The sequence below is a fragment of the Methylobacterium planeticum genome (assembly GCF_008806345.1).
Classification (GTDB): Bacteria; Pseudomonadota; Alphaproteobacteria; order Rhizobiales; family Beijerinckiaceae; genus Methylobacterium; species Methylobacterium planeticum.
Window position 1 is genome coordinate 1 of record NZ_VZZJ01000011.1, and the last position, 55,117, is coordinate 55,117.

55 protein-coding genes and 1 tRNA gene (1 of these 56 cut by a window edge) are annotated in these 55,117 nt (G+C 71.7%); 24 read left to right on the forward strand and 32 right to left on the reverse strand.

The annotated features are described in order from the left end of the window. Positions 1-88: 88 nt before the first annotated feature. Positions 89-586 carry a response regulator gene (locus F6X51_RS14010; protein WP_150964295.1) on the reverse strand — a complete coding sequence of 166 codons (498 nt, stop codon included), beginning with the start codon at positions 584-586 and terminating at the stop codon, positions 89-91. Positions 587-936: 350 nt separating this feature from the next. On the opposite strand from F6X51_RS14010, the gene F6X51_RS14015 reads away from it, so the two are divergent. The 4 genes from F6X51_RS14015 to F6X51_RS14030 all read left to right on the forward strand — a co-directional run bounded on the left by F6X51_RS14015 (position 937) and on the right by F6X51_RS14030 (position 6,017). Next, positions 937-2,526, forward strand: coding sequence for a porin (locus tag F6X51_RS14015; RefSeq protein ID WP_150964296.1), 1,590 nt, complete (start codon positions 937-939; stop codon positions 2,524-2,526). Between the two features lie 209 nt (positions 2,527-2,735). After that, the gene (locus tag F6X51_RS14020; protein WP_150964298.1) at positions 2,736-3,743 is read left to right on the forward strand and encodes a glycosyltransferase; all 1,008 of its coding nucleotides are present in this window, start codon (positions 2,736-2,738) and stop codon (positions 3,741-3,743) included. Between the two features lie 88 nt (positions 3,744-3,831). Further along, positions 3,832-4,476 (forward strand): class I SAM-dependent methyltransferase, encoded by a 645-nt coding sequence (locus tag F6X51_RS14025; protein WP_150964300.1) that lies wholly within the window; start codon positions 3,832-3,834, stop codon positions 4,474-4,476. Continuing rightward, a complete protein-coding gene (locus F6X51_RS14030) occupies positions 4,473-6,017 on the forward strand; it encodes a hypothetical protein (RefSeq protein WP_150964303.1) in 1,545 nt (514 codons plus the stop codon). The genes F6X51_RS14025 and F6X51_RS14030 overlap by 4 nt, the downstream gene beginning before the upstream one ends. Here the strand turns inward: F6X51_RS14030 and F6X51_RS29040 are convergent. Next, complete coding sequence (locus F6X51_RS29040) at positions 5,992-6,477, reverse strand: DCC1-like thiol-disulfide oxidoreductase family protein (protein ID WP_407658561.1); 486 nt, start codon at positions 6,475-6,477, stop codon at positions 5,992-5,994. The genes F6X51_RS14030 and F6X51_RS29040 overlap by 26 nt on opposite strands. A 382-nt stretch (positions 6,478-6,859) precedes the next feature. Between F6X51_RS29040 and F6X51_RS27930 the strand changes: the two genes are divergently transcribed. From F6X51_RS27930 to F6X51_RS29045, 4 genes are all read left to right on the forward strand, one after another. Continuing rightward, on the forward strand, positions 6,860-7,036 hold the full coding sequence (locus F6X51_RS27930; RefSeq protein WP_191970124.1) for a hypothetical protein: 177 nt from the start codon (positions 6,860-6,862) through the stop codon (positions 7,034-7,036). Between the two features lie 769 nt (positions 7,037-7,805). Further along, complete coding sequence (locus tag F6X51_RS14040) at positions 7,806-8,066, forward strand: DUF6894 family protein (protein WP_150964305.1); 261 nt, start codon at positions 7,806-7,808, stop codon at positions 8,064-8,066. 106 nt (positions 8,067-8,172) lie between these two features. Beyond that, a complete protein-coding gene (locus tag F6X51_RS14045) occupies positions 8,173-8,409 on the forward strand; it encodes a DUF6894 family protein (RefSeq protein ID WP_150964306.1) in 237 nt (78 codons plus the stop codon). A gap of 432 nt (positions 8,410-8,841) precedes the next feature. Further along, complete coding sequence (locus tag F6X51_RS29045) at positions 8,842-9,102, forward strand: DUF6894 family protein (protein WP_407658550.1); 261 nt, start codon at positions 8,842-8,844, stop codon at positions 9,100-9,102. A gap of 1,113 nt (positions 9,103-10,215) precedes the next feature. Here F6X51_RS29045 and F6X51_RS14055 read toward each other — a convergent pair. The 12 genes from F6X51_RS14055 to F6X51_RS14110 form a co-directional block, all read right to left on the reverse strand. After that, positions 10,216-10,434 (reverse strand): DUF6894 family protein, encoded by a 219-nt coding sequence (locus tag F6X51_RS14055; protein WP_246696801.1) that lies wholly within the window; start codon positions 10,432-10,434, stop codon positions 10,216-10,218. A 698-nt stretch (positions 10,435-11,132) separates the two neighbouring features. Further along, a tRNA-Arg gene (locus tag F6X51_RS14060) sits at positions 11,133-11,209 on the reverse strand. Positions 11,210-11,444: 235 nt separating this feature from the next. After that, complete coding sequence (locus F6X51_RS14065) at positions 11,445-13,223, reverse strand: complex I subunit 5 family protein (protein ID WP_246696802.1); 1,779 nt, start codon at positions 13,221-13,223, stop codon at positions 11,445-11,447. After that, the gene (locus F6X51_RS14070; RefSeq protein ID WP_150964308.1) at positions 13,220-13,642 is read right to left on the reverse strand and encodes a sodium:proton antiporter; all 423 of its coding nucleotides are present in this window, start codon (positions 13,640-13,642) and stop codon (positions 13,220-13,222) included. Before F6X51_RS14070 ends, F6X51_RS14065 begins: the two co-directional genes overlap by 4 nt. A 40-nt stretch (positions 13,643-13,682) precedes the next feature. Then, on the reverse strand, positions 13,683-14,459 hold the full coding sequence (locus F6X51_RS14075; protein ID WP_150964309.1) for an MnhB domain-containing protein: 777 nt from the start codon (positions 14,457-14,459) through the stop codon (positions 13,683-13,685). Further along, entirely contained in the window at positions 14,456-14,725 is a 270-nt protein-coding gene (locus F6X51_RS14080) for a Na(+)/H(+) antiporter subunit B (protein ID WP_150964310.1), read from the reverse strand. Before F6X51_RS14080 ends, F6X51_RS14075 begins: the two co-directional genes overlap by 4 nt. After that, on the reverse strand, positions 14,722-15,009 hold the full coding sequence (locus tag F6X51_RS14085) for a monovalent cation/H(+) antiporter subunit G (protein WP_150964311.1): 288 nt from the start codon (positions 15,007-15,009) through the stop codon (positions 14,722-14,724). Before F6X51_RS14085 ends, F6X51_RS14080 begins: the two co-directional genes overlap by 4 nt. Beyond that, positions 15,006-15,257, reverse strand: coding sequence for a monovalent cation/H+ antiporter complex subunit F (locus F6X51_RS14090; RefSeq protein WP_150964312.1), 252 nt, complete (start codon positions 15,255-15,257; stop codon positions 15,006-15,008). The genes F6X51_RS14085 and F6X51_RS14090 overlap by 4 nt, the downstream gene beginning before the upstream one ends. Next, positions 15,254-15,727, reverse strand: coding sequence for a hypothetical protein (locus F6X51_RS14095; RefSeq protein ID WP_150964313.1), 474 nt, complete (start codon positions 15,725-15,727; stop codon positions 15,254-15,256). The genes F6X51_RS14090 and F6X51_RS14095 overlap by 4 nt, the downstream gene beginning before the upstream one ends. A gap of 179 nt (positions 15,728-15,906) precedes the next feature. After that, complete coding sequence (locus tag F6X51_RS14100) at positions 15,907-17,391, reverse strand: MmgE/PrpD family protein (RefSeq protein ID WP_150964314.1); 1,485 nt, start codon at positions 17,389-17,391, stop codon at positions 15,907-15,909. A gap of 273 nt (positions 17,392-17,664) precedes the next feature. Beyond that, complete coding sequence (locus tag F6X51_RS14105; protein WP_150964315.1) at positions 17,665-18,723, reverse strand: HD-GYP domain-containing protein; 1,059 nt, start codon at positions 18,721-18,723, stop codon at positions 17,665-17,667. A 302-nt stretch (positions 18,724-19,025) separates the two neighbouring features. Next, the gene (locus tag F6X51_RS14110) at positions 19,026-19,904 is read right to left on the reverse strand and encodes an SDR family oxidoreductase (RefSeq protein ID WP_150964437.1); all 879 of its coding nucleotides are present in this window, start codon (positions 19,902-19,904) and stop codon (positions 19,026-19,028) included. Between the two features lie 194 nt (positions 19,905-20,098). Between F6X51_RS14110 and F6X51_RS14115 the strand changes: the two genes are divergently transcribed. Together F6X51_RS14115 and F6X51_RS14120 are read left to right on the forward strand one after the other, a co-directional pair. Further along, positions 20,099-21,526 carry an alpha/beta hydrolase gene (locus F6X51_RS14115; RefSeq protein WP_150964316.1) on the forward strand — a complete coding sequence of 476 codons (1,428 nt, stop codon included), beginning with the start codon at positions 20,099-20,101 and terminating at the stop codon, positions 21,524-21,526. After that, positions 21,523-23,085: a GMC family oxidoreductase gene (locus tag F6X51_RS14120; RefSeq protein ID WP_150964317.1), complete on the forward strand. Its 1,563-nt coding sequence runs from the start codon at positions 21,523-21,525 to the stop codon at positions 23,083-23,085. The genes F6X51_RS14115 and F6X51_RS14120 overlap by 4 nt, the downstream gene beginning before the upstream one ends. 73 nt (positions 23,086-23,158) lie before the next feature. On the opposite strand, the gene F6X51_RS14125 is transcribed toward F6X51_RS14120, so the two are convergent. Continuing rightward, positions 23,159-24,247 (reverse strand): alpha/beta hydrolase, encoded by a 1,089-nt coding sequence (locus tag F6X51_RS14125; protein ID WP_150964318.1) that lies wholly within the window; start codon positions 24,245-24,247, stop codon positions 23,159-23,161. 80 nt (positions 24,248-24,327) lie between these two features. Beyond that, positions 24,328-25,137 carry a class I SAM-dependent methyltransferase gene (locus tag F6X51_RS14130; RefSeq protein WP_150964319.1) on the reverse strand — a complete coding sequence of 270 codons (810 nt, stop codon included), beginning with the start codon at positions 25,135-25,137 and terminating at the stop codon, positions 24,328-24,330. A 198-nt stretch (positions 25,138-25,335) separates the two neighbouring features. Here F6X51_RS14130 and F6X51_RS14135 point away from each other — a divergent pair, with 198 nt between their 5' ends. Continuing rightward, complete coding sequence (locus F6X51_RS14135; RefSeq protein ID WP_150964320.1) at positions 25,336-25,545, forward strand: hypothetical protein; 210 nt, start codon at positions 25,336-25,338, stop codon at positions 25,543-25,545. Between the two features lie 31 nt (positions 25,546-25,576). Here the strand turns inward: F6X51_RS14135 and F6X51_RS14140 are convergent, their stop codons facing one another. The 4 genes from F6X51_RS14140 to F6X51_RS14155 all read right to left on the reverse strand — a co-directional run bounded on the left by F6X51_RS14140 (position 25,577) and on the right by F6X51_RS14155 (position 29,007). Then, positions 25,577-26,617: an alpha/beta fold hydrolase gene (locus F6X51_RS14140; RefSeq protein ID WP_150964321.1), complete on the reverse strand. Its 1,041-nt coding sequence runs from the start codon at positions 26,615-26,617 to the stop codon at positions 25,577-25,579. 231 nt (positions 26,618-26,848) lie between these two features. Then, positions 26,849-27,115: a cell division topological specificity factor MinE gene (gene minE, locus F6X51_RS14145; RefSeq protein ID WP_150964322.1), complete on the reverse strand. Its 267-nt coding sequence runs from the start codon at positions 27,113-27,115 to the stop codon at positions 26,849-26,851. After that, positions 27,112-27,942 carry a septum site-determining protein MinD gene (gene minD / locus F6X51_RS14150; RefSeq protein ID WP_150964323.1) on the reverse strand — a complete coding sequence of 277 codons (831 nt, stop codon included), beginning with the start codon at positions 27,940-27,942 and terminating at the stop codon, positions 27,112-27,114. The genes minE and minD overlap by 4 nt, the downstream gene beginning before the upstream one ends. A gap of 228 nt (positions 27,943-28,170) precedes the next feature. Further along, the gene (locus F6X51_RS14155) at positions 28,171-29,007 is read right to left on the reverse strand and encodes a trypsin-like serine protease (protein ID WP_246696803.1); all 837 of its coding nucleotides are present in this window, start codon (positions 29,005-29,007) and stop codon (positions 28,171-28,173) included. Between the two features lie 256 nt (positions 29,008-29,263). Between F6X51_RS14155 and F6X51_RS14160 the strand changes: the two genes are divergently transcribed. The 3 genes from F6X51_RS14160 (at position 29,264) to F6X51_RS14170 (ending at position 30,537) form a co-directional block, all read left to right on the forward strand. Next, entirely contained in the window at positions 29,264-29,707 is a 444-nt protein-coding gene (locus F6X51_RS14160) for an RNA polymerase sigma factor region1.1 domain-containing protein (protein WP_150964325.1), read from the forward strand. 174 nt (positions 29,708-29,881) lie between these two features. Next, the gene (locus F6X51_RS14165; protein WP_150964438.1) at positions 29,882-30,154 is read left to right on the forward strand and encodes an usg protein; all 273 of its coding nucleotides are present in this window, start codon (positions 29,882-29,884) and stop codon (positions 30,152-30,154) included. Between the two features lie 140 nt (positions 30,155-30,294). Continuing rightward, positions 30,295-30,537, forward strand: a complete 243-nt coding sequence (locus F6X51_RS14170; protein ID WP_150964326.1) for a hypothetical protein — start codon at positions 30,295-30,297, stop codon at positions 30,535-30,537. Between the two features lie 36 nt (positions 30,538-30,573). Here the strand turns inward: F6X51_RS14170 and F6X51_RS14175 are convergent, their stop codons facing one another. Next, positions 30,574-31,308, reverse strand: coding sequence for a DUF4336 domain-containing protein (locus tag F6X51_RS14175; protein WP_150964327.1), 735 nt, complete (start codon positions 31,306-31,308; stop codon positions 30,574-30,576). Positions 31,309-31,453: 145 nt separating this feature from the next. Then, positions 31,454-31,984: a hypothetical protein gene (locus F6X51_RS14180; protein WP_150964328.1), complete on the reverse strand. Its 531-nt coding sequence runs from the start codon at positions 31,982-31,984 to the stop codon at positions 31,454-31,456. Between the two features lie 347 nt (positions 31,985-32,331). On the opposite strand from F6X51_RS14180, the gene F6X51_RS14185 reads away from it, so the two are divergent. Together F6X51_RS14185 and F6X51_RS14190 are read left to right on the forward strand one after the other, a co-directional pair. Further along, entirely contained in the window at positions 32,332-33,261 is a 930-nt protein-coding gene (locus F6X51_RS14185) for a glutaminase (RefSeq protein ID WP_150964439.1), read from the forward strand. Between the two features lie 372 nt (positions 33,262-33,633). Further along, positions 33,634-34,689, forward strand: coding sequence for a glutamine synthetase beta-grasp domain-containing protein (locus F6X51_RS14190; protein ID WP_150964329.1), 1,056 nt, complete (start codon positions 33,634-33,636; stop codon positions 34,687-34,689). Positions 34,690-34,803: 114 nt separating this feature from the next. Here F6X51_RS14190 and F6X51_RS14195 read toward each other — a convergent pair whose 3' ends face one another. The 3 genes from F6X51_RS14195 to F6X51_RS14205 form a co-directional block, all read right to left on the reverse strand. Beyond that, on the reverse strand, positions 34,804-36,429 hold the full coding sequence (locus F6X51_RS14195) for an alpha-D-glucose phosphate-specific phosphoglucomutase (RefSeq protein WP_150964330.1): 1,626 nt from the start codon (positions 36,427-36,429) through the stop codon (positions 34,804-34,806). A 118-nt stretch (positions 36,430-36,547) separates the two neighbouring features. Then, the gene (locus F6X51_RS14200) at positions 36,548-37,489 is read right to left on the reverse strand and encodes a hypothetical protein (protein ID WP_246696804.1); all 942 of its coding nucleotides are present in this window, start codon (positions 37,487-37,489) and stop codon (positions 36,548-36,550) included. Between the two features lie 120 nt (positions 37,490-37,609). Continuing rightward, positions 37,610-38,134 (reverse strand): winged helix-turn-helix transcriptional regulator, encoded by a 525-nt coding sequence (locus F6X51_RS14205; protein WP_246696805.1) that lies wholly within the window; start codon positions 38,132-38,134, stop codon positions 37,610-37,612. A 76-nt stretch (positions 38,135-38,210) separates the two neighbouring features. Here F6X51_RS14205 and F6X51_RS14210 point away from each other — a divergent pair, with 76 nt between their 5' ends. Beyond that, positions 38,211-38,822 carry an FMN-dependent NADH-azoreductase gene (locus F6X51_RS14210; protein ID WP_150964331.1) on the forward strand — a complete coding sequence of 204 codons (612 nt, stop codon included), beginning with the start codon at positions 38,211-38,213 and terminating at the stop codon, positions 38,820-38,822. A 214-nt stretch (positions 38,823-39,036) separates the two neighbouring features. Here the strand turns inward: F6X51_RS14210 and F6X51_RS14215 are convergent, their stop codons facing one another. Then, the gene (locus tag F6X51_RS14215; RefSeq protein ID WP_150964332.1) at positions 39,037-39,963 is read right to left on the reverse strand and encodes a histone deacetylase family protein; all 927 of its coding nucleotides are present in this window, start codon (positions 39,961-39,963) and stop codon (positions 39,037-39,039) included. Between the two features lie 191 nt (positions 39,964-40,154). Between F6X51_RS14215 and F6X51_RS28905 the strand changes: the two genes are divergently transcribed. After that, on the forward strand, positions 40,155-40,289 hold the full coding sequence (locus F6X51_RS28905) for a hypothetical protein (RefSeq protein ID WP_281407645.1): 135 nt from the start codon (positions 40,155-40,157) through the stop codon (positions 40,287-40,289). 185 nt (positions 40,290-40,474) lie between these two features. Here F6X51_RS28905 and F6X51_RS14220 read toward each other — a convergent pair whose 3' ends face one another. Further along, on the reverse strand, positions 40,475-40,843 hold the full coding sequence (locus F6X51_RS14220) for a DUF1476 domain-containing protein (protein WP_150964333.1): 369 nt from the start codon (positions 40,841-40,843) through the stop codon (positions 40,475-40,477). A gap of 348 nt (positions 40,844-41,191) precedes the next feature. Between F6X51_RS14220 and F6X51_RS14225 the strand changes: the two genes are divergently transcribed. After that, on the forward strand, positions 41,192-41,656 hold the full coding sequence (locus F6X51_RS14225; protein WP_150964334.1) for a MarR family winged helix-turn-helix transcriptional regulator: 465 nt from the start codon (positions 41,192-41,194) through the stop codon (positions 41,654-41,656). Between the two features lie 38 nt (positions 41,657-41,694). Then, positions 41,695-43,029, forward strand: a complete 1,335-nt coding sequence (locus F6X51_RS14230; RefSeq protein WP_150964335.1) for an MFS transporter — start codon at positions 41,695-41,697, stop codon at positions 43,027-43,029. 265 nt (positions 43,030-43,294) lie between these two features. Here F6X51_RS14230 and F6X51_RS14235 read toward each other — a convergent pair whose 3' ends face one another. Continuing rightward, on the reverse strand, positions 43,295-43,774 hold the full coding sequence (locus F6X51_RS14235) for a cupin domain-containing protein (RefSeq protein WP_150964336.1): 480 nt from the start codon (positions 43,772-43,774) through the stop codon (positions 43,295-43,297). 525 nt (positions 43,775-44,299) lie between these two features. Here F6X51_RS14235 and F6X51_RS14240 point away from each other — a divergent pair. Then, positions 44,300-46,318: an elongation factor G gene (locus F6X51_RS14240; protein ID WP_150964337.1), complete on the forward strand. Its 2,019-nt coding sequence runs from the start codon at positions 44,300-44,302 to the stop codon at positions 46,316-46,318. A gap of 72 nt (positions 46,319-46,390) precedes the next feature. On the opposite strand, the gene F6X51_RS14245 is transcribed toward F6X51_RS14240, so the two are convergent. After that, on the reverse strand, positions 46,391-46,618 hold the full coding sequence (locus F6X51_RS14245) for a hypothetical protein (RefSeq protein WP_150964338.1): 228 nt from the start codon (positions 46,616-46,618) through the stop codon (positions 46,391-46,393). Between the two features lie 181 nt (positions 46,619-46,799). On the opposite strand from F6X51_RS14245, the gene F6X51_RS14250 reads away from it, so the two are divergent. Next, the gene (locus F6X51_RS14250; RefSeq protein ID WP_150964339.1) at positions 46,800-48,236 is read left to right on the forward strand and encodes a phospholipase D-like domain-containing protein; all 1,437 of its coding nucleotides are present in this window, start codon (positions 46,800-46,802) and stop codon (positions 48,234-48,236) included. On the opposite strand, the gene F6X51_RS14255 is transcribed toward F6X51_RS14250, so the two are convergent. Further along, positions 48,169-48,945, reverse strand: coding sequence for an endonuclease/exonuclease/phosphatase family protein (locus tag F6X51_RS14255; protein WP_150964340.1), 777 nt, complete (start codon positions 48,943-48,945; stop codon positions 48,169-48,171). The two genes, F6X51_RS14250 and F6X51_RS14255, sit on opposite strands and share 68 nt — an antisense overlap. Positions 48,946-49,164: 219 nt before the next feature. On the opposite strand from F6X51_RS14255, the gene F6X51_RS14260 reads away from it, so the two are divergent. Both F6X51_RS14260 and F6X51_RS14265 read left to right on the forward strand, forming a co-directional pair. Continuing rightward, positions 49,165-50,418, forward strand: coding sequence for a metallophosphoesterase family protein (locus F6X51_RS14260; protein ID WP_150964341.1), 1,254 nt, complete (start codon positions 49,165-49,167; stop codon positions 50,416-50,418). A gap of 3 nt (positions 50,419-50,421) precedes the next feature. Beyond that, a complete protein-coding gene (locus F6X51_RS14265) occupies positions 50,422-53,919 on the forward strand; it encodes an ATP-binding protein (RefSeq protein ID WP_150964342.1) in 3,498 nt (1,165 codons plus the stop codon). 17 nt (positions 53,920-53,936) lie between these two features. Here F6X51_RS14265 and F6X51_RS14270 read toward each other — a convergent pair whose 3' ends face one another. After that, entirely contained in the window at positions 53,937-54,206 is a 270-nt protein-coding gene (locus F6X51_RS14270; protein ID WP_191970125.1) for a hypothetical protein, read from the reverse strand. A gap of 64 nt (positions 54,207-54,270) precedes the next feature. Then, positions 54,271-55,117, reverse strand: the 3' portion of a protein-coding gene (locus tag F6X51_RS14275) for a carboxypeptidase M32 (RefSeq protein WP_150964344.1). 647 nt of this gene lie beyond the right edge of the window; the window shows 847 of its 1,494 coding nt (coding positions 648-1,494); its start codon lies beyond the right edge, outside the window; its stop codon occupies positions 54,271-54,273.

Below are 55,117 nucleotides of genomic sequence, written 5' to 3' on the forward strand. Positions count from 1 at the left end.
ATCCTGTGGGGCGTCTGGATCACGCTCTCGAAGGCCCTGATCCTGTTCCGCTGAGATCGCCGCCGCGGCCCCTGTTGGGGTCGCGGCCCTATGTCTTGTCGGGCTCCGGCGTCGGACCGGCGATGGTCGCGCCTCCGCTCGCCTGCCCGGAGGGCATCGGCACGCTGATCGTCTCCGGCAGGACCCGGGCGCCCTCGCCCGCTTCGGCGGACGGACCGATCAGGCCCTCGACCTCGCGGAGCAGATCGTCGAACTGGTAGGGCTTGCGGACGAGCCGCGCGCCCGCCGGCAATTCGCGCCCGCTGCGGCTCAGCGCGCCCGAGGTGACGAGGATCCCGAGCTTCGGCCAGCGGCTGCGAACGAGATGGACGAGCCCGATTCCGTCGATCTGCCCCGGCAGGGTTTGGCCGGTGATCAGAAGGCGCACGTCCCGGTGCCGCTCCAGCAGTGCCACGGCTTCCCGAGCATCGCGCGCCTCGAGGGCGCGGTAGCCCGCCTCCTCCAGCATATCCATCGTGACCATGCGGATCACCCGATCCAGATCGACCACGAGGATGGCGATGGGCCCTGGATCTGCCTCCGACACGACGCGCGCCGCCTCTCCAACGGGAGCGTGACCCGAAAGCGGCACCGTCCCGATGGCCGTTCATACGCACGATCCGATTGTGTGTGCAATTAGACAGTGACGCGCTGTCCGTCCGGCCCTGCGGGACGCCGGACCGGGGGCAGGCGTCCCGTCGTCCCCCGACCGCAATCCGACCATTCGAGATCAATAAGATTTCAATTTCCAAGACAAAGAACATTAATATTTCACGTCGTACGACAGCATAGTTGCGCATTTACGACATCAATTCTCCGGTTTTTTCTGGATAGGCAATATCGAGCCGGGCGTCATTGACAGCACACATCGCGACGGATCAACACTTCCCTCGTGCGATGGAGGCTTTCGTGACCATTAGAATCTCACATATACTTGCAACCACAGCTTTCATTCCGGTCTGCTCTGCCTATGCGGCCGACCTGCCGGTGAAGAAGGCGGCTCCGATCGAGTTCGTCCGCGTCTGCTCGGCCTACGGCGCAGGCTTCTTCTACATCCCGGGCACCGACACCTGCCTGCGCATCTCGGGCCGTGCCCGCTTCGAGGCCGGCGTCGTCGGTTCGAACTACACCCGCGGCAGCGACCTCGCGAACTATCGCGGCGCCATGCGCCTCAACGTCGATGCCCGCACGCAGACCGCCTACGGCACGCTGCGCGCCTTCACGCGCCTCGACGTGCAGAGCCGCACCGGCAACTTCGTGACCTCCGGCTCTCAGCAGCGCGTCGGCAACGCCTTCCCGGCGCTCGGCCCCGACACGTTCGGCCGCGCCCAGCAATACGTGAACGTCGACAAGGCCTTCGTGCAGTTCGCCGGGCTGACCGCCGGCCGCGCCTCCTCGTTCTTCGACTTCTACGCCCATGATTTCGAGATCATGGGGGTGACGCTCGGCTCCGACGTCGCCTCCACGAACCTGCTCGCCTACACGGCGAAGTTCGGCGAGGGCTGGTCGGCCACGGTCTCGCTCGAAGACCCGACCTTCCGCTGGCAGCCGGTCTTCTCGTCCATCTCGAACGCGACCTCGGCGAACTCCTCGTTCAGCATCTTCACGAACTCGGCCTCGCTCGCCCCGGTCGCCAACGCGCTCAATCCGCTGACCGGCCTGCCGACTTCGGAGGTCTACTACGACGTCACCCAGAAGAATCGCACGCCCGACTTCGTCGGCGCGCTGCGCCTCGACCAGGCCTGGGGCTCGGCCCAGCTCTCGGCCGCCGTCCACGAGGTCGGCATCGGCCAGCCCACCGGCGCGATCTTCGGCCTGAATGGCGGAGCGGCCTCGCTCGCCGCGGTGCGTCGCCCCTCGAACGAGTACGGCTGGGCCGTACAGGGCGGCGTGAAGATCAACGCGCCCTTCATCGCCCCGGGCGACGCCCTCTACCTGCAGGGCGCCTACGGCGAGGGCGCGATGTCCTATACGGGCTTCCAGGCCTACACCGCGACCTACCTCCAGAACACCCGGCTGACCAACAACTCGCCCTTCGACCAGTACTTCAACGACGCGGTGGTCAACCCGATCACCGGCAAGATCGAGCTCTCGACGAGCTTCACGGTGGTCGGCTCGTTCCTTCATTACTGGTCGCCCGAGTGGCGTTCGGCCGTCTTCGGAAGCTACGGCGAGGTCAGGTACGGCAAGTCCGGCCGCGCCGCGCTCAGCGTCTCGAACGGCGCCGTCGCCGGCAACGTGCCGGCCTCGTTCCTGACGAGCCCGTCGGGCTATGCCCTCAGCCCGATCCTGCGCGACCTCAACCAGATAGTCGCCGGCGCGAGCCTGATCTGGTCGCCCGTCAAGGATCTCGATATCGGCGCCGAGGGCCTCTACAGCCGCGTCTCCCTGAACCAGGGCCGCACGCCGGACGCGACCCGCCCGGGCGTCAACGTGAATTCGCAGGACGTCTACCAAGTGCGCGCCCGCGTCCAGCGTGACTTCTAGGGTCCGGCGAAACGCCGACACCGACGAAGCGCCGACAGGTCCTCGCGAGGCCCAGTGCCGCTCCTGCTCCGGCGGGGGCGGCATCCGCGTCCGGGGCTCGGGCGGCGCGCTTGTCCGCAGCGGAGGGGAAAGGCTTAACCTCGTCGCGATAGCGTGGCACCCACCGACGCCGCGGATGCACCCGCCGCCGAACGGGAGTGCGGATCCACATGAGACAGCCAGTGGAGGGGCGAGCCGCGAGCCGGCTGCACAAGCCGTTCCTGCTCTACGGCGTCCTGTGCTTCTGCTTCGGCGTCTGCATGTATCTCGCGGGTGTGCTGCTCGTCTTCCCGCGCTATCTCCTGCAGCAGCACGCGCTGCTCGATCCGGTCGCGGAGGCGCTCGTCTGGTACAGCGGCCTGCCGATCCTGACGGGGATCACGCTGGCCCTGTTCGATCTGCTCGTCCTCCTCAAGTACAAGAAGCCGGATGTCGCGGTTCGCTTCGAGCCCGTCCGCCGCCGCCGCGTGACCGTGGCGTTGACCGCCTACGATGACGAGAACAGCATCGGCGGCGCGGTTGCCGACTTCCTGAACCATCCGCTCGTCGAGCGGGTGATCGTCGTCAGCAACAACAGCCGCGATCGCACCGCCGTGTTCGCGCAGAATGCAGGCGCCCTCGTCTTCGACGAACTGGAGCCCGGCTACGGCCGCTGCGTCTTCCGCTGCCTGAGCGAGGCGGTGAAGTTCACCGATACGGATTTCGTCGTGCTGTGCGAGGGCGACAGCACCTTCCGGGCCTACGACATCGAGAAGCTGCTCGCCTACGCGCCGCATGCCGACATCGTCAACGGCACGCGGACCGTGGAGCCGCTGCGCCAGTACATCACCCAGCTGAGCACGTTCATCTATTACGGGAACCTGTTCGTCGGGAAGCTGCTCGAGGCCAAGCATCTCGGCCGCGGCACCATCACGGATGTGGGCACGACCTACAAGCTCTGCCGCCGGGATGCCCTGATCGGTCTCCTGGACACGCTGAACCCGGCCGTGAACCTCGAGTTCAACGCCCATTTTCTCGACCGGGCCCTCGCCCGCGGTCTCGTGCTGCTGGAATGCCCGATCACCTTCCATCAGCGCGTCGGGGTGAGCAAGGGCGGCAACGTCAACAACTGGCGCGGCTTCACGGTCGGATCCCGCATGATCGTCGGGCTGCTGTTCGACTGGCGGCGCACCGCCTGAGCGCGACCGCGGCACCCCGCCCGGGCGCGTCCCGCACCGGCCGCAGACCCACGGAACGCAAGCCGGCAGACGGCAGTGGATCGAATCGATGAGTGGCGATTATCACGGCTCGCGCCTTGCCCATGACCCGCGCCGCGACGTCCTGTGGAAGGCCCTGTGGCATTACCACTTCCGGCACCGCATCGCTCCGGAGGCCTGCGTGCTCGACCTCGGCGCCGGCTACGGCAACTTCATCAACGCCGTGGTGGCGCGGCGGCGCATCGCCGTGGATCACTGGCCCGGACTTGCCGAGCACGTCGCGCCGGGCGTGGAAGCGATCATCACCCCGGTGACGGACCTCAGCGCGGTGGCGACCGCGAGCGTGGATTTCGTCTTCGCCTCGAACCTCTTCGAGCACCTGACGCAGGATGTCTGCGTCACGGCCCTCGCCGAGATCCGGCGGGTGCTGGCACCGGGCGGGCGCCTGACCCTGCTCCAGCCGAACTACCGCTACGCCTATCGCGAGTATTTCGACGACTACACCCACGTCGCGGTCTACTCGCATGTGAGCCTGCCGGACTTCCTGCGGGCGCATGGCTGGGCGGTCGACGAGGTCCGCCCGCGCTTCCTGCCGCTGACGGTCAAGTCGCGCCTGCCGGTCTCGGCGCCGCTGATCGGCGCCTACCTGCGCGCGCCGTTCAAGCCGATGGGCAAGCAGATGCTGGTCAGTGCCCGCCCGGGAGCCGCCCCGTGACGGGCGCACCGGCGCCGACGCGGCGTCTGCCCGCGCTCCGCGGCTGGATCGGCGCGGGGCTCGCGTTGACCGGCCTCCTGTTCCTCATCGATACGGGGAGCCTCCTGAGGGCGGCGGTCGCGGTGCTGCCCTACCCGTACGAGTTCAATTACGGCGAAGGCATCGTCTGGCAGCAACTCCGGACCATGCTCGACGGGCGGGCCTACGCGCCGCTGACCGCGTTTCCGGCGATCGTCTACCATTATCCGCCGGTCTATTACCTGACCTCGGGCGCCTTCGCCCACGGGCTCGACGTCGACGCGCTTGTGGCCGGGCGCCTCGTCAGCCTGCTGGCGACGCTCGCGTCGGCCGTCCTCGTCGGCATCCTCACGCGCGATGCGATCGGGCGCGGAGAATCCCGGGCCGTGCGCCGCGCCTGCGCGGGCCTTGCGGGGCTCAGCTGCTTCGTGGCGGCCCCGGTCGTCAACTGGGCGCCGCTGATGCGCGTCGACATGCTGGCCTGCGCCTTCAGCCTCGCGGGCCTCGTCCTGGCCGTCCGTGCGCTCGAGCGGCCCCGCCTCGTCGAAGCCGCGGCCCTCGCCTTCGTGCTCGCGGTCTATACCAAGCAGGTCTCGATTGCGGCGCCCGCGGCCGCGTTCCTCGTCCTCTACCGCGTCCGGCCCGAACGCGCGTGGCGTCTGCTGGCCGGATGCGTGGCGATGGGATCCGCGGCGCTCGTCATCCTGTGCGCGCTCACCGACGGCGGCTTCGTGCGCCACGTCTTCCTCTACAACGTGAACCGCATCGACCCGCAGCGGATCCTCTACGTTCCGCTCCTCATCGGTCAGCAGGTGTTCCTCGTCGCGGCCGCGGTTCTGGGGGCGACGCGCACCTGGCCCCAGTTCCGGAATGCCTGGGCCGCCCGGGACGGGGCCGGCCGCGAAGGCACCGCGCTCCTCCTTGCCGGCACCTACCTGGCGATCAAGACGCTCCTGCTCCCGATGGTCATCAAGGTCGGGTCTGCGGAAAACTACTTCACCGAATGGTCCTACGCCGTGGCGGTCTTCGTCGGCCTCGGCCTCAGGCCCGCCGTCGCGACGGCGCTGCACCGGACGGGCGCTTCCCGGGCTCGCCCCGGGCCCATCCTGGTCTTCCTCGTCCTCGCAGGGCTACCGGCGCAGGCGATCCTCGCGCCCCGCTGGGACGCACGGATCGCCGCCGCCCAGGCCGAGACGGATGCGAAGGACCGGCTGACCAGCCTGATCCGTGCCGCCGACCGGCCCGTGATCTCCGACGACATGACGCTGCCGATCCGCGCGGGGCGCGACGTGCTCTGGGAACCCGCCATCGCGGCCGAGCTCGCGCATACCGGCCTCTACGACGAGGCTGCCTTCGTGGCGATGGTTCGGGCTGGCGCGTTCGGCTTCTTCGCGACGACGGGGCAGCGCGGCGACCCGCTGTTCGACCAGCGCTACAATCCGCCCGTGGCCGAGGCCATGGACGCGGCCTATCCGGTCAAGCGGCAGGTCGGCAGCCTCACGGTCCATCTGCCTGCCCCGTAGCGCCGCATCGGCGCTCCCGGGCCGGGAGCTCACCGGGCGCGGATGCGGAGCCGTCGCGGGGCGAGGGCGTCTCCCCGATGCAGCGTGCCCCCCGAGGATCGCGAGGTGCGTGAGGCCCTGGAGCATCTCCAGCACGAGCCGCATCCGCATGGCCCGCGCGAGGCCGGCCCCCGATCGACCGAGCGGACTGGCGGAGCCCGAGATTTCCGACGAGCAGGCCCCACGGCAAACCGAGGCTCCGCAGGAGCGCCTGGACGGCCCTGCCCGTCGTCAGAGCGATGCCGTCGACAACGTGGAGGACCGTCGCCTCGGGACTGATCGGACGCGGGAGGGCGTCGTAGAAGGCCGCACCGGTCTCCGGCTGTGCCGGAGCGAAGCGATGCCGCTCCCTGCGCCCATTCGCCCGGAGGACGAAACGCACCAGACGCGAGCACATCCCGCAGAGCCCATCATCGACGATGACAGGACGCGGCTATCGATCCGGGCCGCCGGCCGGCCCTCCGACGGGACCGGGGAGAAACTGACCGTGGCAGGATCCGACATGTGCGGTTTCCGGCTCCGGTGGGCGGGAATCCGGCACATCCGGGACCGGCCGCGAGGTGGTACGGGCGAGCGCCCGGGCGGCCCCGGAAATCGGTCGGCGAAGGCCTCGCGACCTTGGGCGCAGCCGAGATGTTCCGCAGGTGCGGCCCGTGCCTCGAGGAGCCATATCCGGCAACGACCGCAGACCCTGCTGCCTCCAGGCGGCAGGGACGTCATCGGGGAGCGCCGGGAGCGGGGCCGTGTTCCCGCCACACTGGAGTGCGCTAGTCCGGCGGACGTTACCTCAGGAGGAGACCGGTTTGAGCGTCCTGACCACCCTAGCGCTGTCCCTGGTCATCGTGTCGATCCTTCTCGCGCAAGGGCGACCCGGACATGTCCTGGGGTTCTTCTGCCTCGTCGGACTGGCCTTCGTGGTCGCCGTGTCTGGCCTGGCCGGCCTCGTTCGACGGGCAGCCGCGCCCGCGAAGGTCCATTAGACGGGCGCACGGCACGCAAGGTACGTTGCCCTCCGGATTCCATCCTACCAGAGGCTGTGATCGCCCAATTGCGCAGCTTCCCAGGCGATCAGCAGGAACCACCCGAGCAGGTTCGGGCCCATGAAGCTGGGCTTGGCAGAGACATGAGCATCCAAGGATGGGCTGGCTCGGGAAGCCGCTCACGCATGCAGGAACGGCTTGGCCTTCCAGCAGCATTCTACTTCCCCGACGATGCATTGCTTTCGTCTGTGCTCCGGACATTCATTCCCGGGCGCAGGCGTCAGGGAATACGCACATGATCGGCCTGCGTAGTCATTTCACTGAATACCCCATCGGGGCTACGACCCTGTCGATCCAGGTCCTTCTCGCTCCAGGTCCCTCGGGAACCCGGGCCATCGAGCGGCGTCGCTCGCGAATGAACTTGGTTGCTCGGGCGGCCTCAGGCCCGACAACACCGTCGTCTGGCGTCCGGCTGACGGTCCGCGTGCCACATCGGCAGGGACCCTGCGCGCGGCGCGATATGGCAGCTTTGCCACAGGCTCTGCCGATAGAGGGCGAGCATCAAGGGCTAAGCCTTTCTGCAACGGCGGCTTTTGCTGGGTGAAACGCGTCCGCGCGAACTAACAATTGTGAGTCCGTGCGCTTCCGTACGGGACGAAGGTGTTGCCAGCGCAATTCCGGTTATGGATAAGGCGCCTCTCACCGCCGGACCGCTGCATTGCGCAGCAAGCATTGTCCCGTCACGCGCTAGCTGTAGAAGGTCAAATGAATGGCCCGGTACTTCTTTGACGTTCATGACACGCACCTGTCGGCTCATGATTATGAAGGCACAGAATGCCTGGATCGTGCTGCCGTCAAAACGGAAGCTTTGAGAGCCCTGTGTCAGATCGCGGAGGATCATCCGGACCGCTATGCCGGCCAAGGGCTGAACGTTATCGTGCGCAATTCCGCCGATCAATCAGTCCTGACGGCCACCCTGAACCTGTCTGCCTCCTGGCACCCGAAGCACGCGCGGGACGATGCGGCCTGACGCCGGAATCGATACGCCGAATTTTCCGGGCACAAGACTATTACTCAGTTCCAGCGAAACTCGTATCTGCGTAGAATGGCTCACGCATGCGTCAGCGAGCATTTCTATGCCACGGTACTACGTAGATTTACAGAGAGGTTCGCAACTGACAAAAGACACGAAAGGATTTGATGCGGAAGATGATTTCGCCGCGAAAGCCCATGCAAGACAGCTTCTCATCGCACTAGCACGAGACAGCAACGAGGGCTCCGATCACATCAAGCTTTCGGCTTACGTTCGTGACAAGCGCAGGGTCATTTTATTCCACGTTGAACTCTCGCTGGATCTCAATTGGACTGCCTGACAGGCATGTTCCTACCTCAGCCGTCGGACCGACAGGTCGGCCACGGCCTCCAGCCGTCCAGCGGGTAAGCGCCCCGATCCCGGCTGCGGCTGCCGCCGGTGATTGGCGTTCCGGCATCCCGAGGCTGCCCTGGCTCAAACGTGACCGAAAAACCATATCACGCGGGCTGAGGTTCGTTCCGGCACTCCGGAAGACCCGCTTGCGCCAGCGCGATGATTCAGCGCGCGGGGCTAAGATTTTGCACGACAACGAAATTCAGTTCACGGACTGACCAAGCCGTAATGACCGCTGGCCAATTCGTGCGAAACCGTACGCGCCGAGGCTATTGTTGCTGGCATTCCAATCGGGGATATAGTGAACCGCACACCCGATTCGGCGGGATGTTCGGCAACTCTCTTCTCTGGCACAAGCTAAGCCCGAAAGGTCATTCTGATGGCCCGATACTTCTTTGACTTCCATGACCTTCATCTCTCGACTCGGGACGAGGAAGGAACAGAATGCGCAAATCCGAGGGCGGTCTCCTCAGAAGCGCTGATCGCCTTGTGTCAGATCGCGGAAGATCAACCGGAGCGGTATGCGGACAGAGGACTTAACCTCATCGTCCGCGATTCGAACAATCGGACGGTTCTCACAGCATGCCTGAACCTGTCGACCGTGTGGCATGCGGAGCAGGGTGCCTCGCAGGCAGCGTGACGCGACTCTGGGCAGTTCGAAGCGGCAGTCCCGACGCATCGCCGGTCCAGTGGCGGGGAGACGCCGGCATCGAGCGACTCGCCAGTGTCTCGATTCGGCCGTTCAACCGAACAGAAAATCTCCGGCACTCAGGTCCGCCTTGCGATCCGCGGACAGATTCCGTCGCGGCGACTTCGGACGCGCTGTGAGGTCCTGAATGCCATTGCCTGTTCTCCGGTTGTTCCGACGAATACTTTCCCCTGGTAATCTTGCAGGTCGAACCCAAATCGCAAACGCCTCGCCGCCTGTGCCACCCGGCTTCAGCGTCCTGGACGGCCAGTGGATCTGGCAACACTTCGTTCCATGTCAAACGCTTCGACTGCTATTCGCCGCCACCTTAGATACTTGCGATTGCATTCGACCCATCGAATTTTGATGGGATGAGATCCAGTTCTGGTGAAGACGTGTCCGGGGCGGACGGCGCCCGATGTCTGTGCCATCGGCATCAGCGTTTCCGTCCGGCCTCTCTCCCGAGCGCATAGGGACGTCCACGGGTCCGTTCATTGTCTTCGGGAAGCCCGCTGTCTCCGGCTTGGCCAGTCCCGGTATTGATCTCCCAAAGTCGCCGGTCGCCCGTCAGACGAGCGACGATGGTCCCGGTCGTTGCGAGGTCGGCACCAACGCTCCGCGAGCCTTGAGATTCGTCCGCGGCTCGCGGGTCCCCGCGCCCTCGCAGGATCGGCGGCCGACGCTAGATGGAAGGGCAGAGCCCGGTTTGGAGACGCCGATGTATGCCGAGGGAGGGTGGAAGCCACCCTGGGAGCCACCACGCCGCGAGCCCCGGCTCACGAAACGTCAGGAGCGGGTGCTCATCTGGCTCATCGCCGTCAACGCGCTGCTTCTGCTCATCGCACCGATCGGCGGCGCCACCGTGATCCAGGCCATCCTGGCGATCCTGCGGCAGGGTTAGGCGGCAGGGTCGATCCACTTTGCCACCACAAGGGTTAGCGCGTGTGATCGTGCGTCGGAATGCCGACCCACGGGATGGACTCGCGAACCGATCCGAGGCGAACCCATGCGCGATCGCGGTCGCAGACTTCCGCGGCGATCGCAGTGCTACCTGACGTCCGAACCTCACCAGATCGAGAAGGCCTTCCGCGCGCCCCCCTTCTCGTCACGGATGATCAGCTTCCAGCCGTCGCCGAACTCGTCCAACTCTCCGCTGGCGCGCATCTCACGCAGTGCCGCGAGAGCCTCCACGATGGCCTCGTTGAGATCATTTGCGACGATGCCTTCCTGGTCGATGATGACCGTTCGGTTGCCCCGCAGGTCGAAGTAGAAGCGCTGCCCCACGTTCCCCTCTGGTGATGATCCCTCTTGCAGGCAGGGCCGGATCACCGAGGGCGTCGAAAAAGTTAACAGAATCGTGCGGGCCTGTGTCAATGAGTGCATCGGGGTAGCCACCCATCTTAACCTCAAGCTGACTACCTAGATTCTGCGCTGATTCATCGCCGATCCGAACACAAAATCACGATCTAGTACCATCATTTGTGGTACGCATTTGCGTTCTGCGATGATCTTGCTGCCAGGGTCGCGCATCGGAGTCTGGTGATGAAGGGCAGTCGCCCGAGTTCCATCGACGAATCCAACCCGGAGACCACGTCGACCCAGGAGTATCCGGTTCGTTCTCATGTCCGGAACATACTCAGGAAGCTTGCCAAGCAGATGGCAAAGAGAAAGTCGAAGGCATAATTCTTGGTATATCTGTTCTTCGACAATATCTCAGTAGGGACGCCCGCAGATATACCCCGGAGATCGCATCCCCTTCGGGCATCTCATCGATCAAACGCCCTGTTCGTGGGCCCACGCGCGTTCGCGAACCTTCATGCCCGTGAGCCACGCTTTATCCGAGCCTGCCGGACGGAGCATCACCGGCGAGTGCGTCTCCACTGCCGTGCCACGCACCGTATATGACAGCTGCGTGTTCGACCGGCTGACCTTGGGGAGAGCTGAGTTCGGCGAAACGCCAAGCGCGACGCAAGCTCAGGTTTTGGCGCACCCGACACGATTCGAACGTGTGACCTTTGCCTTCGGAGGGCAACGCTCTATCCAGCTGAGCTACGGGTGCTGACCGTGGCGATTCAGTAGCCTAAGCCCGCGCAGGGTGCAACGGGGCGGTGGAAGAGTCCTGGCCCGAAGGATGATGGCCCGGCCCTCCTCGGGCAAAGGTCACAGGGTCGAATCGTGTCGGGGGCGTCGGGTCGAAGAGGTTGCGCAATCGCAGCGCCGATTGCGCTCCGGACGCGGACGGTGCGCGCGACGAGGAGCCGCGCGTGCGCCGGCATTGTGCCGCGGCGATGCCGTCAGGCGAGCGCCAGAACGGCGGCCATGAGGGCGAGGCCGGCCGCGAGCCAGGTCACGTAATCGCCGATCAGGCCGCTGTGCAGCGCCTCGAGGGCGCGGGTCGGAGCGGATTGAGTCGTGCGGACGGAGCGGTCGAGCCAGTCCGGCAGGCGCTCGCGGAAGAGCGCGAAGGCGGCGGTTCCGAGGGCGAGGGCCAGTGAGAGCCAGGCGGTCCAGCCTGGGCCGGGCGGGAGAGCGGCGGTGCCCGCCTGCCGCAGGAAGCTCGGCACCGCATGGGCGGCCATGCCGGCGATCCGCTCCTCAGGAGCGAGCACATCGAGAGCGAGGAGAAGGCAGCAGGGTGCCAGCATGAGCCACAGGGGACGGTTGGCCTTCTCCCGCTCCGACGCGCTCGGTGCCTGCGCCTCGTCCCCGGGATCCGCTCCCCAACCGAGGAAGATGCGGCCGGCGGCCCGCAAGACGGCCGCGCCGGTCAGGCCGGCGCCGGCGATGGCGGCCGCGAGCGCGAACCCGTGTCCCTGCGCGTAGAGGGCACCCTGGAGGAGGCGCGTTCCCTGGTCGAGCAGGCCGAGGGGCAGGCCGCAGAGGAGGAGGCCGCCGAGCGCCATGGCGAAGCCGGCCGGCAGGATGCCGCGCCCGAGGCCGCGCAGGTCGATCTCGTCGATGCCGGCGCGGGTCGCCAGAAGGATGCCGGCCACCATGAACAGGGCGCCCTTCACCAGGCCGTGGCCGACGAGGTAGAGCAGCAGCCCGCCCGTGCCGCCCGGCGACAGCGCGCCGATGCCGAGCAGCATGATGCCCGCATGCGAAATCGTCGAGAAGGCGAGCAGGCGCTTGAGGTGGCGCTGCAGCAGCGCCATCCAGCCACCGAGCAACGCGGTGGCGCTGCCCCCGGCGATCAGCAGGAGCGAGACCGCGTCCCGGATCTGGTCGGACCCGGCGAAGACCGTCCAGACGAGCTTGGCGAGCCCGAACAGCCCGAGCGAGACCATCGCGCCGGAGAAGATCACGGAGACCGGGCTCGGGGCCACCGCGTGGGCATCGGAGAGCCAGAACTGGAACGGCATCACCGCGGCCTTGATCATCAGGGCGGTGGCGACGAGGCAGAAGGCGCCGACCACCACCGGGTCGCGCCCGGCGCCCGCCACCGCGACCGCGAGCCCTTCGAAGTCCAGGGTGCCGGCCCGGGCGTAGATCAGCCCGATCCCACCGAGCATCAGGAAGCCCGCGAGGCTGTTGGTCACGGTGAAGTTCAGGGCGCCCGCGAGGGCGGATTCTTCGAGGTGGTAGGCCGTGAGCGCGAAGGCCGCGACGCTCATCACCTCAAACCAGACGAAGAGGTTGAACAGGTCGCGGGTGAAGCAGAATCCGACCATCGCGGCGAGGAAGAGCAGCATCAGGATCTGGAAGTGCCCGTGGGTCGTCTCGAAGTAGCCCCAGGCGAAGACGAAGCTCGCGGCAAACAGCAGCCCGATGAAGGCCGCGACCCAGCCGCTCGCCGCGTCGATCGAGAAGCCGATGCCCAGCGCCGCACCGTCGCGGGGCGCCCAGCCGCCGAACCAGTAGACCAGGGGACCGTCGGCGGCCCGGAGGGCGATCAATCCGCTCAGGGCGGCGACCATGAGGGCGGTGAGCGCCGCGAGCAGGTCTGGCACGCGGCCCGGCAGGCGATGCGCGAGCCCGAGCATCAGCGCACACATGGCCAGGGGGATCGCGACCGGCAGGGGCGGCAGGACGGCGCTCGGCAGGAGCGTCGGCCAGATGCCCGCGGACATCATGAGCGGGCCGCCGGCGGCGCGGCGCGCTTCGTCGGCGGCCGATCGGTGCTTCTGGGCCGCGGCCCGGGAGCGCGCGTCCCCCGCATCGGGCGAAGCCGCTCGGGATCGAGCGTGCCAGTGCGCTTGTAGACCTGCAGAGCGAGGACGAGCAGGAGCGCCGTCAAGGTCGCCCCGACGACGATGTCGGTCAGGACCAGGGCCTGCATCACGGGGTCCACCGCGGGGGTCCCCGGGGGATGATCGTAGAAGATCGGGGCGATCGCGTCGAAGCGGTAGCCGATCCCGAGAAGCAGCACGTAGGTGGCCGATTGGCAGACCGAGAGGCAGCCGATCAGGTGGATGTAGTTCCGGCTCGTCGCGATGCCGTAGAGGCCGACCCCGAAGAGCCACGCCGCGACCGCGTAGGGTAGGAGGCTCATGGAATGCTCATGGGAGGCTCATGGAATGCTCATGGGCGTCTCACGGGGTGGCCCCGTCCGGATCGTCGGGCTGGTCGGGCTCGCGGGTCTCCTCCATGAATTCGAGGACGAGCTGCGTGAAGCCGCCGGTCACCGCCGCGGCGACGCCGAGATTCTCGATCAGCATCAAGCCGCCCGAGAACAGGTCCCGAAACCGGCCGAGGGGGAGCAGGTTCTCCAGGAAGGCGCCTCCGACGAGCATCGGCGCGAGGCCGCACAGGACGAAAAGCAGCGCGCCGCCTCCCTCCATCCCGTCGAGCCAGTGGCTTCGGATGCTATCGCGCCAGGCGGCGTAGCCGTCGCCGAGGTAGATCAGCAGCGTGGCGCTTGAAAGGATGACGCCGCCCTGAAACCCGCCGCCCGGGGTCACCGTGGCGTGAAGCACGACGTACAGGCCGAAGAGCGCCGTCAGGGGGCCGGCGACCCGGCAGGCCAGCACGACGAGGTCCGACCGCCGCGGCGCGGCCCGGCCGGGCAGTCGCACCGCCCGGTCGGTCGTGCCCTCGCCCCGGCTGCCGCGCAGGAGCACCACGGTGCCGGTCACGGCGGCAAGCAGCATGAACTCCTCCCCGATCGTGTCGAGGCCACGGATATCGAAGTTGATCGCGCTCACCATGTTGGCGACGTGGCGCTCGGCCGGGGCGATTGCGTTGATGGCGGCGCCGTAGGCGGCGATCCGGCCGCCGAATTCGGGAAGCGCGCCGATCGCCGACGCGGCGCAGGGCAGGAGGACCAGGGCGGCAAGCGCCAGCACGCAGAGGCGCAGCCGCGGGCTCATGCGTCCTCGCCCGATTGCGTGTCCTGGCCAGGTTCGGCGGTGCGGACCGCGCTGAGCACGATCATGAACAGAAGCGGGACGGCCGCCGTCCCCACCGCGAGTTCGGAGAGAGCCACGTCGGGCGCCTGAAGTGCCGTGAACAGCAGGGTCAGGACGAGGCCGTTGAGGGCGATGGCGAAGACCTGCCGCCGGGGCTCGCGAATGAGGACCACGCTGGCTCCCGTCGCGGCGATCATCAGGAAGAGAAGGTTCAGGAGGACGGTCACGCGGACGGTCCCTCGCGCAGCCACAGGGCCCGGCCGGCGGCATGGGCGAGCACGCCGCCCCAGAGGACCAGACATCCGCCGAGGAACAGGATCTTCAGGGAGCGCCCGGAGAGGCCATCCGCCAGGATTGCGGCCGCCCCAAGCAGGACGGCCGCCGCGATGTTAACGAACGCGACCGCGTGCAACTGGTCGAGGGCACGCCGCAGCCGGAGGATCGCTAGAGCCGCGACCCAGCTCGCCGCGACGAGGAGGGCGAGGAGAACGGGCAGGATCGCGGCACTCACAGCCAGCGCTCCAGGAACACCGCGAACAGGAGCGTTCCCGGCAGCGTGAGAAGCACGAGGGTGAGGGCGAGATCGGTCAGGGACGGCTGATCGGTGGCAAAGCTCAGGAACACGAGGAGGATCGTGCCGATCGAGCCGGCGAGCTGATAGGCAGCGAAGCGCTGCCCGAGGCTCCCGCGCCAACCGGCGGCGATGACGAGAGCGAGCGGCGGCAGCAGCGCCGCCGCGGCCCAGCCCCAGGCACTCACGCCGCCGTCCCGGACTCGGACCGGACTGAGAGATCGTGCATGACCACGATGCCCCTCTCCGGATCGAGCCGCACCACGTAGCTGCGAGGGGCGAGCGAGGCTGCCAGGATCCCGACGGCCCGATCGGCTCGGGCTTCCGGGTTCGAATCAGCCAGGGAGAACCGACTGAGGGTGGAGGACGCCGCCGTCAGGGCCGAGCCGCCCGAACCGCCACGGACGGCTGCTTTTGCCAAGCGAAGGCCCACGCTGAACGTTTGCCCCGGCAATTCGCTCGCCGCTCGCAACACAGGTCGAAACAGATCCGGCCTCAGCCGGAAGCGGATCTCGCCCGGATCGCCGGCGCATCGGGTCCAGATCGCTGCGAGCAGGCCGCAGAGCACGGCCGCTGCGGTCTCAGTCAGGCTGAGGGTGCCGGCAAACAGCAGGTAGATGCCTGAGAGCAACAGCCACAGAGCGGCAAACTGGAGCATCCGGGAGGCCCGCCTTGTCGTGGAGGCCAATGTCGGTGCGTGACCTGAAGTTCCTCCGGGCGCATGGGTTGCGTGCGAGAGGCGGAGCCGCTCGCGAGCCGGCCCCTCTTCGGAGGGCGACGCGCGGGTGCGCCGCGGCTCACCGCGATGGCTCGGGGTAACCCGCAGGCTCGCGGCGCTCAGGCCTGGGCGCCGGCCCGAGCAACCTCCCCGGCCTGCGGCAGCGCTGCGATCCGCCAGCAGAGGTCCAGAACGCGGCGGGTCTGCGGATCCGGCAGGATGCCCTCGGCGATATCGGTGAACTTGCGCTCCAGGGCGGCGTCGCTCATCGGGCGCTCGACGCTGCCGATGGCGTGGGCGATGAACCGGTTCAGGCTGCGGCCGTCCTTGAGGGTGATCGTCAGATCGACCTGCTCGGGCTTGATCGCGGCATCCACCACCGGCGCCACCCGGCCCCGCAGGGCCGTGATGACGGGATCACGCACCGCGCGGTCGCTGAACTGCTTCTCGCCGCCCGCTCCCTCCACCAGCGCCACCGCGACCGCGTGGTAGATGCTGAACTTGCCCTCGAGGCCCGAGCGCGGCGTCGTCTTGCCGGTGAGCTCGAGGACGAGGGGGTGCACCTTCATCGTCACCCGCTCGATCTCGTCCGGGGTGAGGCGGTTCTCGTCGCGCAGCTGCACCGCCGCGTCGATCGCCGGATGCATGACGATGCCGCAGGCGAAGGGCTTGTAGGTGTTGAGCAGGGCCTCGTAGCGCGTGCCGAGCCCGTCGGTGATCGCGCGGTAATCCTGCTTGGTCGAGACCGTGTTGGCCCAGCCGCGCTTGGCCTCGATCATCCCGTCGGAGCTCGTGTAGTTCTTCGCGGCCAGGATCGCGGCGAAGAGCCCGTTCGCCGCGGCGCGGCCGGGATTGAAGCTCTTGTTCATGGAGCCGAAGGACTCACGCAGGCCCACCGGCTGCGAGGCCGCGAGGCCGAGCGCCCAGACCATCTGGCGCTCGTTGAGGCCCATCAGCTTGCCGGCCGCGGCGGCTGCACCGAACACGCCCGCCGTCCCGGTGATGTGCCAGCCGACATCGTAGTGGTTCGGGTAGACGGCGTTGCCGATCCGGCACTCGGTCTCGACGCCGAGCACCAGGGCGTTGAGGAAGTCGGCCCCCGAGACCGGGTGCATCTCCGCGTAGGCCAGGATCGCGGAGGCGACGGGGCCGGCCGGGTGGATCACGGTCTTCAGATGCGTGTCGTCGTAGTCGAAGATGTGGCTCGACACGCCGTTGAGGAAGGCGGCGTTCATGATGTCGAAGCGCTCCGTGCGTCCGAACAGCCCCGCCTGCGCCGGCCCCGAGAAGGGGGCGAGCGCCGAGACCGCGACGTCGAGGGTCTCGTGGTGGGACCCCCCGATGGCGACGCCGACCCAGTTGAGGAAGGTGCGGGTGCCCTCGCGGCGGACGGCCTCCGGCAGGTCCTCGTAGCGGGCGCCGACGACGTAGCGCGCGAGCGTCCGGGTCACGTCCGCCGCGGGTGTCGGGGCGGCGGGCGCAGTCCCTCCTGGGCCTTCGGGCGCTGCCCTCGCGCCGATACCCTCGGGCGCTGCCCTGGCACCGGTGGCGGCGAGCGCGAGGCCGGCTGTCCCCAGCAGCGTGCGGCGATCGATTCTGGACATGGCGCTTCCTTCCGTTCGCAGGCGTCGACGAGCCTGCTTCGGGCCGCGGCCCGAGCCAACCCGGCAGCCGAACCGGAACCGGGCTGCCGCCCGCCGACAACGCATGAGGTCGGCCTCGGGTCATCCGGAGCGCCGTCGAGGAGGCCGCCTCCCTCTCCCGCGTCCGAGGCGCAGGCACCCGGACGCCCGGCGCGCCGAGCCTGAAACGACGGCCCGTTCGCGCGCCTGCCCCGATCGGAGGGCAGCGGCATCGCGCTGCCGCTCGGTGGCGCCTTATCCGGCCTGCGCCACGGCCTTGCCGAAGGCGTGCACGAAGCGCGGCTCGACGCGGCCGCTCATCCCGTGCAGGACCTGCAGCGCCTCCGCGGAGCTCATGGCCGGCTTGTAGGAACGGCGCTCCGTCAGCGCCGCGTAGACGTCGCAGATCGTCAGGAAGCGGACGACATCGCTGATGGCATCGCCGCTCAGGCCGTCGGGGTAGCCGGAGCCGTCGAGCATCTCGTGATGATGACGCACTGCGTCCAGGATCGCCGGGTCCACGGTGGCACTGGCGCTGAGGAGCTTGAACCCGAGCACCGTGTGCGTGCGCATGACGGCCGCCTCCTCGGAATCGAGCGGGCCGCGCTTGAGCAGGAGCCTGCGCGGAACGCGCGACTTGCCGATGTCGTGCACGAGGGCGGCGCGCACCAGGCGCTGCCGTTGCGCCTCGGGAAAGCCGATATGGGAGGCGAATTGGGCCGCGAGCCCCGCCACCACCAGGGAATGCTGATAGGTGGCGTTGTCATGGGCGCGGATGGTGTTGAGCCAGCGTGCAAGGCCGCCGTCCCGCAGGGCGGAGAGCAGGGGATCGACGCAGCCGTCGACCGCCTGCAGGTCGATAAACCGCGAGGCTTCGGCGACGCCGAAGAGCCCTTCGAGGGCGGCGGCCGCGCGCTCGGCGCATTGGCGGGCGCTGGCATTGAGGCTCCCCTCGGCGGGGTTGATCAGGTTGAGGAGCGCGGTGACGACGACGTGCGGCTCCGCATAGACCGGCAGGCAGGCGCTCGCGCCGAGCATGCGCGCCTGGCGAAGCGCCCGGTCGGAGCTGCGATGCGAGAGGCACAGGATCGGAAGGCCGGCACCCCAGGCCTGACGCTGCAGGGCCAGCAGGCACGTCATGGCATTCGCGCGGGTCAGGTCCAGATCGGTCACGACCGCCGAGACGCCGGGCAGCTTGTCCCACCGGATGTCGGGCGAGACGACCTCGCACCGGCCGACGAGGCCCAGGCCGTCGGCGAGTGCCGCGCTCCGCTTCGGGCCGTCGGACACGAGCACGATCAGTCCGTCCAGCACCACCGCGCTCCTGCAGCGTTCGTCAGCTCATGCCCGACGACATCTCTCCGCGCGGCCCCTTAAGATCGATGGTGTCGCGCGCGGGCCTCTCGGAAAACGGTTACCAGCAGGCTAAATTCCTGCGAGCGACGCGAATCCGGGGCCTTCATCTGGATAAGGATCACACGATCCAACCGTGCCGGGCTGCGCGAGCCGCCACGTGCCGTGTCAGACGGCGTCGAATCACGTCCTGGCGTCGGGCGGGCCGCGTCTCAGCTTGGCCGGCGCCGGCGCTGCGACGCCAGCATTGACCGGGGCATCGATCACAACATCGGCACGCCGCCGGTGACCGGTACCAACGCTCCGCTCATGTAGCTGCCCTCGCGCGAGGCCAGCAGCACGTATGCCGGGGCAAGCTCCGCCGGCTGCCCGGCTCGCCCGAGCGGTGTCTGGGCACCGAGCGTCTCAAGCTCGTCCGGGCTCTTCACGATCGGCTGGATGGGGGTCCAGATGGGGCCGGGGGCGACGCAGTTCACCCGGATCCCCTGCGGTGCGAGCAGATTGGACAAGCCGATCGTGAGACTCGCGATCGCGCCCTTCGTCGCCGCGTAGATCAGCATGGTCTTGTCGGCGATCTTCGCTTGCTCGCTCGTCGTGTTGATGATGGCCGCCCCCGGCCTCATGTGCGGCACGGCGGCCTGGCAGAGGTGGTACATCGCGAAGACGTTGACCCGGAACGTCCCCTCGAGGTCGTGCGCGTTGACGTCATCGAGGCTCGTGTTGACGACCTGTGCGGCGGCGTTGTTGACGAGGATGTCGAGACCGCCGAGCTCCGCCACCGTGCGGTCGACGAGGGCGCGGCAATGGTCCGCGTCGCGAATGTCCCCGGGCAGCAGCACGGCGCGCCGCCCGGCCTCTCTGATCCAACCGGCCGTCTCCTCGGCGTCGGATTGCTCGTCGGCGAGATAGGAGATCGCGACATCGGCTCCTTCGCGCGCATACGCGATCGCCACGGCCCGGCCGATCCCGGAATCGCCGCCGGTGATGAGTGCGACACGTCCGGTCAGGAGTCCCTTGCCGACATAGCTCGTTTCACCGTGGTCAGGCTCCGGCGTCATTTTCGAGCTGAGACCCGGGCGCGGCTGCTGCTGGTGGCCCGGATAGGGCGGACGCGCGCCGGCGTTGCGTGGGTCTGCGGTCATGTCTCGGTCTTTCTCGGCTTCCGCGAGGCGCATGCGGTGCAGGCGCGCTGCTTCTGCCAACGTGGATCGCGCGCACGCGTCCCTGCGGCAGAAGTTCGCGTCCGCGCGGCGTCGGCTCGAAGGACGCAGGGTGCAGCGAGGGGTCGCGGGGCCGGCCGCCTTGACCCTCGCGGAACCGGCGCGAGTTCGCCCGGATGCCCGATCCCGCCGCCGAGCCGCCCGTCCTGTTCTGCCTGCACCTCCTCGGCGGAAGCGCGGAGACCTGGGATCGCGTCGCCGAGCGTCTCGCGGGCCGCCTGCGCTGCGTCGCGATCGACCTGCCCGGGTTCGGCGCCGCGGCCGACCTGCCCGGGTGCGGCGTGGCCGCCATGGCCGACCACGTCGCGGCGCGCATCGCGGCCCTCGCGCCGGCGCGCTGGCGGCTCGCCGGGCACAGCATGGGGGCGAAGGTGGCGCTGGCCCTCGCCCGCCGCGCGGAGGACGGCGCACCCGACCTCGCGGGCTTCTCCGGGCTCGTCCTCGTCGCGGGCTCGCCGCCGAGCCCCGAGCCCATGGCGGAGGCGGCGCGGGCGGCGATGATCGCCTGGATCGACGCCGGCCCCGACGTCCGCCGCGCCGAGGCGGACCGCTTCATCCGCCGGAACACCGGGGCCCCGCTCGCGGCCGACGCGCAGGCCCGCGCCGTCGCCGACGTGCTGCGGGCGAACCCGGAGGCCTGGAAGGCCTGGCTCGGCGACGGCGCCCGCGAGGATTGGAGCTGCCGCATCGGGGTGCTGCGCGCGCCCGCCCTCGTCCTCAGCGGCACGGAGGATGCCGATCTCGGCCCGCCGGCGCAGGTGGCCCTGACCCTGCCGCACCTCGCCCGAGGCCGCCACGTCACGCTCCCGGGCGCCGGCCACCTGCTGCCGATCGAGCGTCCGGCCGCGGTGGCGGACCTCATCGCCGGGCACGCTGCCGAGGCCCCGGCCGCGGTCGATCCGGGCCCGCCTCTTCCGGAGGCCTACCGGGCCCTGATCGCCTCGGAGCGGGTCAACAGCCGCCTGCGCGAGGTCCTGCTCGCCCGCGCCGCCCCCGACGATCCGGCCCACCAGCCGGTCGCCCTCGATCCCGTCGCGCTGGCCATCCTCCGCGCCGTCCTCGCCCGGGTGCTGCCGCAGGCCTTCGACGGCGGCGGCCGGATCGATCTCGCCGCCCGGATCGAGGCGCGGCTCGCCCGCGGCGGCGGCGACGGCTGGCGCTTCGCCACGCTGCCGCCCGACGCGGAGGCCTATGCCCGCGCGCTCGCCACCCTCGATGCGGCGGCGCGCGAGCGCCACGGCGCGCCCTTCCTGGCGCTCGACGCCGCCGCGCAGGACGGGCTTCTGGCCTCGGTCGCCGCCGGTTCGGCCGCGGTCGAGACCCGGGACGGTCTCGGCGCCGAGGGCCTGAAGCTCTGGTTCGAGGATCTGCGCGCCGACGCGGTGCGGACCTACCTCGCCCACCCGGCCGCCCTGGCGCGCCTCGGCTACGGCGGCATCGGGGCGGGCGGCGACGACGTCGACCGCATGGTTGGCTTCACGCAGGTCGGCATCGACGCGCCGGAACCCTGGGAACCGGCAGCGACGGGGGAACGGGCGCGATGAACCTCGACGCGATGCGCCGCCACGCGCCGGACGAGGCCGTCGACGCCGTCGTGATCGGCACGGGGGCCGGCGGCGCGCCCCTGCTCGCCCGGCTCGCGGCGGCGGGCCTGAGGGTCGTGGCCCTGGAGGCCGGCCCGAACTTTGAGGCCGCCCGCTTCGGCTTCGACGAGACGCTGGCGGACGAGATCTACTGGACGGAGGAGCGCCTCAGCGGCGGCTCGACCCCGGAGGCCTTCGGGGGCAACAACAGCGGCACGGGCGTCGGCGGCTCGACCCTGCACTGGGGCGCCTTCACGCCGCGCGCGGACCGGCGCGACCTGCGCCTCCACGGCGAGTCCGGGATGGGGCTCGACTGGCCGATCGGCCACGACGAGCTGGTGCCCTTCTACGAGCGCGTCGAGGCCTTCATCGGCGTCTCCGGGCCGCAGGCCTACCCCTGGGATCCGGCCCGGCGCTACCCGCTTCCCCCCGTCGCGCGGAACGCGCCGGCCCGGGTCATGGCCAAGGCCTGCGCGGATCTGGGTCTCTGCGCGACCGACGCCCCGGCCGCGGTGGTGTCGCGCGACTTCCCCCAGGAGGGCGGCGGGACCCGGCACGCCTGCATCCATTGCGGCTACTGCCACCAGGGCTGCCGCAACGGCGCCAAGACCAGCATGGACGTGACCTACCTGCCCCTCGCGGTCGCCCGCGGGGCCGAGATCCGCCCGGACAGCCGGGTGCACGGGCTCGAGCAAGACCGCGCGGGCCGGATCACGGCGGTGCTCTACCGCCGGGACGGGCGCGACCACCGGCTGCGCTGCGGGACGGTCTTCCTCTGCGCGGGCGCCGTCGAGACGCCGCGCCTCCTCCTGCATCTCGGCCTCGCCAACGGCAGCGGGCAGGTCGGCCGCAACTACATGGGCCACGTCGCCACCCAGGTCTGGGGCAGCTTCCCGGGCGAGATGCGGATGAACCGCGGCTATCCCTCCTCGCTCATCAGCGAGGACATGGTGCGCCCGGGCGATGCGGATTTCGCCGGCGGCTACCTGATCCAGAGCCTCGGCGTCGAGCCCCTGACCTGGGGCGCCTCGGTCGCGCGGGGGCGCGGCCTCTGGGGCGCCGCCCTGCGCGACTACCTCGACGGCTACAACCACGTCGCCGGCATCGGCATCAACGGCGAGACGCTGCCCTGCGACACCAACGTCCTGACCCTGTCGGACGAGACCGACGCCCTCGGGATGCGCAAGGCGCAGGTCAGCTTCGGCTACGGCCGGAACGAGCAGTCCCTCAACGCGCACGCGACCCGGACCCTCAAGGCGCTCTGGGAGGCGGCCGGCGCCAGCGACATCTGGGTGCTCGAGCGCGTCGCCCACACGATCGGCACCTGCCGGATGGGCCGCGACGGCGACGAGGCGGTGGTCACCCCGTTCGGGCAGAGCTTCGAGGTGCCCAACCTCTGGATCTGCGACGGCTCGACCTTCCCGAGCTCCCTCGCGGCGAACCCGGCGCTCACCATCATGGCGCTCAGTCTGCGCTCGGCCGAGGCCTTTCTCGGAGGTCTGGGGCGACGGCCGGGCTGAATCGTCCGCACGTGATCTGCGGCGAGATCGCGGGCGAAAGCCCGGGAGGCCCGGCCGTTCGGAGGGGATGCGGCTAGTTCAGCGCGACGGGATCGACCTCGTTCAGGAAGGCCCCGACCTCGCGGAAGAACTGCATGCGGTTCTTCTCCATCATCACCGCATGGGTGCCCTCGCCGAGCTCGACGAAGCGCTTGTAGGGCGCGTTCGTGAGCTTCGCGAAATACTCCTGGGCCTGGTAGCTCGGCAGATCCGCATCCCACTCCGCGTGGATGACGAGGGTCGGCACGCGGATCAGGCCGGGATCGTAGAGCGGCTTGCCGGCCTGCCAGTAGTCCTGGGAATCCGCGATGATGCCGTTGGGGGCCCGCAGCACGGGCGGGCTCTGCGCGGTGCCGACCGGGTCCGTCGCCCAGGTCGCATCCGCCCATTGCTCGAACCAGCCCGGCGGGATCAGGTCGGCCTTCTTGTCCTCCGGGACGCCCTTGAGCCAGCGATCCTTCGCGCTATCCCGCGAGACGCCGCGATAGGCGCCGAGCGGGCCGGTATTGCCGAGGTTCGGCGGTGCCTTGGCGAGCCATTGTGGCGCGTAGAGCACCAGGCGGTTCACCTTGTCGTTGTTTTGGCTCGTGTAGAGCCCCATCGTGGAGGTTCCCCACGACCAGCCCATCAGGTTGAGCTTGTCGGCGGCGCGGCGCTTGAGGATGAAGTCGACCGCGGTCCCGACGGCCCGCGCGGCGTCGGGCGTGCGCATGAACGGCTTGGTGTCCTGCGCGGGCATGCTCATCGGCTGCGGGCGGCTGGAGAAGCCGTAGCCCGGCAGGTCGACGAGGTAGACGTCGTAGCCCTGGCCCGCGAGGTAATCCATCATCGAGAGCCCGTTGAGGGGCAGGTCGAAGGAGGTCGAGGCGGGGTAGGTCGCCCCATGCACGTAGAGCAGGATCTTCTCGGCCGGAAAGGCTGCCTGCCCGACCGCGCGCTTGTTGCGGATGTAGAGTTCGATGCCGGGATCCTGCGTCGGGATGCGCAAGCTCTCGGTCTCGATGGCGCCCCCGGCAGCGGGTGCGGCGCGGGCGGCCGTCATCGGCGCGACCGGCGACGCCGCGAAAGCCGCGCAGGATGCGAGGCCGAGCAGGACTTGGCGTTTCGTCGATGTTCTCTGCATCGTGATCTCCCGACCGCCGGAGAGGCGGAGGCAGGGTTTGAAGCATCGCCCGACCGGAACATCAATGCGGGTGCGGGACCTCAGCGGCGCGTGCCGATCGTGAGCAGGTAGGCGCGCGGCACGGCGATCCCGAGCTCGGTCCGGAAACGGTCGTGGAATGCCACGAAATCGCGCCGCAGGTCCGCCCGGCGGTCCGGGTCGAGGCTGCCCGCCAGCGCCTTGGTCGGCCCGTAGCCGTTGACGAAGACCTCCCAGGCCGCTTCCCCGTCGCAATCGTAGTAGACGCAGGCGCCGGGCTCGAACCTGAGGTCGAAGGCGTCCCCGAGCAGCGCCCGGAGGCGCTCGGGCTGGCCCCACGCGAACGGCGAGGGCGGCGGCGCGCCGGCGGGCGGCGGCATGTAGGCGCGCATCACCTTGAACATCTCGAAGACGGTGCCGTCGGGCGTCCAGGTCACGAGGCCGAGGCGCCCGCCCTTGCGGCACACGCGCGCCATCTCGGCGGCGGCTGCCTCGGGTCGGCCGGCGAACATGACGCCGAAGGTTGACGCGACCACGTCGAACGCCGCGTCGGCGGACGAGAGCGCCTCCGCGTCCTCGAGCCGGTAGGCGATGTCGAGCCGCTCCGCCGCCGCGCGGGTCCGGGCCGAGGCCAGGAGGTCGGCCGCGATGTCGATGCCGGTGACCCGAGCGCCCCGCCGCGCCAGCAACCGCGAGGTCCACCCGGTGCCGGTGGCGAGATCGAGCACCCGCTCGTTCGGGAGAGGGTCGAGCCGCGTGACGCAGTGCTCCAGCGCCGCGGAGATCTGGTGGCTCACCGCGTCGTAGGCCGCCCCGCCCGAATTCCAGACCGTCGCCGCGCGCTCGTTGTGATCCTGGATCGCCCTGGACATCGCTCGCGCCCCACCGAGCAGGCGCCACGGATGGCCGCGGCAGGCCCGCTCGAACTGGCGCGGCGCGCGCCATGATACAGCCGAAACGGCCGGCATCCGCGCGGCCGCCGCGTCGGAGCGGTTCCGTGCGTTCCGGCCGGCAGGCCGCCGCACCGCTCCGCCGGCGCGCGCCGGATCCGTGCTCGCCCTCTCGACGCCGTGAGACCACGATCGTTCGCCCGCGCCCCGGCCTGCTCGACGGGCTCGACCTGGCGGCGCAGGGCGGCGGGATCCGTGATCGAGGATCTGGGCTTCGTCTGGTTCTTCGTGGCGACGTCCCCGATCGGGCCTCCGGTGGCGGCCCTCGGCTTCTACGTCGGGCGACGGCGCGGCGCGCCGGCCGAGGCGGCCCGAACGGGCGGCGCCTGAGGCCGGGACAGCCGCGATCCGGTCCGGACGCTCAGTCCCAGCGCAGGCCCTTGCTGGTCAGGGCCATGAGGCCGTCGACCGCCCGGACGATCTGCGGCTTGGCCACGTAGTGGATCATGTGGCCGAGGCCGGGCAGCACCGCCAGCGTGCTGCCGGCCACCTCCGCGTGCAGCCGGGCGGACTGGGCCGTCGCGTCGACGATCGCGTCGGCTTCGCCGGTCAGGATGGCGGTGGGCAGCCGGAGCTTGGCGTAGTGCGGCTGAAGCTGGGAGGCGGCCGCGTTCATGCTCGCGGTGTCCTCGGCGCTGGCCCGGGCCTGGGTCGGGTGGATCGAGATCCCGACCGGGAACCGGGCCTTGAAGCGGGCCGGGACCGGCTGCGGCTTGAACACCTGCCGGAACACCTGCGGGGCGAGCAGGTGCCCGAGGGCGGCGGGCATCAGGGAGCGGGCCGCGTCGCCGACGCCCGGAACCGCGAGCGGCGCGATCATCGTCACGTCGGCGCGCTGGCTGCGGTAGTAGTAGCCCGACAGGAGCACGAGGCCGCGCAGCTCCCGCTGGGCCTGGACCGCGAGGGAGAGGGACACGATGGTGCCCCAGGAATGCCCCACGATCACCGGCCGCTCGACGTTGAGGCATTCGAGGGTCCGGTGGACGAGGCGGGCCTGGGCGGCGGCGGTCCAGATCCGGTGGCGCGGGCGCTCCGTGTGCCCGAAGCCCGGACGGTCGATGGCGATGACCCGGTAGCGCTTGGCCAGCTGGTCGACGAGGCCGCTGATGACGAAATCCTCCGCCATCGTGCCGTTGCCGTGGATCAGCACGACCGGGCGCCCGCGGCCCCGCGCGATGTAGTGGACCTGCAGGCCGTCGACGTCGACGAACTGCCCCGAGGGCCGGCTCACCTGCTCCGCCTCGAGGGCGCGCTGGCCCGCCCGGGCCTGGCGCACCACCGCGCCGCCCTTGCGCGCCGCGGTCTCGCTGAGCTTGGCGGCCGACTTCAGGAGCTTGGTGACCCCCGAGGACACCTGCCGGGCGGCGCGCCGCGAGAGCCGCCGGTTGAGAAGTGGAAACACGGGCGACGTCTCCGCGCTGCGGCTCTGCCTGGAGGGACCGGATCGGAGGCCGGGGCGAGTTGAACCGGACGGCGGCGACTGCGCCGTCCACACGCGATGCGGCGGCGGGCATGAGCCTCCGTGACGCGACTGAGCCAGAGCTTTGGGCCCGAACTGGGGCGAAGACCGGGTCGGCGCGGCCTTTCCCGGATCCTCCCGCGGCGGCGGGCTCCGGCCGGGGGCCTGCGCCCCTCAGGCGGCCTTCTTCGCGTTGAAATTGACCGGAAGCTCGATGTCGAGATCGAGGGTCGAGACCTCCTGCCCCTGCTCGACCCGGACCTGCACCTTGTCGCGGTCGATCGCGATGTGCTTGGCGATGACGGCCAGGATCTCCTCGCGCAGGATGTCGACGAGCTGCGAGCGCCCGACCTCCGCGCGCTCGTGCGCGATGATCAGCTGCAGGCGCTCCCGGGCCAGGGGGGCGGTCTGGCGGACCTTGAGGAAGCTGAGGAGATTCATGCGGCCCTCCTGGCGAAGAACTTGTCGAGGAAGGAGCGCTCGAGGAAGGACCGGCGGTCGCTCAGCACGCTCATCGGCACCGTCTCGCCCTGGAGGCGGCGCACCGCGTCCGCGTAGGCCCGGGCCGGCGCCGAGAGCGGGTTGTTCAGGGTCACCGGGCAGCCGACATTCGAGGCGCGCAGCACCTCCTGGCTGTCCGGGATGATCGCGAGCAGCGGCAGCGACAGGATCTCGAGCACGTCCTCGACCTTGAGCATGTCGCCCCGCGCCGCGCGCGCCGCATCGTAGCGGGTGAGGATGAGGTGCTTGTCGAGGGTCTCGCCCTTCTCGGCCTTGATGGTCTTGGAATCGAGGAGCCCGATGATCCGATCGGAATCGCGCACCGAGGAGACCTCGGGGTTCGTCACCACCACGGCCACGTCCGCGTGGCGCATGGCGAGCGTCGCGCCGCGCTCGATGCCGGCGGGCGAGTCGCAGATCACCCAGTCGAACTTCTGGCGCAGCTCGTCCATCACCCGGGCGACGCCCGCGTCGGTCAGCGCGTCCTTGTCCCGGGTCTGCGAGGCCGGGAGGAGATGCAGGTTCGGCAGCCGCTTGTCGCGGATCACCGCCTGCGAGAGCTTGGCATCGCCGCAGACCACGTTGATGAGGTCGTAGACGACGCGGCGCTCGGCCCCCATGACGAGGTCGAGGTTGCGCAGGCCGACGTCGAAGTCGACGACGCAGACGCTCGATCCGCTCTGCGCGATGGCGGCGCCCAGCGCCGCCGTGGTGGTCGTCTTGCCGACGCCCCCCTTGCCCGATGTGACGACGAGAACCTTGGACATCGTTGCTTCCCTTGTCGATGTGCCCCCGGTGCTGCCGAGAGATTTCGCCGAGTTCACGCAGCGAAGCGGCGCCCCGCCCCACCGTGGGTACTCGCAGTAAGGAAGCGTATTTCAAGCAAAATATAGTTAACCGTGTGTTAAAGGCGCGCACTGATCAGCGATTTATTGGACCGGCCGCGGAGGTACTAATACGAACGCTTGGCCCTGACCCGGCCCGAAGACATCCCTTCATTGTCCTCGTGCAGGAGAACCCGCTGACGATGCTGTGGCGAACCGGTGCGTTGAACCGGCCCCCCGCGCGGAGAAGACCTGCGCGGCGGGCGCGATCACCACGTAGCCGCCGCAGGGCGCCTGCGCGGTGATGACCGCGCTGGCGACGCCCCAGACGAACAGGCCACGCCGGTCCTGCGCCACGACGGGGCCGCCGGAATCGCCGAGGCACAGGCGGCCGCCATTCACCCGCGCGATGGTCAGGCCCGTGCTCGACGCCGCGACCGGACTGAGGCTCGCGGTGCGCAACTGCCCGACGGAGCGCCCCGACAGCCCCGCCCCCGCGACGCGCAGCGCGGAGGGCACGCGGCGCGGATCGGACGAGAGCGGCACGGGGCGCCGGTCCCGGACCGGCGTGGACAGGCGCAGCACCGCGAGATCCAGCGACAGGTCCGCGAGGCGGACGCCCTCCGTCCCGGAGGGCAGCTCGCCGGGATCCGGGCTGTAGCGCGCCAGGACGCGGGCGACGTAGACCGGCTTCACCGGCCCGCTGCCGCGATAGAACACCACGAGGGCGCCGAGGGGGTCGCCGTTGACGCAATGGGCCGCGGTCAGGACGAGATCGGGGGCGATCAGCACGCCCGAGCAGCGGGTGAGGCGCAGGCTCTCCTCGGGCTGGGTCAGGGTGCCGATGCCGACCGTCGCCTGCGCCAGCGGATCGCCGGCCCGGGCGGCGGTGCCGCCCTCGATGGCGGCGGCGGGGCCGAGACCGATACCGAGACCGAGCCCGGCGGCCAGGAGCGTGAGGGCGAGGCGCCCGCCCGATGCGCGCCGCTGCGTGAGTGGCCCCGTCACGGTTCGCTCCGGTTCGTCAGGGTGGGGGCCGGATGGCCCGGCCGACACTCTGCCCCGGCCGCGCCCGGGGGCAAAGTCGGCGCGAAGCCGCATCGCGCGGCCCGCCACCGGATCCGCGTCTCGGAGGATCGGCCCATCGCGGTCCGCGCGGCGACCAAGCCCTTGCCGAGGCCGAGGTCGAGAACACCTGATCGATCAGGGCGGGCCTCGTCCGAGCCCCGGAGGAGGCCCGGCCCGCGCGGCCAGAGGAGGAACGATGGCAGCCGGCATCGACACGGACACGCTCCAGCGCTTGATCGAGCTCGGGAAGCGGAAGGGGCGGCTCGCCCCCGAGGATCTGCTCACCGGGCTCCCGGTCGACCGGATGAGCGCCGAGGACATCGCCCTGGTGGTGCTGGAGATCGAGGAGGCGGGCGTTCCCGTCGAGTTCGAGGAAACCCTGACGATGCTGGCCCGGCCGACGGAGCTGCGGCCGCTGCCGGAGCCGGTCGCGCTCGCCCCGGCACCGGCTCCGCCCCCCGGCGCGGCGCCGCGCGTCGACATCCCGGCGACCGCCGCGCAGGCCCCCGCGGCCCCGGCGCCCCCTGCGGCCGACGCCGCCGCCGCCGCCGAGCGCGCCGACGCGAGCCGGATCGTGGCGCTCTCGGGCGCCGCCACCTTCGTCATCCTGGTCGCCGCGATCCTTATCCTCGGCCGCTGAGCAAGGCGCCCCGGGGCGGGAGCCCGACACCCGGGCAAGCTTGGCAGCAAACCCGCAAGATGAGTGCTAAGCGCTTGGCCTGAATAAGAATTTCTTGCGCGGCCTCTTGCCTGATCGGCGTCCTGGCGTCAACCTGCCGAGGGTGTCCAACACGCGCGAGCGAGGTTCGTGAGCATGACCGTGTCGCCGGCCTTCCGCCGCCAACTCGAAGGCTACGGTCTCACGACGGCCGAGATCCTGTATCGCCTGCCCGACCATCCGCACCTGCTGCAGAGCTTCGTCTGGCAGCACCACGACCTGTTCCCCGACTTCCCCGAGCTGAAGCGCTTCCTGGCCTTCTGGCAGGCGAGCCTCGACGGCCCGCTGCACTCGGTGACGGTGGCCCATAGCCGGCTCATCCGGCCCGCGGAATGGCGGGCCGTCGGCGCGGAGTTCCACCTGCACTGATTCCCCTTGTGCCGATCCCACCTGCAGCGAGCATCGGCGGCGCGGGCGAGCGATGAGATCCGCCCCGGGGCAGTCCGAGGACAGATACGGCCCAGCTTGGCATGGATGTTGCTGAAGTCGTTCAGGTCTTGGAGGCTGGAATGAAGCGGCTCTTGTCAGCAATCCTCGTGTCGTCTTGCCTCGCGATCCCGGCCCAGGCTCAGACCTACATCTCCCCGTCTCCCACCGACGTCCCGAGCAGCGGCTATGGCGGGCTGAGCAAGGCCGATCGCAAGAAGGCCTGCACCCTGGCGGCCGACAACCGACACATGACCGGCCTGTCCCGTCAGCAGTACCGCGCGGCCTGCCGCGGCCGGCCGATCCCCAGGCGGGTCAAGTCCTGAGCGGATCCCGGGCCGGTCGGGCCGGGGCGCGGCGGCTCAATCGAGGAGCCAGCGCAGCGAGCGCCTGAGGCGGGCCGTGCCGTCGCGGTCGAACCAGGCCCCGTGGCTGAACACGACGCGCTCGGGGCGGAGCCCGACGAGGGCGGCGGCGGCGCGGGCGGCCTCGCGCTGGCGGCGCCTCACCACGAGCCGGAGATAGAGCGGCGCGCGCCCATCGGGCGCCGTGATGCCGACGAGATGGGCGAGCGGGCGGACCGGCCAGGGCAGTTTCGCGGGTTCGAGATTGAGGACGAGGTCGGTCAGGATCAGGGTCCGGCTGGCCTCGTGGAAGAAGGCGACCTCCCGGAAGCCGAGACCGCCCGGCACCACGACCTGCCGAAGATCCCGGGACCACTCGGCCGGAGCCGCCTCGCCGAGATCGCGGTCGATCTGCAGGTTCGAGCGGCGCACCGGGCCGCGCTCCCGCAGGTTCGGCGCCGCCCAGGTCTGGGCGCCGGGGCAGTGCCGCTGCCAGTCCGCCACGAAGGTCCAATGCGCGACGTTCGGGGCCACGAGGTGTCGGATCGGCCCGAGGGCCTCGATGTCCCGGTGCAGGCGCGGGTCGTAGCGGGTCGGCGAATGGAGCCAGATCCCGCCGCCCTGCAGGCGGATCACGGTCATCCGCACCGGGAGCGGCAGGCCGAGGGCCCGGAGCGGACCGCTATCCACGATCCAGAGGTCCGGGGCGACGGGCTTCGGCGTGTCGAGCGGGGGATAGGTCGGGTCGCTCACGCCCGGCCCCGGGCGGCGGGGTCGGGGCGGAACTCAGGCGGCGCGTGGCGGGGCATGACGGGAGAACCGGCAGGGCGGCCCCGGGTTTCCCGTCCCGCCGCATCCCGCCCGTTCTCGCGTCCCCGCTCGGCGCCGCGCGCCCGGTTCAGGCCGACTGGACCAGCCGCAGGTGGTGGACCGGCGCCGGCTCGGCCTCGCCCGCGTAGAACTCCTCCACGAGGTCGCGCAGGATGTCGGCGAGTTCGCCCGCGCGGCCCTCCTCGAGCAGCAGGTCGTTGCCGACCGAGCGGCCGAGGCTCGAGATCGCGTTGGTGGGCGCCGGGAACAGCGTCTCGGCATACTTGCTGCCGAGGCCGGAGACCGAGAGGAAGTTGCTGCCGCCGAGCACGGGCCCGTACTTGATCGTCAGCTTGTGCTCGGGGCCGGCGTCGCGATGCAGCGCCGGGTGGAGGCAGACCAGATCCTCGTCGTCCACCTCGATGGACAGGCCTTCGATGCGCCCGTGCGCGTTGCCCTCCTCGTCGAGCACCTCCGCCATCACCGCCAGGACGCCGATCACGGGCTCGAGCACGCGGGTACCTTCCTCGATCAGCTTCTGCCGAAGCGTGTCCTTGCGCAGGTCGGCAGCGTGCAGGCGGCGGCGGAATCGGCTCTTGATCTCGGATGCGGCGATCATCGCTCATCCCTTTCGAAAGTCTTGACCATCTATCGTACCAATGAAACCTACAATCTTTTTTCGCCATATCAAGGCGCTGCACAGTATTCGCGCCTGCCCAGCCACTGAGCTTCTGCCCGATATTTTACCCTGCACAGACACTGTGCAGGTTGAGCCGCAGCGCACCTCGCGGCGGATTGCTGCATCGCGACAAGGGCGGCCCCGGCGGGCGGCGAGGCGCACCCCTTGCGTCCGAGACCCCGTTCCGTCTCAAGACGGACCCCGCCCAGAGTGCCGCCGATGCCGACGCGATTCCCGATCCCCGCCCCGACGCCCCGCCCGGCCGGAACCCGCCGATGAGCGAGCCCGTGCCCGATCTCGCGGGCGTCGTGCGCGCGATCGCCGACGAGATGCGCGCGCGTCCCGACCGGGGCGAGGTCGCGCGCTACATCCCCGAGCTGGCGCGGGCCGATCCCCGGGCCTTCGGCCTCGCGGTGATCGACGCCGCCGGCACCGTCGCGGTGGGGGGCGATGCCGACGTGCCCTTCTCGATCCAGAGCATCTCGAAGGTCTTCACCCTGACGCTGGCCCTCGGGATGATCGGCGACCGGCTGTGGCGCCGGGTCGGGCGCGAGCCCTCGGGCAACCCGTTCAACTCGATCGTGCAATTGGAGCTGGAGCGGGGCGTGCCGCGCAACCCCTTCATCAACGCGGGCGCCATCGCGGTCACCGACGTGATCCTCTCCGGCCACCAGCCCCGCGAGGCGCTCGGCGAGATCCTGCGCTTCCTGCAGGCGCTCGCGCAGGACCCGACCATCACCATCGACGAGGCGGTGGCGGCCTCCGAGAAGCGCACGGGCTTCCGCAACGTCGCGCTGGCGAACTTCATGCGGTCCTTCGGCGTGCTCGACAACCCGGTAGACTACACGCTCGGCGTCTACTTCCACCACTGCGCCATCGCGATGTCCTGCCGGCAGCTCGCCACCGCGGGGCGCTTCCTGGCCCATTCCGGCCGCAACCCCGCGACCGGCTACTCGGTGGTCTCGCCGGAGCGGGCGCGGCGCATCAACGCCGTGATGCTGACCTGCGGCCATTACGACGGCTCGGGGGAATTCGCCTACCGGGTCGGGTTGCCGGGCAAGAGCGGGGTCGGCGGCGGCATCCTGGCGATCGCGCCGGGCAAGGCCTCGATCGCCGTGTGGTCGCCGGGCCTCGACGCGGCGGGCAATTCCCATCTCGGGCGGATCGCCCTCGAGGCGCTGACGAAGCGGCTCGGCTGGTCGATCTTCGGGGTCTGACGCGCAGCACCGGAATCGACGCGATCCCGGCCGCGATCTTGGGCATTTGTGTATAGGATTTGTGCAGATGCCCGCCCGATGAACAGAGCGGGGGCGTGTCGGCGCCCGTTCGCGGCCGGATCCCGCCCGGCGAACGGGCAGTCCTGGTCACGAACGTGCGATCAACCCGAGGGGCCCGGCGCCCTCGGCGGCAGCGGGGGCAAGGACGGGAACCCGCCCGGGGCGGCCCGGGTTCCGGCTCGCGATGCCCCGGATCCGGCCTCGCGCCGACCGTTTGGCATACCGCGTGCTTCAGCCGGCGCAGGTCGCCGATGGTCAGGGGTCCTCCGGGATTCCGCCGTTTTCGCAGCCTCAACGGACGAGAGACGCGGAATGACAAAATACAAGCTCGAGTACTTATGGCTCGACGGGTACACGCCGGTCCCGAACCTTCGCGGCAAGACGCAGATCAAGGAATACGACGGCTTCCCGACGCTGGAGCAGCTTCCCCTCTGGGGCTTCGACGGCAGCTCGACCAAGCAGGCCGAGGGCAGCAACTCGGATTGCGTCCTCAAGCCCGTCCGCGTCTTCCCCGACAGCACCCGCACCAACGGCGTTCTGGTGCTGTGCGAGGTCATGATGCCGGACGGCAAGACCCCGCACCCGTCGAACAAGCGCGCCACCATCCTGGACGATGCCGGCGCCTGGTTCGGCTTCGAGCAGGAGTACTTCTTCTACAAGAACGGCCGTCCCCTCGGCTTCCCCGAGACCGGCTTCCCGGCGCCGCAGGGCCCGTACTACACCGGCGTCGGCTACGCGAATGTCGGCAGCGTCGCCCGGCAGATCGTCGAGGAGCACCTCGACCTCTGCCTCTCGGCGGGCATCAACCACGAGGGCATCAACGCCGAGGTGGCCAAGGGCCAGTGGGAATTCCAGATCTTCGGCAAGGGCTCCAAGCGCGCCGCCGACGAGATGTGGGTCGCCCGCTACCTGCTCCAGCGCCTGACCGAGAAGTACGGCATCGACGTCGAGTACCATTGCAAGCCGCTCGGCGACACCGACTGGAACGGCTCGGGCATGCACGCCAACTTCTCCACGACCTTCCTGCGTGAGACCGGCGGCAAGGCCTATTTCGAGGCCCTGATGGACGCCTTCAGGCAGAACCGCGAGGACCACATCGCGGTCTACGGCCCGGACAACCACATGCGGCTGACCGGCAAGCACGAGACCGCCTCGATCCACGAGTTCAGCTACGGCGTCGCCGACCGCGGCGCCTCGATCCGCGTGCCCCACAGCTTCGTCAACAACGGCTACAAGGGCTACCTGGAGGACCGCCGTCCGAACTCGCAAGGGGACCCCTACCAGATCGCCTCCCAGATCCTGAAGACGATCGCCTCCGTGCCGACCGCCCAGGGCGCGTCGGATGCCGGCCAGCGCGCGGTCGCCTGAGGCCCGCCGACCCGTCACGGCCGCCGGCGCGAGGGCGCCGGCGGTTTTTTCATGCGCGAATGCTTGCGCGAATTCTTGCGCGAATTCTTGCGCGACCCCGTCGGCGGTCCGGCCTCAGGTGACGACGCTGGGCTCGGCCCGGCCCGTCAGCCGGGCGATGTCCGAGAGGGCGCGGGCGGCCTCGACCACGGGGGCGAGCATCGCCTCGATCGGGGCGTCGGTCTCCTGGGCGGCGTAGCGCTCGAGATAGACCCGCAGCGTCGCCCCCGCCGTGCCGGTGCCGGAGAGGCGGAACACCGCCCGGGCATCCTCGGCGAACAGGATGCGCAGGCCCTGCTGCTCGGTGACCGAGCCGTCGACGGGGTCGACGTAGCGGAACTCGTCCGCCGCCGCCACCGTGAGGCCGGCGACGCGCCGGCCCGGAAGCTCGGGCAGGCGCGCCCGCAATCCCTCCATCACCGCGCCGGCGGCCGCCGTCTCGACCTCCTCGTAATCGTGGCGGGCGTAGTAGTCGCGCCCGTAATCGGCCCAGTGGGCCCGCACCAGCGCCCGCGCGGGCTCCCCCGTCGCCGCCAGGATGTTGAGCCAGAGCAGCACCGCCCAGAGCCCGTCCTTCTCGCGCACGTGGTTCGAGCCGGTGCCGGCGCTCTCCTCGCCGCAGAGGGTGATCAGGCCGGCATCCAGCAGGTTGCCGAAGAACTTCCAGCCCGTCGGCGTCTCGTAGGCGCGGATCCCGAGTCGGGCCGCGACCCGGTCGACGGCCCGGCTCGTCGGCATCGAGCGCGCCACCCCGGCGAGCCCGCCCGCGTAGCCGGGGGCGGCCCGGGCCTGCGCGGTGAGGATCGCGAGGCTGTCGCTCGGGGTCACGAACAGGCCCGGCGCCACGATCATGTTGCGGTCGCCGTCCCCGTCCGAGGCCGCGCCGAAATCCGGCGCGTCGGGCCCGAGCATCTCCGCCATCAGGTCGTGGGCGTGGACGGGGTTCGGGTCGGGGTGGTGGCCGCCGAAATCGGGCTTGGGCACCGCGTTGACGACGGTGCCTTGCGCCGCCCCGAGGGCGCCCTCGAGGATCGCCGTGGCGTAAGGGCCCGTCACCGCGCTCATGGCGTCGAAGCGCATGCGGAAGCCCGAGGCGAAGAGCCGCCGGATCGCGTCGAAATCGACGAGCTCGCGCATCAGGGCGGCGTAATCGGCCACGGGGTCGATCACGGTGACCGCCAGGGGCCCGAGCTGCGTCGTCCCGATCCGGTCGAGGTCGAGGTCGGGGGCCTCCACGATCCGGTAGGCGTCGATCACCCGGGTGCGGGCATGGATCGCCGCCGTGACGGATTCGGGCGCCGGCCCGCCGTTGGCGGTGTTGAACTTGATGCCGAAATCCCCGTCCGGCCCGCCCGGGTTGTGGCTCGCCGAGAGCACGATCCCGCCGATCGCCCCGTGCTTGCGGATGACGCAGGAGGCGGCGGGCGTCGAGAGCAGCCCGCCCTGCCCCACCAGGGCGCGCCCGAAGCCGTTGGCGGCGGCGATCCGCAGGGTCGTCTGCACCACCTCGCGGTTGAGGAAGCGCCCGTCCCCGCCGATCACCAGGGTGGCGCCCTGGCGCTCCGGCAGGGTGTCGAAGATCGCCTGGATGAAGTTCTCGACGTAGCGCGGCTCCTGGAAGACCGGCACCTTCTTGCGCAGGCCCGACGTCCCGGGCTTCTGGTCGGGAAACGGCGTCGTCGGCACGGTCGTCACGGTCATTGCGCTCACGCTCTCCTCAGGCCCCATCAGTCATAGGGCGGGGGACCGGGTCTGTCAGGGCTCGGGCGCGCCGAGGAACGCAAGTTGGACCGGAAGCGAGACCGCGCCCGCCGCGGCCTCAATAGGGCTGAGCCGCCCCGGGGGCCGTCTGCAGCGGCAGCGGGTCGAGCTGGCGCGGGGCGGCGCGCGCGCCGGCGGAGCCGCGGGGACCGGGCGGGCCGGCGGGACCCGCCGGACCGCGGGGCCCGACCTTGCCGGGGGCGCCGGGCGGACCGGCGGGGCCCGCAGCCCCGGCGGGCCCGGGTCCCCCCGCGGGCCCGGGTCTCCCCCCGGGGCCGGGCTCGCCCTTCGGACCGGGCGGTCCGGCTGGGCCCGCAGGCCCCATGGCCCCGTCGGCCCCCGGCGGGCCGGCCGGGCCCGCCTCGCCGACAAGCCCCACGCCGCCCGCGGGGCCCGCCGCGCCGGAAGGCCCCCGCTCGCCCGCGGCGCCTTGCTCGCCCGCGGCGCCTTGCTCGCCCGCGACACCCCGCTCGCCCGCGGCGCCCTGCGGACCGGGCGCGCCGTCGCGGCCCGGCTCCCCGGGCTCGCCCTTCGGCCCCGCGGGTCCGGGCGGCCCCGGAGGCCCGGGCGGCCCCGGCACCGGGTTGGCGGCAGCGCTCGTCTCGGCCTGGCCCACCGCCCCCGGAGCGCCCGCGGGTCCCGGGGGACCGGCGGGCCCCGGGGGGCCGGCGGGCCCCGCGGGGCCCTGCTGCCCGCACTCGCCGACGACGGCCTGGCGCTCCTGGCGGGGGGAGCGGAGGGTCACGATGCAGCTCGCCGGATGGTAGACGACGCGGAAATCGAAGTTGCCCCGGCTGTCGGTCTTCTGCGGGAAGCGCCCGTCGAGGGTGACCTCGGCCTCCGGCTCGTTCACCGAGCCCAGCACCCACAATTCCCCGGCGACGATCTTGGCGGCGAGGATCTGCAGGTCGGCGCGCGCCGGGGCCGCGCTCAGCGCGAGGGCGAGGCCGAGGGCCGGAGCGCCGATCGGGATCGGGCGCCAAAACGGTTCGCCAGCCACGCCTCTGTCCCTCTGCCCCGCGCTCTTGGCCTCAGCTTGGCCTGTTTCCGCTCGCGGCGGAAGCGGGGGCGAATGTACGAACCGGGACACTTCGGGCACCGCGTCCCGGTTGTGCACAGATCAGGGCCGGGCCGGGTCCGGCGCGGCCGCCGCCGCCCGCCCGTCCGCGTCGAAGCGGCGGCGCGCCGCCTCGATCTCGTCGAGATGCGCGAAGGCCCAGGTGCCGAGCGCCAGGACGGGGATCTGCAGGGAGCGGCCGAGATCCGTCAGGGCGTAATCGACCCGCGGCGGAATCGTCGGGTACATCGTGCGCGTCACGAGGCCGTCGCGCTCGAGGCCCCGCAGGGTGAAGGTCAGCATCCGCTGCGAGATGCCGCCGATGCTGCGCTTCAGCTCGTTGAAGCGCCGCGGCCCGTCCCGCAGCAGCATCACCACGAGGACGCTCCACTTGTCGCCGACCCGCGCCAGCACGGTGCCGACGAGGCGGCAATCCTGCTGCGCATGGCTCGCCTGCGGCGCATGGCTCGCCCGCGGGGCATGGCTCGTCTCCCGCGGGGCATGGCTCGTCTCCCGCGGGCCCGCCTCCGCCTCCGGCGAGGCATGATCGTCACGCCGTCCGGTTCCCTCGCTGTGCCCCGGTTCCAAGATTGTGCCTCCTTGCGCGCTGCCGGACATGGTCATCTCTAGCACCTCGGTACAATTCTGATACCGAGGATCAAACATGCAGCTCCTTCATGTCGACGGCAGCATCCTGGGGGCCCACTCGGTCAGCCGCACCGTGTCGGCGGCGATCGTGGACAGGCTCCGCTCGGAGAGCCCCGGCCTCGCGGTCACCCATCGCGACCTCGCGGCGACGCCGCTGCCGCACCTCTCGGGCGCGACGCTGGCGGCACGGCAGCCGAACGCCGGCAACACCCCGGACGTCCTCGCGGACGTCGCCCTCGGCGACGCGGTGCTCGAGGAGTTCCTCGCCGCCGACATCGTGGTGATCGGGGCGCCGCTCTACAACTTCACCATCTCGAGCCAGCTCAAGGCCTGGATCGACCGCATCCTCGTGGCGGGCAGGACCTTCCGGTACGGGGAAGGCGGGGCCGAGGGCCTCGTCGGCGGCAAGCGCGTCATCCTGGCGATCGCCCGCGGCGGCTTCTACGGCCCCGGCACGCCCTACGCCGCCGCCGAGCACGCGGAGACCTACCTGCGCGCCGTGCTCGCCTTCATGGGCATCGCGAACCCGGAGATCATCGTCGCCGAGGGGATCGCGGTGGGCCCGGAGCAGCGCGAGCGGGCGCTCGCCGGGGCGCTGGAGGCCGCGGGCGCCCTCAAGGCGGCCTGACGGCGCGCGACGGGCGGCGCCACCTCCCGCAAGTCCCGGATGTGATCCAGCGCACGGACCCGGAGCGCGCGCGGCGCGATAACCCCCGCCACGGGCCGCCGGTTTCTCCGAACCGCGCCGCGGCCCGCCGGGGACCGGTCGTCGATGCGGGAGGGGGAGCTTCGCTCGCCTGCCTCGCCGACCGGCCTTCCTCCGGGCGCCCGGGTCTCCCCGCTCAGGCCTCCATCAGGGCCGCCACGTGCGCCGAGACCGAGTCGCCGAGGCCCTTGAGGTCGTAGCCGCCCTCCAGCAGCGACACGATCCGGCCGTCGCAGTGCCGGCCCGCGGCCTCCATCACCACCCGGGTCGCCCAGGCGAAATCCTCCGCCTCGAGCATCAGGTTCGCCAGCGGGTCGCGCCAATGCGCGTCGAACCCCGCCGAGATGATGATGAGATCCGGGGCGAAATCCTCCAGCCGCGGCAGCACGCGGGCCTCGAAGGCCTCGCGGAAGGCCGCGCCGTCCGCCCCCGGCCGCAGGGGCGCGTTGACGATGGTGCCGTGCTCCCCCGCCTCCGAGACGGCGCCGCTGCCCGGGTAGAGCGGCATCTGGTGGGTCGAGCAGAACAGCACCGAGGGATCGTCCCAGAAGATGTCCTGGCTGCCGTTGCCGTGGTGCACGTCCCAGTCGACGATGGCGACGCGCTCGGCCCCGTGGACCTGCCGCGCGTGGCGCGCCGCCACCGCGGCGTTGTTGAAGATGCAGAACCCCATGGCGCGGGTGCGCTCGGCGTGGTGGCCGGGCGGGCGCATCGCCGAGAAGGCGTTGCGGGCCTCGCCGCGCATCACCGCGTCGACCCCCTGCACCGCGGCGCCGACGCCCCGCAGCACGCAATCGGCCGTGCCCGGGGACAGCACCGTGTCGGAATCGATCCCGACGAGACCCTCCCGCGGCACCGCGTCGAGGATCGCCCGCACCCATTCCTCCGGGTGGGCGAGGATCACGGAGGCGAGCGCGGCGGGCTCGGGCGCGCGCCGGTCGAGGCCCGCGAAGCCCTCCGCGGCGAGCGCGGTCTCGACGGCCTGCATCCGCTCGGGCCGCTCGGGATGCCCCTTCGGGGTCAGGTGCGCGCGCGCGGCGGGGTGATGGAACAGGATCGTCATGCGGCGCCCGAGCCTCCCTTGTTGGCATACCGAATACCAGAACCGGCGCGGCGGCGCCATACGGCCGGCGGCCCGGATGGGACCAACGCGCCGCCGGCGGGATCGCGACCCGGCCCCGCCCGGCCGGCGCGGCACGATCTCCGGCCCGGGACAGCCGCTAGGACCTGCGGACGACCAACCGAGGCGCCGTCGTGGCCGGGTTGCAGCGCCGGGCCGAGGCGAACGAGCCGCCCCCGCGCGGCGATGCCAGCCGGTCCGGCGACGCCACCATCGGGGGCCGGATCGACCTCGACGCGCTGATCATGGTGATCGAGGGCGGCCCGTGAGGCGCTCGCGGCCGCGGCGGCGGGGCTCGCCCGCATCAGGGCGGAATCGGCCGGGTGGAACGCGACCCCGTCCGCCGCCGCGCCCCGCCCAGGGCAACACCGCATCCTGCGCGGGGCTCTCCCCGCGCAGGGCAACACCGCATCCTGCGCGGGGAGAGCCCCGCGCAGGGCAACCGTCGCGCGCCTCAGCGGGCGCCGAAGCCGGACCCGGCCGGCCGCACCTCCCGGCTGGCGATGGCGCCGCCGTCGAGCAGCGCCTGGGCGGTGGCCCGGTCGAGGGCCGCCCGCAGGGTCGGCAGGCTCTCGCTGACGCCGTTGGCGGCGAGGTCCGCCTGGACCCGCAGCAGCAGCGCGTCGTCCTTCATGCCCTGGACCAGGGCGCCGATCAGCTCGACCGCGTACGCCTCGGCCGTCTGCCCGTCAACGCCAAGCTTATCCGCCACGAAGGACGCCAATCCTCGCATGCGCCGGCACCGTGCAATGAAACGAGCCTCCTCGTCGCGAGCAAACATGAGTTCAGCCGCTCGCTCGCGCTCCTCGAATAGCCTACCCATCGGCGTGCTCCATCCCTGGTGCCCCGGTCATCTCTTAGCGATGACTGTCTGGGCAGGGATCGTACGCTGATCTCCGGTCCGCGACCATGCCGTTTGCCCGCACGGACTCGGCCCCCGCGCGGGCGTACGCTCGCTGACACGGCGGCGCCGGACCGCCGCGGCCCGGGCCCGAGGCCCGCCCGCGCAGATCCCCTGCCCCGCCTGCGCAGATCCGTTGCCCCGCCGGCGCAAAACCCTTGCCCCGCCGAGAAAAGGGTATATACCCACATCTCTCCGCGGGGCGCGTCCGCCCTCGCCGCCCCTTCGTGCCGTTCCCGACATCCTGTCCCGAGCTCATTCTCCAGGCTCATGCCCCAAGACGCGCCCGACCTGCCCTGCCTCTGCACCGCGCTCCGCCGCGCCTCGCGCAGCGTCACGGCGGCCTATGACGAGGCCCTGCGGCCGGCGGGCCTGCGCGTCACGCAGTTCGGGCTGCTGCGCACGCTCGCCCGCACCGGCCCGGTGGCGGTGACGCGGCTCGCCGCCGAGACCGACCTCGACCGCTCCACCATGGGCCGCAACCTCGATCCGCTCGAGCGCCGCGGCCTCGTCCGGCTCAGCGTCGGCCGGCGCGACCAGCGCGAGCGGGTCGCGGCGCTGACGGAGGCCGGGGAGGCCGCCATCGCGGCCGCCCTGCCCCATTGGCGGGCGATCCAGGCGCGGCTCGCCGAGGGGCGGGCCGCCACCCTGGCGGACCAGGCCGCCGCGATCGCCGCGGAGGCCGCCGCCCTCGCGGCCCAGGCCCAAGCCTCCGCCGCCCCGGACCAGTCCTGACGTTCTCGACGCCGCAAGCCCCAGAGGAGCGGACCCGCATGTCGCCATCGTCCCAAGGCCGTCCCGATCCGGCGGTCGCGCTCCCGCCCGCCCCGGCCCCGGGCCGGCTGCACTACGCCTGGGTGGTCGCCGGCGTGACCTTCGTGGTGCTCCTCGTGGGCGCCGGCATCCGGGCGACGCCGAGCATCCTAATCGTGCCCTGGGAGCGCGAGTTCGGCTGGTCGGCGGCCACGATCAGCCTCGCCATCGCCCTCAACATCTTCCTGTACGGCATGATCGGCCCCTTCGCGGTGGCCCTCATCGAGCGCTTCGGCCTGCGCCGCTCGGTCTGCACCGCGCTCGTCATCCTGGCGGTCGGCACCGCCGCCACCGCCTGGATGCGGACGCCCTGGCAGATGATCCTGCTCTGGGGCCTCGTCGTCGGCTCCGGCACCGGCATGGTGGCCAACGTCCTCGGCGCCACCGTCGCGGGGCGCTGGTTCGGGCGCCATCGCGGCCTCGTCCTCGGCATCCTGACGGCGAGCAGCGCCACCGGGCAGCTCGTGTTCCTGCCGCTGCTCGCCCACGTGGTGGTCGATCACGGCTGGCGCGCGGTCTCCCTCGCGGTGGCGGCGACCGCCCTCGCCCTGGTGCCCCTGGTCCTGCTGCTGCTGCGCGACCGCCCGGCCGATCTCGGCCTGCCGCGCTTCGGCGAGACCGCGCTGCAGCCCGCGCCGGTCGGCGGCATCAACCCGGCCCGGCGCGCCCTGATGGGGCTCGCCGCCGGCCTGCGCTCGCGGGATTTCTGGCTCCTGTCGGGCACCTTCTTCATCTGCGGCGCCTCGACCAACGGCCTCGTGGGCACCCACCTGATCCCGGCCTGCATCGACCACGGCATCCCGGAGGTGACGGCGGCGGGGCTGCTCGCCCTGATGGGCCTGTGCGACCTCGTCGGCACCACGGCGTCCGGCTGGCTCACCGACCGCTTCGACAGCCGGCGGCTGCTCGCGTGGTATTACGGCCTGCGCGGCCTGTCCCTGATCTTCCTGCCCTACTCGTTCGACCTCAGCTTCTACGGCCTGTCCCTGTTCGCGGTGTTCTACGGCCTCGACTGGATCGCCACCGTGCCCCCCACGGTGAACCTCGCCGGGCGCGTCTTCGGCGAGGAGAACGCCGCCCTGATGTTCGGCTGGATCGCGGCGAGCCACCAGATCGGCGCGGCCGTGGCGGCGTGGCTCGCCGGCACCATCCGCACCGGCACGGGCGACTATTTCGGCGCCTTCGTGGCGGCCGGCATCCTCTGCCTCATCGCCGCGATGATGGCCCTGTTCATCGGCGCGAAGCCCCGGGCCGAGGCGGCGCTGCCGGCGGGGGCGCAGCTGCGCGGGGCGTGAGGGCCGCGCGGCCGGATGGATCGCCACGGGGGTCCGGGCCGTCCGCCGAAGGCGCCGGCATGGCCCCGGGTGAGGCCGTGGCGGCCGTCCGCGGCGGTCCCGCCGGACCCCGCGGACGGCGGCGGCGCCGGTGACCGGGCTGCCGCCCGCGGGCGCTGAGCGGCCCCTGCGTCTCGGCGGGGCCCCGGCCGCGATGACCCGCCCCGTCGACCATCCCGTCGCCGATCTCGAGGCGATGGGCATGGTGCGGGTGCGGACCGCCGTTCTACCGCGCGTCCGTCCTGCCGCCCGCGGCGGCCGGGTCCCGGCCCGGGGGCGGGTCCAGCTCGGGCAGCAGCACCACGCTCTCCTGCTCGTTCGGGTCGGTCCGGCTGATCACCGCGATGCAGGGCTCGGTCTCGCTCGGGTTGTAGGGCAGGTGCGGCATGCCGGCGGGGATGTAGACGAAGTCCCCCGGCCCGCACTCGGCGTGGTGCTCGAGGGCGGGGCCGTACCACATCCCCGACCGGCCGCTGAGGATGTGGATCGCGGTCTCGTGGCCCGCATGCTTGTGCGCCTTGGCGCGGGCCCCCGGCGGGATCGTGACGATCTGCATGTGCAGCCCCCGCGCGTCGACGGATTCCGCCGAGATCGCGGGGGAATAGGACAACCCCTGCTTGCCCACGAAGGCGGGCCCGGCCCGCAGGACGTGGCAGGTGGGTTCCGGGTCGACAACACCCGGACCGGCATCGACAGGCTTCGGCATGGCGCGGCCCTCCTGGCCGAGTCCCTCCTGGCCGAGTGTAGCACGCCGGCGCGCCCGGGATGACGCAATCACCGCGGGTCGGGCGACGCGCCGCCCCGTCCGCACGGGAGAGGTGGGCGCACCGCCGTCCGGAGTGATGTGTGGTTCCGTAGTGAGCGCGGGAGGCGCGCCGCGCCCCCTCTCCCGTGCGGGAGAGGGTTGGGGTGAGGGAGGCGCGCTCTCCGGAGAGGTCGCACCCCTCACCCGGTCGGCTGGCGCCGACTCGACCTCTCCCGGACGGGAGAGGTGGGGCGCTCTGCCATCGCGCCGGCAGGCGCGCGCGCGGAGACCAGCCCTGGGTCGCTGGTGCCAGCGTGGTCGGCTCGGTCGCCATCCCGGCGGAGCGGCACCGCTCCGCCGAGCGGGCGGGCCGGGGCCGTCCTCGGCAGCCGCGACCGTACCGTTTGCATTTTTTCGCATGATCCGCGTCTTTCGGTCCCGGATCTCACGATATGATGCAGGATCTCGAAGCAGGGGAGGCGCAGGATGGCGTCGCAACCTCGGTGCATCGCCCTCGTGGGTCCGGCCCAGAGCGGCAAGAGCGTGCTGCTCGACGCTCTGGTCGAGCGCGCGGGCGGGCCGGCGCATAGCGGGCGCGAGGGGGCGGAGGCGCGCGGGGGCACGGAGCCCGTCGTCGCCGCGCTCACCTATCTGGGCGAGGCGTTCACGGTGGTGGATTGCCCCGGCGCGGTGGAGTTCGCCCACGCCATGAACCCGGTGCTCGCGGTCTGCGACGCCGCCGTGGTGGTCTGCGAGGCGGACGAGCGCAAGCTGCCCGCCCTCGAACTGGTGATGCGCGCCCTCGAGGCGCAGGGGGTGCCCCGCCTGCTCTTCGTCAACAAGATCGATACGGCGACGCAGGGCCTGCGCGAGACCCTGTCCCTGCTGCAGGGGGCGTCGCAGGTGCCGCTGCTGCTGCGCCAGATCCCGATCGTCGAGGACGGGGCGGCGACGGGCTACATCGACCTCGCCCTCGAGCGGGCCTTCGTCTACCGCCCCCACGCCCCCAGCACCCTGATCGCCCTGCCCGAGGGGGTGCTGCCGCAGGAGAAGGAGGAGCGCTTCACCCTGCTGGAACGCCTCGCCGACCACGACGACGCCCTGATGGAGGCCCTGATCACCGAGGCCGAGCCCCCGCCCGACCGGATCTTCGCCGACCTCGCCCGGGAGCTGCGCGAGGGGCTGGCGGTGTCGGTGCTGATCGGCTCCGGCCTGCGCGGCAACGGCATCGGGCGCCTGCTCAAGGCCCTGCGCCACGAGGCCCCGGGGCTGGCCGAGACCCGGGCGCGCCTCGGGATCGCCGAGGCCGGCCCGCCCCTGGCCCGGGTGCTGGCGACCCGGCATGCCGGCTTCAGCGGCAAGCTCTCGGTGGCCCGGGTGCTGCGCGGGACATTCCAGGAGGGCGAGGCCGTGGCGGGGCCGGACGGGGCGGCGACCCGGATCGCCGGCCTCGTCGCCCTCGACCGGGGCCAGACCGCCCGGATCCCGGCGACCCCGGAGGGCGCGGTCGCGGGCTTCGCCCGGCTCGACGGGATCGGCACCGGCCAGGGCTTCGCGGCCGGCGGCCATGGCTTCGCGGCCGGCGGCGCCGCCCCCGGGGCGATCGGGCCCGCCCCGCCGAGCCCGGTCTACGCCAGCGCCATCCGGGTGCGCGACCGAAAGGACGACGTGCGCCTGACCGGCGCGCTCGCCAAGGTCACCGAGGAGGATCCGGGGCTCGTGGTGGAGCACGACGCGGACCTCGAGGAGATCCGCCTGCTCGGGCAGGGCGAGATGCACCTGCGGACCGCGATCGAGCGCCTGTCGGCCCGCTTCGGCGTCGGCGTCGAGGCGAGCCGCCCGAAGGTCGGCTACCGCGAGACCATCCGGGGCGCGGCGGCGGGCCGCGGCCGGCACAAGAAGCAGACCGGCGGGCACGGGCAGTTCGCCGACGTGCAGATCGCGGTGCGGCCCCTCGCCCGGGGCGAGGGCTTCCGCTTCGCGGACGCGGTGGTGGGGGGCGCGGTGCCGCGCAACTACATCCCCTCCGTCGAGGCCGGGGCGCGGGCCTACCTGCGCCGGGGCCCCCTCGGCTTCCCGCTGGTCGACCTCGAAGTCACCCTGACCGACGGGTCGGCCCACGCGGTCGATTCCTCGGACGCCGCCTTCCAGATCGCCGCGCGGCTCGCCCTCGACGACGCGCTGCCCAAGGCCGGGCCGGTCCTGCTCGAGCCGGTGCTCGCCGTCGAGATCGCGACGCCCTCCGGCGCCACCGCCCGGGCCACCGGCCTCGTCACCGGCCGGCGCGGGCAGATCCTCGGCTACGACGCGCGGCCGGGCTGGCCGGGCTGGGACCTCGTCCAGGCGCTGATCCCCGCCGCCGAGACCGCCGACCTGATCGTGGAGCTGCGCTCGGTCAGCGCCGGGGTCGGCAGCTTCACGGCCCGGTTCGACCACATGGCCGAGCTGAGCGGGCGGCCGGCCGAACTGGTGCTGGCGAGCGACCTGGCGCGCCGGGCCGGCTGACCCGGCCGAAGGCCGCGGGATCGTTCATGACGATCGCGCGGTCGTTCATGATAAGTTCCGCTTGCGGCCGCCTCAGCGGGACGCGAGGGCGAGGGCCTGCGACACCAGCCCGTGCGGCCCCTCGCCCAGCATCGCGCCGGCCGCGCAGAGCCCGAGGACCAGGGCGAGGCCGAGCCCGAAGCGCCCGCGCGTGACGAGGCGAAGCACTTGGAACGGAAGGAGAATCAGCTTCAGCACGGCGCGGATCGCCAGGATCGCCACCACCGGCAGGATCGCGAGGGAAAGTCCGATCACGGGCATGTCCAGCCGATCCTTGGCTACGCGCCGTCCCACCCGGGACGGCTCAGAGGCCCATCTGCCCCCACAAACCCGGCAAGACTAAGGACACCCGCCCGCCAACAGGATATTCCCGGCCCCGCCCTGTCTCGGCCCGGAGCGTTCCCCTAAGGATGAAGCTCCCCGGGCGACCTGAGCGGATGCGTTGGAAGAAGCCCTGCACCGATGGCTCGAAGCCCTGTCCGCCATCCGGGCGGACGTCCTGGCCCTCCTGGGCATTGGGCTCGCGCTCGTCGTCACGGTGCACGTCCTGCTGCACAAGCGCGAGGTCAGCGTCGCGATCGGCTGGATCGGCCTCGCCTGGCTGTCCCCGATCTTCGGCACCGGCCTCTACGCCCTGTTCGGCATCAACCGCGTCTCCCGCCGCGCCCGGCGCCTGCGCCCGACGCCGACCCCGAAGCCGGGGGAGCCGCGCCTGCCGGAGGCGGTCGTCGCGCAGGCGTTCCACCCCCTCGAGAAGGCGGTGCGCCGGATCACCAACCTCCCCTCCCTCGGGGGCAACGCGGTGCGGATGTTCCGCAACGGCGACGCGGCCTATCCGGTCATGCTGGAGGTGCTGGAATCGGCCCGGGAGAGCGTCGCGCTCTCGAGCTACATCTTCCGCGACGACACGGTCGGGCGCCAGTTCTGCGACGCGCTGGTGGCAGCCCAGGCCCGGGGCGTCGACGTCTGCGCGCTGATCGACGGCATCGGCGGGGGCTATTTCGGCTCGCGCGTCTATCACCGCCTCCACCGGGCCGGCATCCCGGTCGGGCGCTTCATGCACTCGGCCCTGCCCTGGCGCATGCCGTTCCTGAACCTGCGCACCCACAAGAAGCTGCTGATCGTCGACGGGCGGATCGCCTTCACGGGCGGCCTCAACATCGCCGACGGCAACCGCGTCGCCCAGAACCCGCCGCACCCGATCCGCGACACGCATTTCCGCCTCGAGGGCCCCGTGGTCGAGCAGCTGTCGATGGCGTTCGCCAGCGACTGGGCCTTCGCGATGGGCGCCGACCTCGATGGGCCGCGCTGGTTCCCGCGCCTCGAACCCGCGGGCGGGATCACGGCCCGGGCGGTCACCTCGGGCCCGGACGCGGATGTCGAGAAGATCGAGTTCGTGGTCCTTGAGGCCCTGGCCTGCGCGCGGCGCAGCGTCCGCCTCGTCACGCCCTACTTCCTGCCGGGCGAACTCGTCATCAACGCGCTGCAGCTCGCCGCCATCCGGGGCGTCACCGTCGACGTCGTCATCCCGCGGCGGAGCGACCACCGCTTCGTCGACTGGGCGACGCGGGCCCATGTCGATCCGCTGCTCAAGAGCGGGGTCCGGATCTGGCTCGACGAGCCGCCCTTCGACCATTCGAAGGCCCTCGTGGTCGACGGGGAATGGTGCTTCGTCGGCAGCGCCAACTGGGACACGCGCAGCTTCCGGCTGAACTTCGAGCTGAACGTCGAGATCTACGACACGAGCCTCGCCCGCGACCTCGAGCGGTTCATGCACGGCAAGATGAAGACCCGCCTGATGCGCGAGGACCTCAAGGCGCGTGCGCTGCCCGTCCGCCTGCGCGACGCAGGCGTCCGACTGCTGCTACCATACCTTTGACGGTCCGCCCGGGGCGCCGCACCTCCTCGGTCGCGGGCGTGAGGTGCACGACGATCGGCCGGTGATCCGAGGCGCCGCGCGGCAGCACCGCGGGCTCGTGACAGACGAGCCCGCGCACGAGGCAGCGGTCGAGCCGGAGCGGCAGCACCTCGACCATGCTGTGGGTCGGGCGCCGGGGGCCGACGTCGCGGAACCCCGGCAGCAAGGCGGGGCCGACGATGTTGTAGTCGCCGAGCACCGCGGCCCGGGGCGGCAGGTTCCGCTCGAGGCAGCGGAGCTGGCGCCGGTTCAGCATCTGGCCATGCGAGAGATGCACGTTGGCGACCCCGAAATCACCGAGGTTCAGCACCTGGCAGACCCGGTCGAACAGGGCGCCGGAGGGCAGCGCGATCACGGTCGGGGGCGTCGTCCACGGCCGCCGGCTCCAGATCGCAGGGCCGTGGATGCGGCCCGGCAGCGGCGCCCAGGCATAGGCGCCGCCGACGCGCTCGCGCAGGGCGGCGATGTCGCGGGTGGCTTCCTGCATCAGCAGGAGATCGGGATTCTCCTGCTCGATCAAGGCGATGAGGTCGGCGACGGCCGCCCCCGTGCGGCGCAGGAGGTTCCAGCTCACGATCTTGCGCGTGCGGGTGGGGCCGGTGGCGACGCGGATCGGGGCGCTGCCGGTGGCGTGGAAGCCCAGCGGCGGGACGTGCGGGTGATCGGGCATGCGTCCTGTTCGTGCCTCGCTGATGTCGCGCGGGAAGCGGCCCCCGGGAGCGCCGGTCCGCACTGCTCTGGTTAAGCGTTGCGGGCGGTTCCTGTCGAGGCTGGGACAGGGTTCGGTGGAGAAGCGTGGACGAGCCGGAGGGTTCCCGCGCGCCCTGGCTTGACGGCGTTTCCCCCGCGGCCGATCCGTGCGAGACAGGGTTTCCATTCAGAACACTTCATGAACGATTTCACCTTCATCCACGCGGCCGACCTCCATCTCGGCAGCCCGCTGACCGGGCTCGCCCTGAAGGATCCCGACATCGCCCGGCGCTTCGCCTCGGCGGGACGGCGGGCCTTCGAGGATCTGGTGAGCCAGGCGATCGAGATCGGCGCCGCCTTCCTGATCGTGGCGGGGGACGTCTACGACGGCGACTGGTCCGACAACACGATCGGGCTGTTCTTCGCCCGGCAGGTGGCGCGGCTCGACCGGGCCGGCATCCCGGTGATCCTGGTGCGGGGCAATCACGACGCCGAGAGCGTGATCACCAAGGCGATCACCCTGCCGGACTCGGTGCGGACCTACCCGACGACCCGGGCCGACACCCATCGGCTCGAGCACCTGCGGGTGGCGCTGCACGGGCGCAGCTTCCCGAACCGGGCGGTGGAGGAGAACTACGCCCTGTCCTACCCGGCGCCGCTGCCGGGCTGGTTCAACATCGGGGTGCTGCACACCTCCTGCACCGGCCACGCCGCCCATGCGACCTACGCCCCCTGCTCGGTCGCGGACCTGACCGGGCGCGGCTACGAGTACTGGGCGCTCGGCCATGTCCATGACTACGCCGAACTCGCGCGCGACCCCTGGGTGGTGTTTCCCGGCAACCTGCAGGGCCGCTCGATCCGCGAATGCGGCGCCAAGGGCGCCGTGGCGGTCGAGGTCGCGGACGGGCGCGTCAGGACCCTGCGCCGGCTCATCGTCGACCACGCCCGCTTCCATCACCTCGCGGTGGACCTCACGGAGGCGGGCGACGAGCGCGCCGCCCTGGCGGCGGTGGAGGCCGCCCTGCGGGGTCTCGCCGCGGAGGCCGCCGGCCGTCTCCTCGCCGTGCGGGTGCGCCTGCACGGCGAGACGCCCGCCCATGACCGGCTCGCGGCCGACCGGGACAGCCTCACCGCCGAGATCCAGGCCGCGGCCCACCGGGTCCACGAGGACATCTGGCTGGAGCGGCTGAGGATCGAGACGGCGCGGCCCCGCGCGGCCCCGCATCCCGGGCCGCCCGGCGGCACGATGGCGATCGACCCCGCGACGCTGCTCGCGTCCCTCGACCAGGATCCGGAATTCCGGGCCCGGGCCCGGGCGGCGCTGGCGGACATCGCCGCCAAGATGCCGGGCGGCCTCGCCCGCGACGAGGGCGACCTCGCCGACGAGCTCGACGCCCTCTGCGCCGAGGCGGAGGCCGTGATCCTCGGACGCCTGCACGGCCGGACCTGCTAGGCCATGCGCATCCTCTCCCTCGACCTCGAGCGCTACGGCCCCTTCACGGACCGGCGCGTGACGTTCCGGCAGGATGCCCGGCTGCACGTGGTGCTCGGCGCCAACGAGGCCGGCAAGAGCTCGGCGCTGGCCGCCGTCACCGATCTCCTGTTCGGCATCGAGCCGCGCACCCGCTTCGCCTTCCTGCACGACATGCCGCAGATGCGCATCGGCGCCGAGATCCTCGGCTCGGACGGGCAGGCGCTCCGCTTCCGCCGCCGCAAGGGCAACAGGAACACCCTCGTGGACGGCACCGACGCGGCCCTGCCCGACGATGCGCTGGCGCCCTTCCTGGGCGGCCTGAGCCGGGAGGTGTTCTGCCGCGCCTTCGGCCTCGATGCGCCGTCGCTCCGGGCGGGCGGGCACGAGATGCTGAACAGCGAGGGCGAGGTCGGGGCGAGCCTGTTCGCGGCGGCCTCGGGGCTTCGCGGCTACACCACCCTTCAGGCGAACCTCGATGCGGAGGCCGCCGACATCTTCATGCCCCGGGCGGCGCAGCACCGGACCTTCTACCAGGCGCTGGCGCGCTACGACGAGGCCCGCAAGGCGATCCGCCACGGCGAGCTGCGCTCCGGCGATTGGCGCGACCTCAACGAGGAGATCGAGGGGGCGGCGCGCAGGCTCGACGAGATCCGGGCGGAGCGCGCCCGGATCGCCGCCGAGCAGGCGCGCCTGCAGCGGCTGAAGCGGGTGACGCCCCTCATCGCCGAGATCGACGCGCTGACCGAGCGCGCCGAGGCGGATGCCGACCTCGCCGACGTGCCGGAGGCCTGGACCGAGCGGCTCGGACGCTGCCTCGCGCGCGCCGCGGACGCGGAGGCGGCCGAGGCGCAGGCCCGGGCGACGCTCGCGGAGGCCGCCCGCGACCTCGCCGCCGTCCCGGCGGACGCGGGCCTGCTCGCCCGGGCCGAGGAGATCCTGGAGGCGTTTCGCGGCATCGACCGCTTCGACAAGGGCGGCATCGACCTGCCCCGCCTCCAGGGCGAGGCGGACGGCTTCGCGCAGGACCTCGGGCGCCTGACGACCCGCATCGGCCTGCCCGACGCGGAGGCCCTGCGCGCGCGCCAGCCCTCCGACGCGGCCCGCACCCGGATCGAGGGCCTGCTCCGGACCGGGCGCGACCTCGCCGCGGCGCTCGGCCGGATGCGGGCGGAACGCGCCCAGCGCCGGGCCGAGCATGCCCGCATCACCCGGCCTGAGGGGGGCGCCGCGCCGCTGATCGACCCCGGCCCCCTGCGGACCGATCTCAAGACCCTGGCGCCGGTGCGCGACGAGGTGGCGCGCCGGGACGCCCTCGACGCGGCCATCCGGCGCGAGGCCAAGCAGATCCAGGCGCAGGCCTCGCGGCTCGCGCCGCCGGTGGCCGACCTGCCGCGCTTCGCCGACCTGCGCCACCCCTCGCACGAGGCGGTCGCGCGCTTCGGCCGCGAGATGGAGGCCCTCGAGCGCGACCGGAACCGGGCCCTCGACCGCGGCGAGAGCGCCGCGCGGGCGCTGGCCCAGACCCGGGAGCGCCTGCGCCGCCGCGAGGCCGGCCGGCCGATTCCGACCCGTGCCGAGCTGCTGGCGCTCCGGGCCGAGCGCGACCGCCGGCTCGCCCCCCTGCGGGCGGCCGCCCTCGGCGAGCCCGGCGCGGGCGGCCCCGCGGACGTCGCCCGCTGCGAGGCGGCGATCCTCGCGGCCGACCGCGGGGCGGACGACCTCGTGGCCGATGCCGCCCGGGCGGCCGAGCAGGCCGCCGACCTGCAGCGCCTGGAGGCGGAGCAGGCCGAGGCCGAGGCCGCCCATGCCGCCCTCGGCGAGATCGACGCGCGCCTGGAGACGGGCTGGGCCGCCTGGCGCCGGGCCTGGGAGCCCGCCGGGATCGAGCCGGCGCCGCCGGCCGAGATGGCGGCCTGGCTCACCGAGGTCGAGACCCTGCTCGCCGACCACGAATCCCTGGAGGCCCGGCGCGCCGAGCACGATTACCTCGTGGCCCGGATCGAGGCCTGCCGCGCGCCCCTGACGGATCTCGGCCGCGGGGCCGGGCTGCCCGATCTCGCCGGGCTCGATGTCGGGCTGATCCTCGCCCGGGTCGAGGACCGGGTCGCGGCCCTCGCCACGACCTGGGAGGCGGCCCGCGAGGCGCAGGCCCGCGCCCGCGCCACCGCCGAGCAGATCGCCCGGATCGAGGCGGAGCTTTCCGAGGCGACCGACCGGCACGGCGCCTGGCTCGCGGCCTGGGGCGAGGCGGTCCAGGCCATCGGGCTGCCGCCCGGCGCCGAACCGGACGAGGCCGAGAGCGCCCTCGAGGCGTGGCGCTCCGTCCCGACGGTCCTGCGCGAGCATGACGGCCACCGGCGCCGGATCAACGGCATCCGGCGCGACATGGAGGCCTACCGGGCGGCGGTCTCGGGGCTGGCGGCCGGCCTCGCACCGGATCTCGGCGCCCTGCCCCCGAGCACGGCCATGAAGGCGCTCCACGGCCGCCTGCAGGAGGCCTCGCGCGCCGAGACCCGGCGGCAGGAACTCGGTCGCCGCCGCACCGCCGCGGCCGAGGCTCAAGCCGCGGCCCTTCGCGCCGTGGAGGCGGCGCGCGCCGGCCTCGCCGAGCATCTGGCCGACCGGCCGGACGGGGCTGCGGCGCCCCCCGGCGGCGACGCGTCCGGGAGGGACGACCCCGCCGCGCTCCACGCCCGGCTCCTCGCCCGCGATGCCCTGCGCCGCGAGCGCGCCGGGCGCCGGGCCGAGCTGGCCCGCGCCGCGGACGGCGTCGCGGAGGCGAGCCTGCGGGCCGACCTGGCCTCGGCCTCCGCCGACGCGATCGAGGCCAGCTTGCGCCAGCTCGCCATGGACGACGAGGACCTCGACCAGCGCGGCAAGGTCGCCTTCGCGGACCGGGACCGGGGCGAGCGGCGGCGCACCGCGCTGGAGGGCGGCATCGGCGCCGAGCTGGCCCTGGCCCAGCGCAAGGCCGCCGAGGCCGAGATCCAGTCCACGGCCCGGCAATGGGCCGTCCTCAAGCTCGCGAGCCTGCTCCTCGGCACCGCCATCGGGCGCCATCGCTCCGGGCAGCAGGACCCGCTGCTGACCCGGGCCGGCGCCCTGTTCGCGGCGCTGACGGGGGGCGCCTTCGCGGGCCTGACGCAGGATTACGACGAGGCCGACACGCCGCGCCTCGCCGGTCTGCGCGCCGCCGGGGGGCTCGTCCACGTGGAGGGGCTGAGCGAGGGCACCCGCGACCAGCTCTACCTCGCCCTGCGCCTCGCCTACCTCGAGGATTACGCGGCGCGCGCCGAGCCCGCGCCGTTCATCGGCGACGACCTGTTCCTCACCTTCGACGACGCCCGCACCGGCCACGGCCTGGAGGCCCTGGCCTCCTTCGGCGGGCGGATCCAGCCGATCCTGTTCACCCACCACCGCCACGTCGCCGACCTCGCCCGCGACCGGCTCGGTGCGGGCGTCGACATCCTCGAACTGTGAGACCCGGGCACGCGTCCCTACTTCGCGTTGCAGCCGATGCAGATGCCCTTCTGGATCTGGTCGTCCGCCTTCTCCTGGGGCGTGCGCTCGGTGCGGTCGCCCGGCGTGATCCCGCCCGCGGCGGCGCCCGGGGGCTTGGTGCGGCCGACCGACGAGGTGTTCGGCGCCGTGACCGTGGAGGCCGGGCCCCCGCCCGTGCCGGTCTGGGCCGGCGCCTGGGCCGCGGCCGGGAGGATCGTGAGGGCCCCGAAGCTCAGGGCGGCGGCAAGCAATCTCGGCGTGGACATCGAAAATCTCCTTACACCGGCGTAACGCGGCATGGGCGGAGAGGTTCGGGCGGGGCGGAACGGCTCATGGGGCCGCGTAGCGCGCCTCCAGATGCGCCCGGAAGGCCTCCGTCCCGAGGGGCGCGCCGGTGGCGGCGGCGAGCAGCTCGTCCGTCTCGAGGAGGCTGCCCTGCGCGTGGACGTGGCGGCGCAGCCAAACCCGGAGCGGCGTGAAATCGCCCCGCCCGAGGGCCGGCAGCAGATCGGGCTCGTCCGCCCGCGCCGCGCGGAAGAGCTGGGCCGCGGCGAGGGCCCCGAGGGTGTAGGTCGGGAAGTAGCCCCAGGCGCCCCCGGGCCAGTGGATGTCCTGCAGGCAGCCGACCCGGTCGTCCGGCACGGTGAGGCCGAGGAGGTCGCGCATGCCGTCGTTGAAGGCGCCGGGCAGGTCCGGCACGCCGAGATCGCCCGCGATCATGGCGGTCTCGATCTCGTAGCGCAGCAGGATATGGGCCGGGTAGGTGGCCTCGTCGGCATCGACCCGGATGAAGCCGGGCTCGACCCGGGTGTAGAGGCGGTGGAGGTTGTCGGCGCTCCAGGCGCCCCCGTCCCGCCCGAAGGTGCGGGCGAGGAGCGGCGCCAGATAGCCGGCGAATTCGCGGGTGCGGCAGGCCTGCATCTCGACGATCAGCGACTGGCTCTCGTGCAGGCTCATGCCGCGGGCCGCCCCCACCGGCTGCTGGCGGAAGGCGGCCGGGCGGCCCTGCTCGTAGAGGGCGTGGCCGGTCTCGTGCAGCACGCCCATCAGGGCGCGGGTGACGTCGGATTCGTCGTACCGCGTGGTGATGCGCACGTCGTCCGTGGCGCCGCCGCAGAACGGGTGCAGGCTGATGTCGAGGCGCCCGCGGGTGAAGTCGAACCCCGCCGCCTCCATC

Bases quoted from the DNA above. Each gene is read 5' to 3' on its own strand.
- F6X51_RS14015 (WP_150964296.1), top strand. From the start codon at position 937: ATGGAGGCTTTCGTGACCATTAGAATCTCACATATACTTGCAACCACA.
- F6X51_RS14020 (WP_150964298.1), top strand. From the start codon at position 2,736: ATGAGACAGCCAGTGGAGGGGCGAGCCGCGAGCCGGCTGCACAAGCCG.
- F6X51_RS14025 (WP_150964300.1), top strand. From the start codon at position 3,832: ATGAGTGGCGATTATCACGGCTCGCGCCTTGCCCATGACCCGCGCCGC.
- F6X51_RS14040 (WP_150964305.1), top strand. From the start codon at position 7,806: ATGGCCCGGTACTTCTTTGACGTTCATGACACGCACCTGTCGGCTCAT.
- F6X51_RS14045 (WP_150964306.1), top strand. From the start codon at position 8,173: ATGCCACGGTACTACGTAGATTTACAGAGAGGTTCGCAACTGACAAAA.
- F6X51_RS29045 (WP_407658550.1), top strand. From the start codon at position 8,842: ATGGCCCGATACTTCTTTGACTTCCATGACCTTCATCTCTCGACTCGG.
- F6X51_RS14065 (WP_246696802.1), bottom strand. From the start codon at position 13,223: ATGATGTCCGCGGGCATCTGGCCGACGCTCCTGCCGAGCGCCGTCCTG.
- F6X51_RS14070 (WP_150964308.1), bottom strand. From the start codon at position 13,642: ATGAGCCTCCTACCCTACGCGGTCGCGGCGTGGCTCTTCGGGGTCGGC.
- F6X51_RS14075 (WP_150964309.1), bottom strand. From the start codon at position 14,459: ATGAGCCCGCGGCTGCGCCTCTGCGTGCTGGCGCTTGCCGCCCTGGTC.
- F6X51_RS14095 (WP_150964313.1), bottom strand. From the start codon at position 15,727: ATGCTCCAGTTTGCCGCTCTGTGGCTGTTGCTCTCAGGCATCTACCTG.
- F6X51_RS14100 (WP_150964314.1), bottom strand. From the start codon at position 17,391: ATGTCCAGAATCGATCGCCGCACGCTGCTGGGGACAGCCGGCCTCGCG.
- F6X51_RS14110 (WP_150964437.1), bottom strand. From the start codon at position 19,904: ATGACCGCAGACCCACGCAACGCCGGCGCGCGTCCGCCCTATCCGGGC.
- F6X51_RS14115 (WP_150964316.1), top strand. From the start codon at position 20,099: ATGCCCGATCCCGCCGCCGAGCCGCCCGTCCTGTTCTGCCTGCACCTC.
- F6X51_RS14120 (WP_150964317.1), top strand. From the start codon at position 21,523: ATGAACCTCGACGCGATGCGCCGCCACGCGCCGGACGAGGCCGTCGAC.
- F6X51_RS14125 (WP_150964318.1), bottom strand. From the start codon at position 24,247: ATGCAGAGAACATCGACGAAACGCCAAGTCCTGCTCGGCCTCGCATCC.
- F6X51_RS14130 (WP_150964319.1), bottom strand. From the start codon at position 25,137: ATGTCCAGGGCGATCCAGGATCACAACGAGCGCGCGGCGACGGTCTGG.
- minE (WP_150964322.1), bottom strand. From the start codon at position 27,115: ATGAATCTCCTCAGCTTCCTCAAGGTCCGCCAGACCGCCCCCCTGGCC.
- minD (WP_150964323.1), bottom strand. From the start codon at position 27,942: ATGTCCAAGGTTCTCGTCGTCACATCGGGCAAGGGGGGCGTCGGCAAG.
- F6X51_RS14160 (WP_150964325.1), top strand. From the start codon at position 29,264: ATGGCAGCCGGCATCGACACGGACACGCTCCAGCGCTTGATCGAGCTC.
- F6X51_RS14165 (WP_150964438.1), top strand. From the start codon at position 29,882: ATGACCGTGTCGCCGGCCTTCCGCCGCCAACTCGAAGGCTACGGTCTC.
- F6X51_RS14170 (WP_150964326.1), top strand. From the start codon at position 30,295: ATGAAGCGGCTCTTGTCAGCAATCCTCGTGTCGTCTTGCCTCGCGATC.
- F6X51_RS14180 (WP_150964328.1), bottom strand. From the start codon at position 31,984: ATGATCGCCGCATCCGAGATCAAGAGCCGATTCCGCCGCCGCCTGCAC.
- F6X51_RS14190 (WP_150964329.1), top strand. From the start codon at position 33,634: ATGACAAAATACAAGCTCGAGTACTTATGGCTCGACGGGTACACGCCG.
- F6X51_RS14195 (WP_150964330.1), bottom strand. From the start codon at position 36,429: ATGACCGTGACGACCGTGCCGACGACGCCGTTTCCCGACCAGAAGCCC.
- F6X51_RS14210 (WP_150964331.1), top strand. From the start codon at position 38,211: ATGCAGCTCCTTCATGTCGACGGCAGCATCCTGGGGGCCCACTCGGTC.
- F6X51_RS14215 (WP_150964332.1), bottom strand. From the start codon at position 39,963: ATGACGATCCTGTTCCATCACCCCGCCGCGCGCGCGCACCTGACCCCG.
- F6X51_RS14220 (WP_150964333.1), bottom strand. From the start codon at position 40,843: ATGGGTAGGCTATTCGAGGAGCGCGAGCGAGCGGCTGAACTCATGTTT.
- F6X51_RS14225 (WP_150964334.1), top strand. From the start codon at position 41,192: ATGCCCCAAGACGCGCCCGACCTGCCCTGCCTCTGCACCGCGCTCCGC.
- F6X51_RS14230 (WP_150964335.1), top strand. From the start codon at position 41,695: ATGTCGCCATCGTCCCAAGGCCGTCCCGATCCGGCGGTCGCGCTCCCG.
- F6X51_RS14235 (WP_150964336.1), bottom strand. From the start codon at position 43,774: ATGCCGAAGCCTGTCGATGCCGGTCCGGGTGTTGTCGACCCGGAACCC.
- F6X51_RS14240 (WP_150964337.1), top strand. From the start codon at position 44,300: ATGGCGTCGCAACCTCGGTGCATCGCCCTCGTGGGTCCGGCCCAGAGC.
- F6X51_RS14245 (WP_150964338.1), bottom strand. From the start codon at position 46,618: ATGCCCGTGATCGGACTTTCCCTCGCGATCCTGCCGGTGGTGGCGATC.
- F6X51_RS14255 (WP_150964340.1), bottom strand. From the start codon at position 48,945: ATGCCCGATCACCCGCACGTCCCGCCGCTGGGCTTCCACGCCACCGGC.
- F6X51_RS14260 (WP_150964341.1), top strand. From the start codon at position 49,165: ATGAACGATTTCACCTTCATCCACGCGGCCGACCTCCATCTCGGCAGC.
- F6X51_RS14265 (WP_150964342.1), top strand. From the start codon at position 50,422: ATGCGCATCCTCTCCCTCGACCTCGAGCGCTACGGCCCCTTCACGGAC.
- F6X51_RS14270 (WP_191970125.1), bottom strand. From the start codon at position 54,206: ATGTCCACGCCGAGATTGCTTGCCGCCGCCCTGAGCTTCGGGGCCCTC.